The organism is Nonomuraea sp. NPDC049421 (assembly GCF_040677005.1).
Classification (GTDB): Bacteria; Actinomycetota; Actinomycetes; order Streptosporangiales; family Streptosporangiaceae; genus Nonomuraea; species Nonomuraea salmonea.
The window spans coordinates 15980-72984 of the sequence record NZ_JBFAQA010000021.1 but is presented as its reverse complement, the minus strand read 5'-3'; the positions used below and the strand labels follow the sequence as shown (position 1 = coordinate 72984).

At 72.1% G+C, this 57005-nt stretch carries 48 protein-coding genes and 3 tRNA genes (1 of these 51 cut by a window edge); 24 read left to right on the top strand and 27 right to left on the bottom strand.

All coding sequences use genetic code 11. The annotated features are described in order from the left end of the window. The 4 genes from AB0K18_RS31285 to AB0K18_RS31270 form a co-directional block, all read right to left on the bottom strand. Positions 1–542 carry the 5' portion of a carbohydrate ABC transporter permease gene (locus AB0K18_RS31285; RefSeq protein WP_364556082.1) on the bottom strand. The gene continues 277 nt to the left of window position 1, outside the view, so only the first 542 of its 819 coding nucleotides appear in the window; its start codon is at positions 540–542; its stop codon lies off the left edge, out of view. Next, entirely contained in the window at positions 539–1453 is a 915-nt protein-coding gene (locus tag AB0K18_RS31280) for a sugar ABC transporter permease (protein WP_364921375.1), read from the bottom strand. The genes AB0K18_RS31285 and AB0K18_RS31280 overlap by 4 nt, the downstream gene beginning before the upstream one ends. Further along, positions 1450–2490, bottom strand: a complete 1041-nt coding sequence (locus tag AB0K18_RS31275) for a LacI family DNA-binding transcriptional regulator (protein ID WP_364921372.1) — start codon at positions 2488–2490, stop codon at positions 1450–1452. The genes AB0K18_RS31280 and AB0K18_RS31275 overlap by 4 nt, the downstream gene beginning before the upstream one ends. 182 nt (positions 2491–2672) lie before the next feature. Beyond that, entirely contained in the window at positions 2673–3956 is a 1284-nt protein-coding gene (locus AB0K18_RS31270) for an MFS transporter (RefSeq protein ID WP_364921369.1), read from the bottom strand. 23 nt (positions 3957–3979) lie between these two features. On the opposite strand from AB0K18_RS31270, the gene AB0K18_RS31265 reads away from it, so the two are divergent. Together AB0K18_RS31265 and mihF are read left to right on the top strand one after the other, a co-directional pair. Next, positions 3980–5233, top strand: coding sequence for an ROK family protein (locus AB0K18_RS31265; protein WP_364921365.1), 1254 nt, complete (start codon positions 3980–3982; stop codon positions 5231–5233). Between the two features lie 592 nt (positions 5234–5825). After that, the gene (mihF, locus tag AB0K18_RS31260) at positions 5826–6131 is read left to right on the top strand and encodes an integration host factor, actinobacterial type (RefSeq protein WP_132340195.1); all 306 of its coding nucleotides are present in this window, start codon (positions 5826–5828) and stop codon (positions 6129–6131) included. Between the two features lie 264 nt (positions 6132–6395). Here mihF and AB0K18_RS31255 read toward each other — a convergent pair whose 3' ends face one another. After that, a complete protein-coding gene (locus tag AB0K18_RS31255; protein ID WP_364921363.1) occupies positions 6396–7043 on the bottom strand; it encodes a response regulator transcription factor in 648 nt (215 codons plus the stop codon). Then, on the bottom strand, positions 7034–8281 hold the full coding sequence (locus AB0K18_RS31250) for a sensor domain-containing protein (RefSeq protein WP_364921360.1): 1248 nt from the start codon (positions 8279–8281) through the stop codon (positions 7034–7036). Before AB0K18_RS31250 ends, AB0K18_RS31255 begins: the two co-directional genes overlap by 10 nt. A gap of 186 nt (positions 8282–8467) precedes the next feature. On the opposite strand from AB0K18_RS31250, the gene AB0K18_RS31245 reads away from it, so the two are divergent. The 4 genes from AB0K18_RS31245 to AB0K18_RS31230 all read left to right on the top strand — a co-directional run bounded on the left by AB0K18_RS31245 (position 8468) and on the right by AB0K18_RS31230 (position 13561). Continuing rightward, complete coding sequence (locus AB0K18_RS31245; protein ID WP_364921357.1) at positions 8468–9745, top strand: acyltransferase; 1278 nt, start codon at positions 8468–8470, stop codon at positions 9743–9745. Between the two features lie 46 nt (positions 9746–9791). After that, positions 9792–10295, top strand: coding sequence for an N-acetyltransferase family protein (locus AB0K18_RS31240; protein WP_364921354.1), 504 nt, complete (start codon positions 9792–9794; stop codon positions 10293–10295). A 54-nt stretch (positions 10296–10349) separates the two neighbouring features. Further along, positions 10350–12848 carry a DUF3516 domain-containing protein gene (locus AB0K18_RS31235; RefSeq protein ID WP_364921351.1) on the top strand — a complete coding sequence of 833 codons (2499 nt, stop codon included), beginning with the start codon at positions 10350–10352 and terminating at the stop codon, positions 12846–12848. Positions 12849–13066: 218 nt separating this feature from the next. Further along, on the top strand, positions 13067–13561 hold the full coding sequence (locus AB0K18_RS31230; RefSeq protein ID WP_364921349.1) for a DUF2087 domain-containing protein: 495 nt from the start codon (positions 13067–13069) through the stop codon (positions 13559–13561). An 8-nt stretch (positions 13562–13569) separates the two neighbouring features. Here the strand turns inward: AB0K18_RS31230 and AB0K18_RS31225 are convergent, their stop codons facing one another. Further along, positions 13570–15096 carry an alkaline phosphatase D family protein gene (locus AB0K18_RS31225; protein WP_364921346.1) on the bottom strand — a complete coding sequence of 509 codons (1527 nt, stop codon included), beginning with the start codon at positions 15094–15096 and terminating at the stop codon, positions 13570–13572. A 256-nt stretch (positions 15097–15352) separates the two neighbouring features. Continuing rightward, entirely contained in the window at positions 15353–16465 is a 1113-nt protein-coding gene (gene dusB, locus AB0K18_RS31220; RefSeq protein ID WP_364921344.1) for a tRNA dihydrouridine synthase DusB, read from the bottom strand. An 82-nt stretch (positions 16466–16547) separates the two neighbouring features. Between dusB and AB0K18_RS31215 the strand changes: the two genes are divergently transcribed. The 4 genes from AB0K18_RS31215 to AB0K18_RS31200 all read left to right on the top strand — a co-directional run bounded on the left by AB0K18_RS31215 (position 16548) and on the right by AB0K18_RS31200 (position 17465). Then, positions 16548–17183, top strand: a complete 636-nt coding sequence (locus AB0K18_RS31215; protein ID WP_364921341.1) for an ACT domain-containing protein — start codon at positions 16548–16550, stop codon at positions 17181–17183. Positions 17184–17225: 42 nt separating this feature from the next. After that, a tRNA-Gly gene (locus tag AB0K18_RS31210) sits at positions 17226–17297 on the top strand. Positions 17298–17315: 18 nt separating this feature from the next. Continuing rightward, positions 17316–17389, top strand: a tRNA-Cys gene (locus AB0K18_RS31205). A gap of 1 nt (position 17390) precedes the next feature. Next, a tRNA-Val gene (locus tag AB0K18_RS31200) sits at positions 17391–17465 on the top strand. A 168-nt stretch (positions 17466–17633) separates the two neighbouring features. Here AB0K18_RS31200 and AB0K18_RS31195 read toward each other — a convergent pair. The 3 genes from AB0K18_RS31195 to AB0K18_RS31185 are packed head-to-tail and all read right to left on the bottom strand — an operon-like array spanning position 17634 to position 20724. Next, positions 17634–18467, bottom strand: coding sequence for a carbohydrate ABC transporter permease (locus tag AB0K18_RS31195; RefSeq protein ID WP_364556110.1), 834 nt, complete (start codon positions 18465–18467; stop codon positions 17634–17636). After that, a complete protein-coding gene (locus AB0K18_RS31190) occupies positions 18464–19384 on the bottom strand; it encodes a sugar ABC transporter permease (protein WP_364921338.1) in 921 nt (306 codons plus the stop codon). The genes AB0K18_RS31195 and AB0K18_RS31190 overlap by 4 nt, the downstream gene beginning before the upstream one ends. After that, the gene (locus AB0K18_RS31185; protein WP_364921335.1) at positions 19381–20724 is read right to left on the bottom strand and encodes an extracellular solute-binding protein; all 1344 of its coding nucleotides are present in this window, start codon (positions 20722–20724) and stop codon (positions 19381–19383) included. Before AB0K18_RS31185 ends, AB0K18_RS31190 begins: the two co-directional genes overlap by 4 nt. Before the next feature lie 276 nt (positions 20725–21000). On the opposite strand from AB0K18_RS31185, the gene AB0K18_RS31180 reads away from it, so the two are divergent. Continuing rightward, positions 21001–22494: an alpha-N-arabinofuranosidase gene (locus AB0K18_RS31180; protein ID WP_364921332.1), complete on the top strand. Its 1494-nt coding sequence runs from the start codon at positions 21001–21003 to the stop codon at positions 22492–22494. Positions 22495–22584: 90 nt separating this feature from the next. Here AB0K18_RS31180 and AB0K18_RS31175 read toward each other — a convergent pair whose 3' ends face one another. After that, positions 22585–23595 carry a LacI family DNA-binding transcriptional regulator gene (locus AB0K18_RS31175; protein ID WP_364921329.1) on the bottom strand — a complete coding sequence of 337 codons (1011 nt, stop codon included), beginning with the start codon at positions 23593–23595 and terminating at the stop codon, positions 22585–22587. A gap of 259 nt (positions 23596–23854) precedes the next feature. On the opposite strand from AB0K18_RS31175, the gene AB0K18_RS31170 reads away from it, so the two are divergent. Together AB0K18_RS31170 and AB0K18_RS31165 are read left to right on the top strand one after the other, a co-directional pair. Continuing rightward, positions 23855–25033 carry a glycosyltransferase family 4 protein gene (locus tag AB0K18_RS31170; RefSeq protein WP_364921326.1) on the top strand — a complete coding sequence of 393 codons (1179 nt, stop codon included), beginning with the start codon at positions 23855–23857 and terminating at the stop codon, positions 25031–25033. Positions 25034–25310: 277 nt separating this feature from the next. Beyond that, positions 25311–26165 (top strand): serine hydrolase, encoded by an 855-nt coding sequence (locus tag AB0K18_RS31165; RefSeq protein WP_364921323.1) that lies wholly within the window; start codon positions 25311–25313, stop codon positions 26163–26165. A gap of 3 nt (positions 26166–26168) precedes the next feature. Here AB0K18_RS31165 and AB0K18_RS31160 read toward each other — a convergent pair whose 3' ends face one another. Beyond that, complete coding sequence (locus AB0K18_RS31160) at positions 26169–26798, bottom strand: alpha-ketoglutarate-dependent dioxygenase AlkB (RefSeq protein WP_364556122.1); 630 nt, start codon at positions 26796–26798, stop codon at positions 26169–26171. Positions 26799–26976: 178 nt separating this feature from the next. Here AB0K18_RS31160 and AB0K18_RS31155 point away from each other — a divergent pair, with 178 nt between their 5' ends. Beyond that, positions 26977–27744: a VOC family protein gene (locus tag AB0K18_RS31155; protein ID WP_364921320.1), complete on the top strand. Its 768-nt coding sequence runs from the start codon at positions 26977–26979 to the stop codon at positions 27742–27744. 6 nt (positions 27745–27750) lie between these two features. Here AB0K18_RS31155 and AB0K18_RS31150 read toward each other — a convergent pair whose 3' ends face one another. Both AB0K18_RS31150 and AB0K18_RS31145 read right to left on the bottom strand, forming a co-directional pair. Continuing rightward, complete coding sequence (locus AB0K18_RS31150; RefSeq protein WP_364921317.1) at positions 27751–28110, bottom strand: DUF2203 domain-containing protein; 360 nt, start codon at positions 28108–28110, stop codon at positions 27751–27753. Positions 28111–28121: 11 nt separating this feature from the next. Then, positions 28122–28793 carry a GntR family transcriptional regulator gene (locus AB0K18_RS31145; protein WP_345386576.1) on the bottom strand — a complete coding sequence of 224 codons (672 nt, stop codon included), beginning with the start codon at positions 28791–28793 and terminating at the stop codon, positions 28122–28124. A 102-nt stretch (positions 28794–28895) separates the two neighbouring features. Between AB0K18_RS31145 and AB0K18_RS31140 the strand changes: the two genes are divergently transcribed. The 5 genes from AB0K18_RS31140 (at position 28896) to AB0K18_RS31120 (ending at position 32644) form a co-directional block, all read left to right on the top strand. Beyond that, the gene (locus AB0K18_RS31140; protein ID WP_364921314.1) at positions 28896–30221 is read left to right on the top strand and encodes an MFS transporter; all 1326 of its coding nucleotides are present in this window, start codon (positions 28896–28898) and stop codon (positions 30219–30221) included. Positions 30222–30441: 220 nt separating this feature from the next. Next, positions 30442–31149 (top strand): hypothetical protein, encoded by a 708-nt coding sequence (locus AB0K18_RS31135; RefSeq protein WP_364921311.1) that lies wholly within the window; start codon positions 30442–30444, stop codon positions 31147–31149. Between the two features lie 43 nt (positions 31150–31192). Then, on the top strand, positions 31193–31741 hold the full coding sequence (locus AB0K18_RS31130; RefSeq protein WP_364921308.1) for a GNAT family protein: 549 nt from the start codon (positions 31193–31195) through the stop codon (positions 31739–31741). A 111-nt stretch (positions 31742–31852) separates the two neighbouring features. Then, a complete protein-coding gene (locus AB0K18_RS31125; RefSeq protein ID WP_364921305.1) occupies positions 31853–32308 on the top strand; it encodes a hypothetical protein in 456 nt (151 codons plus the stop codon). A gap of 33 nt (positions 32309–32341) precedes the next feature. Continuing rightward, positions 32342–32644, top strand: a complete 303-nt coding sequence (locus AB0K18_RS31120; protein WP_364921302.1) for a hypothetical protein — start codon at positions 32342–32344, stop codon at positions 32642–32644. Here the strand turns inward: AB0K18_RS31120 and AB0K18_RS31115 are convergent. Continuing rightward, positions 32536–38727 carry a CHAT domain-containing protein gene (locus AB0K18_RS31115; RefSeq protein ID WP_364921299.1) on the bottom strand — a complete coding sequence of 2064 codons (6192 nt, stop codon included), beginning with the start codon at positions 38725–38727 and terminating at the stop codon, positions 32536–32538. The genes AB0K18_RS31120 and AB0K18_RS31115 overlap by 109 nt on opposite strands. A gap of 90 nt (positions 38728–38817) precedes the next feature. Between AB0K18_RS31115 and AB0K18_RS31110 the strand changes: the two genes are divergently transcribed. Further along, a complete protein-coding gene (locus tag AB0K18_RS31110; protein WP_364921296.1) occupies positions 38818–39222 on the top strand; it encodes a nitroreductase family deazaflavin-dependent oxidoreductase in 405 nt (134 codons plus the stop codon). Here the strand turns inward: AB0K18_RS31110 and glgA are convergent, their stop codons facing one another. Next, entirely contained in the window at positions 39223–40395 is a 1173-nt protein-coding gene (gene glgA, locus AB0K18_RS31105; protein WP_364921293.1) for a glycogen synthase, read from the bottom strand. 158 nt (positions 40396–40553) lie between these two features. Between glgA and glgC the strand changes: the two genes are divergently transcribed. Next, entirely contained in the window at positions 40554–41789 is a 1236-nt protein-coding gene (glgC, locus tag AB0K18_RS31100; protein WP_345386598.1) for a glucose-1-phosphate adenylyltransferase, read from the top strand. A gap of 249 nt (positions 41790–42038) precedes the next feature. On the opposite strand, the gene AB0K18_RS31095 is transcribed toward glgC, so the two are convergent. Continuing rightward, positions 42039–42404 (bottom strand): hypothetical protein, encoded by a 366-nt coding sequence (locus tag AB0K18_RS31095; RefSeq protein ID WP_364921290.1) that lies wholly within the window; start codon positions 42402–42404, stop codon positions 42039–42041. A 172-nt stretch (positions 42405–42576) separates the two neighbouring features. Here AB0K18_RS31095 and AB0K18_RS31090 point away from each other — a divergent pair, with 172 nt between their 5' ends. Continuing rightward, entirely contained in the window at positions 42577–44055 is a 1479-nt protein-coding gene (locus AB0K18_RS31090) for an Nramp family divalent metal transporter (RefSeq protein WP_364921287.1), read from the top strand. 129 nt (positions 44056–44184) lie between these two features. Here the strand turns inward: AB0K18_RS31090 and AB0K18_RS31085 are convergent, their stop codons facing one another. The 5 genes from AB0K18_RS31085 to AB0K18_RS31065 all read right to left on the bottom strand — a co-directional run bounded on the left by AB0K18_RS31085 (position 44185) and on the right by AB0K18_RS31065 (position 49983). Then, a complete protein-coding gene (locus AB0K18_RS31085) occupies positions 44185–45162 on the bottom strand; it encodes a winged helix-turn-helix domain-containing protein (protein ID WP_364921284.1) in 978 nt (325 codons plus the stop codon). Between the two features lie 191 nt (positions 45163–45353). Further along, on the bottom strand, positions 45354–46352 hold the full coding sequence (locus tag AB0K18_RS31080) for a sporulation protein (protein WP_364921282.1): 999 nt from the start codon (positions 46350–46352) through the stop codon (positions 45354–45356). 301 nt (positions 46353–46653) lie between these two features. Next, the gene (locus AB0K18_RS31075; protein ID WP_364921279.1) at positions 46654–47130 is read right to left on the bottom strand and encodes a VOC family protein; all 477 of its coding nucleotides are present in this window, start codon (positions 47128–47130) and stop codon (positions 46654–46656) included. A gap of 87 nt (positions 47131–47217) precedes the next feature. After that, positions 47218–48609 (bottom strand): xylan 1,4-beta-xylosidase, encoded by a 1392-nt coding sequence (locus tag AB0K18_RS31070; RefSeq protein ID WP_364921277.1) that lies wholly within the window; start codon positions 48607–48609, stop codon positions 47218–47220. 144 nt (positions 48610–48753) lie between these two features. After that, positions 48754–49983, bottom strand: coding sequence for an SGNH/GDSL hydrolase family protein (locus tag AB0K18_RS31065; protein ID WP_364921275.1), 1230 nt, complete (start codon positions 49981–49983; stop codon positions 48754–48756). A 99-nt stretch (positions 49984–50082) separates the two neighbouring features. Between AB0K18_RS31065 and AB0K18_RS31060 the strand changes: the two genes are divergently transcribed. Beyond that, complete coding sequence (locus AB0K18_RS31060) at positions 50083–50703, top strand: TetR/AcrR family transcriptional regulator (protein WP_364921272.1); 621 nt, start codon at positions 50083–50085, stop codon at positions 50701–50703. Positions 50704–50857: 154 nt separating this feature from the next. Continuing rightward, positions 50858–52948 carry a SpoIIE family protein phosphatase gene (locus tag AB0K18_RS31055; RefSeq protein WP_364921270.1) on the top strand — a complete coding sequence of 697 codons (2091 nt, stop codon included), beginning with the start codon at positions 50858–50860 and terminating at the stop codon, positions 52946–52948. Here the strand turns inward: AB0K18_RS31055 and AB0K18_RS31050 are convergent. The 4 genes from AB0K18_RS31050 to AB0K18_RS31035 form a co-directional block, all read right to left on the bottom strand. Next, a complete protein-coding gene (locus AB0K18_RS31050; RefSeq protein WP_364921267.1) occupies positions 52945–53316 on the bottom strand; it encodes a hypothetical protein in 372 nt (123 codons plus the stop codon). The two genes, AB0K18_RS31055 and AB0K18_RS31050, sit on opposite strands and share 4 nt — an antisense overlap. Positions 53317–53424: 108 nt before the next feature. Continuing rightward, positions 53425–53808, bottom strand: a complete 384-nt coding sequence (locus AB0K18_RS31045; protein ID WP_364921264.1) for a VOC family protein — start codon at positions 53806–53808, stop codon at positions 53425–53427. Positions 53809–53878: 70 nt separating this feature from the next. After that, entirely contained in the window at positions 53879–56122 is a 2244-nt protein-coding gene (gene secD, locus AB0K18_RS31040) for a protein translocase subunit SecD (protein ID WP_364921261.1), read from the bottom strand. A gap of 116 nt (positions 56123–56238) precedes the next feature. Next, a complete protein-coding gene (locus tag AB0K18_RS31035) occupies positions 56239–56658 on the bottom strand; it encodes a hypothetical protein (protein WP_364921259.1) in 420 nt (139 codons plus the stop codon). Positions 56659–57005 lie beyond the last annotated feature (347 nt).

Sequence of the window (57005 nt, the reverse complement as noted above, 5' to 3'; positions counted from 1 at the left end):
ACGGACGCGATCGAGCGCAGCCGGGAGGCGCCGTCCACCGCCGCGGCCTCCTCCAGCTCGGGCGGCACCGCGCGCACGTACCCCTGCAGCATCCACAGCGCGAACGGCAGCGTGAACGTGACGTGCACCAGCACCAGACCGGGCAGCGTGTTCACCAGCTCCAGGTCACGCAGGATCATGAAGAGCGGGATGATGATCAGGATGAACGGGAACACCTGGCTGACCAGCACCCACCCGATCGCGATCTTGTTGACCAGGCCCCGGTAGCGGGCCATCGCGTAGGAGGCGGGCAGCGAGATCAGCACCGTGATCACGCTGGCGAACAACGCCACAACCAGGCTGCGCAGCGACGCGCCGACCAGGTCCTGCTCGCCGAACGCGGCGCCGAAGTTGGCCAGCGTCGGCTCGCGCGGGATCCACGTCGGCTCGGTCAGCGCCATCTCCTGCGGCGTCTTCAGCGCCGTGGACAGCAGCCACAGCAGCGGGAACGCCAGGAAGACGACGTACGCGAGCAGGGCGACGTACTGTGAGACGCGCTTCACCTGGCCTCCCTCATCTGGCGCCACAGGTAGAGACCGAGCACCGCGAGCACGACGATGGCCATGGCGAGGCCGAGCATCGAGGCGTAACCGGCCATGCGGTACCTGAACGCCTCCTCGTAGGCGAACAACATCGGCAGCCGGGTGCGGCCACCGGGTCCGCCCTGCGTAAGCACGTAGACCAGGCCGAACTGGTTGATGTTCCACACGAAGTCGAGCGAGGTGATCGCCACGATCACCGGGCGCAGCTGCGGCAGCGTGATGTTCCAGAAGCGCCGCCAGGTGCCCGCGCCGTCCATCGCGCCGGCCTCGTACAGCTCCTTCGGGACGTTCTGCAGGCCCGCGAGCAGCACGACCGTCGTCTGCGGCATGCCCGCCCAGACGCCGACCACGATGATCGCGGGCAGCGCCAGTGAGAAGTCGGCCAGCCAGTTGACGTCGGTGCCGAGCAGGTCGTTGAGCACGCCGGCGTCGGGGTGGTAGACGAGCTTCCACATCAGGCCGACCACCACCGGCGGCATCGCCCACGGCACCACCGACAGCACCCTGGCCACGCCGCGGCCCCTGAGCTTCTCGTTGAGCAGCAGCGCCAGGCCGAGCGCGGCCACGAACTGCAGCACCGTCACCGACACCGACCAGATCGCGCCGATCTGGAACGACGCCCAGAACTCGTCGTCGGTCATCAGCCGGGTGAAGTTCTCCAGGCCCACGAACTCGGTCTGGTGGTTGCGGGTGTTGCGGGCGTCGGTGAACGCCAGGCCGATGCCGTACAGCAGCGGGCCCACGCTGAACAGCACCACCGGCACCATCGCCGGCAGCATCAGCAGCCACATCTCGCGCCGCTGCCGCGACGCCGCGCGGCGCCGGGCTCCCGGCCGCCGCGGGGGCGCGGATCGCGTCACGGTCGCCGTCACGCGCCGCCCTCCTTCCTCTGGGTTCGCTCGTAGTCGGGGCCGGCCGTGGAGGCGCGGATCGCCAGCCTGGGCGCCACGGTGACCCGCTTGGGGTCGCCGTCGTCGCCCTGCAGCCGCTCCAGCAGCAGCTCCGCCGCCGCCTTGCCGCGCTCGGCCGAGCCGAGCGAGACGCTGGTCAGCGACGGCCACGAGGCCGCCGCCAGGTCGGTGTCGTCCATGCCGACCACCGCCACGTCCTCGGGCACCCGCCGGCCCTTCGCGCGCAGCACGTCGAGCGCGCCGAGCGCGATCAGGTCGTTGGCGCACATCAGCGCGTCGATCTCGGGGGCGCGGGCGAGCAGCCCGGCGACCGCCCGCCGGCCCTCCTCGCGGTAGAAGTCGCCGATCTGCACGAGGTTCTCGTCGTAGGGCAGCCCGAGGTCCGTCAGCGCCTCCCGGTACGCGGCCCCGCGCGCGGCGCCGGGCACCGTGTCGAGCGGGCCGTTGACCATGGCGATGCGGCGGCGGCCGAGCGCGTAGAGGTGGTCGACGGCCAGCCGGACGCCCGTGCGGGAGTCGGCGCGTACGTTGTCCACCCGCGTCCCGTCGGGCACCGAGCCGATGATCACGACGGGGGCCCTGGCCGTGGCCAGCATCTGCAGGTGGGTGTCGGTGACGCGCAGGGGGCTCATGATGAGGCCGTCGACGTACCGCTCGCCGAGGCTGTGCAGCACGTCGATCTCGTCGGCCACCACGGCGTCGGTGGAGTGCAGCACGAGCCGGTAGCCGGCCGCCTTCAGCACCGGCTGGATCTCCCGCAGCATCGCCAGGTAGGCCGGGTTGCCGACGTCGGCCATGGCGAACGCGATCTGGTGGGTGCGGCGCGACTTGAGCGACCTCGCCACGGCGTTGCGCACGTAGCCCAGCTCGTCGGCGGCCGCCATCACCTTGCGCACGGTCTCCTGCCTGGTCGGCAGGCCGTTCAGGACCCGCGACACGGAGGCGATCGAGACACCGGCGCGCTCGGCGATGGTGGTGATCGTGGGTCCGTCGCCCAAGGCTGTCCTTCCCTCGTGATGTAAACGTTTACGAATGATCGGCTGTAAACGTTTACGGCGTGGGCCACATGAAACCTGGATGTAACTTGCAGGTCAAGTCACGATCGCATAACACCAGGTCAAAGCATGTGAACGCAAACCGGCCGCCCAACCGGACAGCGGCGGGGCGGCCTTCGGACTTCTCAGTCGCGCACGGAAGCGGGGGCCGGGCTCGTCTCCGGGGACGAGGCGGCGGCGGGGAGGGCGAGCAGGGCGCGGATGGCCGGGGAGCCGGCCGCCGTGACCACGACAGCCAGCACGGCCGGGATGATGAGCGCCACCGGCAGGGACGCCGCCTCCGCCACGAAGCCCAGCACCGCCGGGCCCAGCAGCAGGCCGGTGTAGCCGAAGGCGGTCACCATGGCCAGCGCCCTGCCGACCCGGCCGCCGGCCGCGCCCACCGCGCTGAACAGCACCGGCACCACCGTCGCCAGCCCCACCCCGGCCAGCGCCCACCCGGTCCACGCGCACACCACCCGCATCGGGTCGCCCAGCAGCGGCGAGACCAGCACCAGGACGTACCCGGCGGTGGCGAGCACGCCCGCGAGCCTGATCGTCAGCACCGAGCCCAGCCGGGCCCTGATCGGGTCGCCGAGCAGCCGGACGGTGGTCATGGCGATCGAGAAGATCGTGTACGCCAGCGGCGCCAGCGCGGGATCGGTCTCCAGCACCATCCTGGCGTGCAGCGCCGCCCAGTCGATGGCCGCGCCCTCGCTCAGATGCCCGGCGAACGCCGCCACCCCGAGCAGCGCGATGAGCCCCCACTTGAGCGACCCACCACCTGAGCCGCCGGCAGCAGCTTCAGCGGGCCTCCCCTCGTCCACGCCATCGGCCTCTTTCTGTGGGGCGGGGCTCGTGTAGGCGTCGGGGAGGAGGAGGCGGGCGGCGGGCAGGTACAGGAAGGGCACCACGATCGCCGCCACCACCAGCAGCCCCTGCGCGTCCAGCCCGGCCTGGAGCACCAGCGAGGTGATCCCGCCGCCGGCCGCGCCGCCCAGGCTCCAGGTGCCGTGGAAGGCGGAGATGACGGGCCGGCCGTAGCAGCGCTCGACCTCCACGGAGTGGGCGTTCATGGCGATCTCCATCACGCCGAGCCCCATCCCGAACACCACCGCCAGCACCATCAGCACCCAGGCCGACGGCGCCAGCGCGGGCCCGAGCAGGGCCACCCCGGACAGCGGCCCGGCGATCCAGCACAACCGCCGGCTCCCCCACCGGTCCACCAGCCGCCCGGCGAGCAGCATCGACGCCAGCGCACCGGCGGAGATCAGCAGCAGGACCCGGCCGAGCAGGGCGGGCCCGAGGTCGAGCCGGTCGTTGAGCGAGGGCAGCCCGGCCGCCCACAACCCCATGACAAGACCGGCGAGGAAGAAGAATCCGAAAACTCCGACACGAGCCCGTCTGGCGACAATGGCGCTTTTGTTCACGACTAGAGCATAAACTGTTAAACGTGAATGGTGCTACGACGAGTGGCGAGCTGCGCGCGCACAACCGGGTCAGGCTGCTGCGCGCCGTGCACGACTGCGGGGCCACCCGCACCCGGTCCCAGCTCACCCGCGACCTGCGGCTGGCCAGGGGCACGGCCTCGGTCCTCGTGGCGGGGCTGGCCGAGGACGAGCTGCTGCACGAGGAGCCGGCGCGTGAGCACGTACGCGGGCGGCCGACGCAGGTGCCCGGGCCGCATCCGTACGGGCCGGTCGCGCTGGCCGTGGACGTGCGCGAGGACGCGTGGGAGCTGGCGGAGTGCGAGCTGGGCGGCCGGGTCACGGTCCTTGAGGTACGCCCGCACGACGGCACCCCGGAAGGCGCGCTCCGCCCGCTGGGCGAGGCCCTGGCCGCCCACCGCGACCGCCTCGGCCACCGGGTCGTCGGCACGGGCGTGGCTCTGGCCGGCCCGGTACGCCACGGCGGCCTCGTGGACATCGCCCACCTGGACTGGCACGGGGTCGACGTCCCCGCCCTGCTGGCGGCCGGCGGCCGGGACGAGGCGGGCCCACCGGCCGGGACGCCGGTGGTGGGGAACGACACCGCGTTCGCGGCGGTGGCGGAGGCGCGGCGGGGGCGGCTGCGGGACGTGCGGGTGGGGCTGCACCTGCATGTGGACTTCGACCTGGGCGGCGTCCTGATGGTGGACGGGCGGCCGGTCGCCGGGGCGGGCGGGGTCGGCGCCGAGTTCGGCCACATGCCGCTGACGGAGAGCCGGCGGCCGTGCGCGTGCGGCGCCCGCGGCTGCTGGGGCGCCGACGTGGGCGCGAACGCCCTGCTGCGGCACGCCGGCCTGGCCCACGGCGGCGGCCGGGGACGCGAGCAGGCCGAGCACGTGCTCGCCGGCGACGCGGCGGCGGTCGAGGCGACCGCGCGCGTGCTGGGCCTGGGCATCGCCGCCCTGGTGAACGCGCACGACCCCGAGGTGGTCACCCTGTCGGGCCACGGCCCCGAGCTGTTCGAGCGGGCGGGGGCGGCGCTCCTGGCGGCCGGTGAGCCGTACCTGATGGCGATCCGCCGGGAGCGGCCGCCGCGCATCGAGGGGTCGGCGCTCGGCTGGCGGGGCGCGCTGCTGGGGGCGATGGAGTCGGTGTTCGACGCGTTCCTGACCGTCGAGGGCCTTGAACTGTGGCGCAAAAACCACCCTGACCAGGCCCGCGACACGCCCGACCGGCAAAGTGTGACGCATTCCACCCCGGACGGGGATAGGCCGCTATAACGCCTCACCCGAGGGCCCCGTAGGCGATCTTGCCAGGCCAGAGAGCCGGAAGCCGGGACGGAGCCGTCCGTAGCCGCCGCACCCGTCCCGTCCGCAGGGCATGCGCCGGTACGTCCTGGACCCCCGCCCCGCACGGGCGAGGCGGCCGTCGAGCTGGGGTTCGACGACGCTCGGCGATCTTGGCCAGACGGTGGACGGCGCGGCGTCCGCCCAGCTCATGACAGGTGACGAGATCGCCGGGCCGACGCCGGCGGGTGACGCGCCCAAGGCGTCGGCGGGCGTCCACGACGGCCGGTGGGAGTGCCCCACACGGAGGCGGGCAGGCGGGCCCGGCGGGTGCCGGATTCGTCCCGTAGAAAGCGGCATGCCGCTCTTTTCGGGCTACGGTGTGACAGAACGCGTGGTCGGCGGCATAGGGGTCAGCGGGGGCACCGTCCTGCCGGGCGTGACGTGTGCGGAGGCCGCCGCATCGATACGGGAGGCACGTTGACAGGGCGCTTTCCGCAACACGAACCGCTGGTATCCGCCATGATTAGCCACTGCACCACGGGTAACAGAACCCGACGTAAAACTCCCCGAGGAGAGAACTGAGATGGCACTTCCCACTCTCACCCCCGAGCAGCGTCAAGCCGCTCTGGCCAAGGCCGCCGAGGCCCGTGCCGCCCGCACGGCCCTGCTGGCGAAGGTCAAGGCGGGCGAGCTGACGTTCGCTCAGCTGCTGGAGCGCGAGGACGACATCGCGAAGAAGATCAAGGTGTCGCAGGCGCTGCGCGCCGTCAAGGGCGTGGGTCCGGCCAAGGCCACCGCGCTGATGGAGGAGGCGGGCGTCGACGAGAAGCGCCGCCTCGGCGGCCTGGGCGCCCAGCAGCGCAAGAAGCTGGTCGACGCGCTCGGCTGAGGCCGGGCGGCCAGGTCCGCGCGCAGCGCCGCGCGGACCGGCCGGCGACCCCTCACAGCCCGGCCATTCACAGCCAGGCAGGGCCCGGCGAGCGGAGCCGCCCCGCTCGACCGGCGGGCGTCCCACGGAACCCCCACCCCCGGCCCGCCCAGAGGGGTCACACCCCCACAGCACGATCCCCCAGGCCCGCAGGCCGGTCACCACCGCCACTCGGCAGAACGCGGGCGGCTCCATGACGGCGGGCCCGCCAGGAGCGCACGCCGGTCAGGAGCGTAGGTAGGTCAGGACGGCGAGGACGCGGCGGTGCTGGTCGGTGTCCTCGGCGTAGAGGCCGAGCTTGTTGAAGATGCTCCTGATGTGCTTCTCCACGGCGCCGTCGCTGATCACGAGCTGCCGTCCGATGGCCGGGTTGGAGCGGCCCTCGGCCATGAGCCCGAGCACCTCGCGCTCGCGCGGCGTGAGCTGGGCCAGCGGATCGTCCTTGCGCCTGCGCACCATCAACTGGGACACCACCTGGGGATCGAAGACCGTGCCGCCCGCGGCCACCCGCCGCAGGCCCTCCAGGAACTCGTCGACGTCCACCACGCGGTCCTTCAGCAGGTAACCCACCGCGCCCCTGGCGTCGGCCAGCAGGTCGTCGGCGTAGGAGACCTCGACGTACTGCGACAGGATCAGCACCGGCGTGCCGGGCACCCGGCGGCGGGCCTCGACGGCGGCCCGCAGCCCCTCATCGGTGAACGACGGCGGCATGCGCACGTCGACCACCGACACGTCGGGCTTGTGCTGCGCCACCGCCTCCACGAGGGCGTCGCCGTCGCCGACGGTCGCCACCACCTCGCAACCGAACTCTTCGAGCAGCCTGACCAGGCCCTCCCTGATCAGCACCGCGTCATCGGCCACGACTACCCGCACGGAACCTCCGCCACGATCACCGTGGGCCCGCCGTCGGGCGACTGGACGGTCAGATCGCCGTCCACGGCGCGCAGCCGGTCGGCCAGCCCGGCGAGCCCATGTCCCTTGGCGACGTGTGCGCCGCCGACCCCATCATCCCCGATCGTCAGCATGAGGACGTCACCGAGGCGGACGAGCTGCACGGTGCAGACGGTCGCGCGGCTGTGCTTGGCCACGTTCGTGAGGGTCTCGGCGCAGACGAAGTAGATGGCGTTCTCGACGGCGGCCTGGTAGCGCTCCACGGTCTGCACGTCGAGGTCGACCGGGACCGTGCACCGGCCGGCCAGCGCGGCCAGCGCGGGCGCGAGGCCGCGGTCGGACAGGATGGGCGGGGCGATGCCGCGCGAGAGCGCGCGCAGCTCGTCGAGGGTCTCGCGGGTCGCGCTGATGGCCGACTTCAGCGTGGCCTGGGCCGCCTCGGGGTCCTTGGCGAGCTGCCGCTGCGCCCTGGACAGCTCCATGGCGAGCGAGACCAGCCGCTGCTGCGGCCCGTCGTGGATGTCGCGCTCCAGCTTGCGCAGCGCGTTGGCCTCGGCGGAGACGGCGGCGGCCCGGCCCTGCGCCAGGTCGTCGATGCGCTCGTGCAGCTCGGCCACGCCGGTCAGCAGCGCCCGCCCGAGCCCGGCGCGCAGGAGCGCGGCGCCGCGGATGACGAGCGGCATCAGCAGCAGGAAGAGCAGGCCGACGAGGAAGTAGAAGATCGCGTTGACGACGTAGCCGTCGCCCAGGCCGAGCAGCTCGGGCAGCTCGACGTTGCCGGGGATGCGCGAGGTGACGATGCCGTAGATCGGCCAGGTGAGGCCGGCGATCGGCACCGCCCAGAACACGACGGTCAGCACGAACGCGAGGATCGCGAACGGCAGGTTGATGATGCCGTGCAGCAGGTCGAGCCAGGACTGCCCGCTCGTCATGGGGTTGACGAGGCGGCGGAAGCGGCCCGCGCCCGGCGGTGCGGGCTTGTAGCGGGGCCGTACGGGCGGCCTGCGCAGCACATCCGACAGCCAGCCCCGCTCCGCGTCCGCGAACCCGCGCGCGATCAGCAGCGTGCCGGCCAGCAGCGGCACCCCGACCCAGATGACCATCGAGCCCAAGCCGGCGGCGAAGCCCGGCAGCATGAGCGCGAAGCCGATCAGGGTCGTCGGGAAGCCGACCAGTGTGTAACGGGTGTCGAGGAGGACACGCCTCGTCAGGGAGCGCATGGTGACCACGGTAGGTCGTGGGGCGGGCCCGGACGAGCGGGTGCGCCGGTGTCCCTTGGTAGGGCTGGCCCTACCCCATGGGGTGGTGGCACGCCGACCTGAGGACTGCTGCCCGCGTCAATGTGCGCGCAGCCGTGCGGCGGGAGCCTTGAGTGCGTTCGCTTCCCCTTGAGATGAGGCTCCCCCATGACCGTCTTGCTGGACCGCCCGGCCGTCGCGGCACCCGCGCCGCCCGCGCCGCCTCCGATCGCGCGCCGTGATCACTTCATCGACCTGTTGCGGGTGGCCGGCATGGCGCTGGTCGTCCTCCAGCACTGGACGATCCCGGTGCTCGACTACGAGGACGGCCGGCTGACGACCGGCAACGCGCTGTCCACGCCGGGCGTGTGGGTGGTGACGTGGCTGAGCCAGGTGATGCCGCTGGTGTTCTTCGCGGGCGGCGCGGCGAACGCGATCGGCTTCACCCGCGCGCGGCGGGCCGGGACCGCGGCGCCGGCGTGGCAGGCGGTGCGGCTGCGGCGGCTGGCCTGGCCGCTGCTGCCGCTGGCGGCGGTGTGGATCCCGCTGCCGCAACTGCTGCTCAGCTTGGGCGTGCCGGCGCAGCCGCTGGAGGTGGGAGCGAGGCTGACCGGGCAGTTGTTGTGGTTCCTCGCGGTGTATCTGCTGGCGGTGGTCGCCACCCCGTACGCGCTGCGGCTGCACGAACGCCACGGGTGGCGCGTGCCGGTCGTGCTGGCGCTCGGTGCGGTGGTGACGGACGTGGCGCGGTTCTCGACCGGGCTCGACGCCGTCGGGTACGTGAACGTGGTGTTCGTCTGGCTGGCCGTGCACCAGCTCGGCTTCTTCTACGCCGAGGGCCGGCTGCGCGGGGCGGGCCTGCTGGCGGCGGGCGGGTTCGGGGCGGCGGCGCTGCTGGTGGCGTACGGGCCGTACCCGGGCAGCATGATCGGCCTGCCCGGCGCGGAGGTGTCGAACATGGCGCCGCCCACGCTCGCCATGCTGGCGGTCGGCTTCGGCCAGATCGGGCTGGCCGTGCTGCTGCGTCCCGCCCTGATGCGGCTGCCGCTGGCCCGCCTGCTGGACTGGGCCGGGCCGCGCGTCATGACGGTGTACCTGTGGCACATGCCGGCCCTGTTCGCGGTGACCGGGGTGGTCGTGGTGCTGCTGGGCGTGGACACGCCGCGGCCCGGCAGCGTGTTGTGGTTCGCCGGGTGGCCGGTCTGGTTCGGGCTGCTGTGCCTGGTCATGTGGCCGCTGCTGAAGGGGTTCGCCCGGTTCGAGGCGCCGCCCGCGCTGCCGTACGGCACGGCCGGGCAGGGCGGCATGCTGGTGGCGTCGGGCCTGGTGGGCGCCGGGGTGCTGACGCTGACGGTGGGCGGGTTCGCGCCCGGCGCGGGGCCGTTCCTGGCGGTGCTGGCGCTGCTCGCCGGCCTGCTGATGACGGCGCCCAGGCTGCGCGCGTGACGAGCGGGAAACACGGATGTCATCCGCCGATCACGACAATGACGGCATGACGACGATTCGCCCTCTTGAGGACAAGGACCTGCCGGCCGTCGCCGGCATCTACGCCCACTACGTGACGGGGACCGCGGTGACGTTCGACGAGACGCCCCCTGATCTCACCGACTGGCGGGCCAAGGCCGCGGCCGTCACGGCGGCGGGGCTGCCGTTCCTGGTGGCCGAGGTGGACGGCGAGGTCGCCGGGTACGCCTACCTCGCCCAATACCGCCCGAAGCCCGCCTACCGCCACACCTTGGAGGACAGCATCTACCTGGCCCCCGAGCACACCGGCAAGGGCCTGGGCGGGCGGCTGCTGGGCGAGCTGATCGGGCGGGCCCGCGAGACGCACGCCAGGCAGCTCGTCGCGGTGATCGCGGACGCGGGCGACCCGGCGTCGGCGCGGCTGCACGAGAAGTTCGGCTTCCGTGCGGCGGGCCGGCTGAGCGGGGTGGGATTCAAGCTGGGCCGCTGGATCGACACCGCGCTCTTCCAGCTGGATCTGCGCGCCATCTGACCCACTTGGGCCCGGGCGGTCCGACCACCCGGCAAACTTCGGCAGGATAGGGGTGTGAGCCTACTCGTTGACCGCCTGCCCGAAGACCTCGACGCCGATCCCGACGCCATCTTCGACGCGTTCGTCGCGTGGAACGCCGAGCGGGGGCTCACCCTCTATCCCGCCCAGGAAGAGGCCCTCATCGAGGTGGTCTCCGGCAACAACCTGATCCTGGCCACGCCGACGGGGTCGGGCAAGTCGCTGGTGGCGGCGGGCGCCCACTTCACGGCGCTGACGCGCGACATGCGCACGTTCTACACCGCGCCGATCAAGGCCCTGGTGTCGGAGAAGTTCTTCGACCTGTGCGCCGTCTTCGGCACCGAGAACGTCGGCATGATGACCGGCGACGCCAGCGTCAACCCGGGCGCGCCGATCATCTGCTGCACGGCCGAGATCCTCGCCAACGTGGCGCTGCGCGACGGCGCCGCGGCCGACATCGGCCAGGTCGTGATGGACGAGTTCCACTTCTACGCCGAGCCCGACCGCGGCTGGGCCTGGCAGGTGCCGCTGCTCGAGCTGCCCGACGTGCAGTTCGTGCTGATGTCGGCGACGCTCGGCGACGTCACGATGTTCAAGGACGACCTGACCCGCCGCACCGGGCGGGAGACCGCGGTGGTCAAGCACGCCGAGCGGCCGGTCCCGCTGGTCTACTCCTACCGCATGACGCCGCTGCACGAGACGCTCGAAGAGATGCTCAGCACCGGCCAGGCGCCCGTCTACGTCGTGCACTTCACGCAGGCCGCGGCGATGGAGCGGGCCCAGGCGCTGATGTCGATCAACATGGCGACCCGCGAGGAGAAGGACGCGATCGCCGCGATGATCGGCGGCTTCCGCTTCACCACCCGCTTCGGCCGGGCGCTGTCGCGGCTGGTGCGCCACGGCATCGGCGTCCACCACGCCGGCATGCTGCCGAAATACCGGCGCCTCGTCGAGCGGCTGGCCCAGGCCGGGCTGCTCAAGGTCATCTGCGGCACCGACACGCTGGGCGTCGGCGTCAACGTGCCGATCCGCACGGTGCTGTTCACCGCCCTGTCCAAGTATGACGGCAACAAGGTGCGCCGGCTGCGGGCCCGCGAGTTCCACCAGATCGCCGGCCGGGCCGGGCGCGCGGGCTTCGACACCATCGGCTACGTCGCCTGCCAGGCCCCCGAGCACGACATCGAGAACGCCAAGGCGCTGGCCAAGATCGGCGACGATCCCAAGCGGCGGCGCGGCTACGCCCGCAAGAAGCCGCCGGAGGGCTTCGTGGGCTGGAGCGAGGAGACGTTCGTCAAGCTCCAGGAGGCCGAGCCCGAGCCGCTCACCTCGCGCTTCAAGGTGAGCAACGCGATGCTGCTCGCGGTCATCAACCGGCCGGGCGACTGCTTCCAGGCGATGAAGCACCTGCTGACCGACAACCACGAAGACCGCAAGTGGCAGCGGCGGCACATCAGCCAGGCCATCGCGATCTACCGGTCGCTGCTGGCGGGCGGCATCGTGCAGCAGTTCCCCGAGCCCGACGAGCAGGGCCGCAGGGCTCGGCTGACGATCGAGCTGCAGGAGGACTTCGCGCTCAACCAGGCGCTGTCCACGTTCGCGCTGGCGGCGTTCGAGCTGCTCGACCGCGAGTCGCCGTCGTACGCGCTCGACATGGTCTCCATCGTCGAGTCCATCCTCGACGACCCGCGGCAGATCCTGTCGGCCCAGCTGAAGAAGGCCAGGGGCGAGGCCGTCGCGCAGATGAAGGCCGACGGCATCGAGTACGAAGAGCGCATGGAGCAGCTGGCCGAGGTCATGTACCCGATGCCGCTCGACGACCTGCTGCTCGGCGCCTACGAGACCTACCGGCGCGGGCACCCGTGGGTGGCCGACTACACGGTCAGCCCGAAGTCGGTGGTGCGCGACATGTACGAGCGGGCGATGACGTTCGCCGAGTACATCCAGTTCTACGAGCTGGCCCGCTCCGAGGGCACGGTGCTGCGCTACCTCGCCGACGCCTACCGCACGTTGTCGCGTACGGTGCCCGAGCACCTCAAGACCGACGACCTGGTCGACCTCATCGAGTGGCTGGGCGAGCTGGTGCGCCAGGTCGACTCCTCGCTGATCGACGAGTGGGAGAAGCTGACCAACCCGGCGGCGGCGCTGGAGGAGCAGCAGCAGCTCGAGGCCAAGGTGCGGCCGGTCACCGGCAACCCGCGGGCCTTCAGGGTGCTGGTGCGCAACGCGATGTTCCGGCTGGTCGAGCTGTGCGCGCTGGAGAAGGAGGAGGAGCTGGAGGAGCTGGCTCCCGACGTCGACTGGGGTGCGGCGCTCGACGCGTACTACGACGAGCACGAGGAGATCCACACCGACGCCGACGCCCGCGGTCCCGCGCTGCTGCGCATCGAGGAGGAGAGCGGGCTGTGGAAGGTGCGCCAGACGATCAAGGACCCGGCCGGCGACGGCGACTGGGGCATCGACGCCCAGGTCGATCTGGCCGCATCCGATGAGGAGGGCCGCGCGGTCCTGCACGTCCAGGGGCTCAACCGGCTGTAGAAGGGCCGGGAGACAAGAACAAGCCGTGTGCCGGAACGGACTGGCAAGGGCGTCCCGGCACCGGCCTGTCACTTTCAGTGTCGGCCGGAAAAGGTCGGGGATGTGTCATGACCGTGTCTCAAGATCGAGACATTCCCCGCATCCGGCGGGCGGCAGTAGTGCGGAGCAGAGGGATAACGCCTGGCAGCGGTGTCCTGATCTGCGCCAAAATAGGGGAAGTGAACGACGAAGAGATCAGGCGTGTCCTCGGGCTGCTCTACCAGGACGACACGTTGCGTACGTTCGCCTCACTCGTGCTGGGGCATCCTGGCGGCCACTCCCCCGAGGCGCTGCGCAAGCTGGCGGCCGGCGGGCTGGCCGCGTGCGACGAGAGCGGCAAGTGGCACGCCACCCCTGAGCGCTTCCGCGAGCTGCTGCGCTCCCGCGCCGAGCCGGCCGCGCAGCTGAGCCAGGAGGAGCGGGTGCTGCGCACGTTCCTGGTGGACGGGCGGCTGACGACCCTGACGATGCGCCGCGACAAGCGGCTCGTCCTGCTGCGCTACATCGCGCGGGTCTTCGAGCCCGGCGTGCGCTACCCCGAGAAGGACGTCGACGTCGCGCTGCGGGCCTTCCACGACGACCACGCGGCGCTGCGCCGCTACCTGGTGGACGAGGGGCTGCTGTCGCGCGAGGGCAACGTGTACTGGCGCAGCGGCGGCCCCGTGGAGATCTGAGGCACCGGTCACGCGGGGTTGAGCGTGGGGCTGCCCGGCTCGATGACGAAGGAGCCGGAGGTGCGGGCCGGGGCGCCCGGCTCGGTGACGCACGGCAGCGAGCGGAAGTCGACCCGCATCTCGCGCTCGGTGATCCGGGTCCGTACGTAGCCACGCCGGCCGTTGCAGAACGTCACGTGCGGGTTCTCCCGGAGCAGATCCGCCGTGTCGGGGTAGACGTCCATGCCGTCGCCCGCGCTCGTCACCGAGGTGGTGACCAGCTCGACGGCCACCGGCTTCGACTCGGGGTCCTGGTGGTCGCGCTTGACCTCGCCGGCCCAGTGCGAGTGCACGTCGCCGGTGAGCACGACCGCGTTGCGCTGGTAGGCGTCGATGGCGGCGGTCAGCCGGTCGCGGGAGGCGACGTAGCCGTCCCAGCCCTCGTTGGAGTAGCCCCTGCCCTCGCCGTTCGTCCAGTCCATCTCCATCAGGAAGACCTGCTGGCCGAGCAGGTCCCAGGTGGCGCGGGAGTTCCTGAGCCGCTCGTCGATCCAGGTCTCCTGCTCCTGGCCGAGGATGGTGCGGCTGGGCTCGAATCGCTGCACGCAGCCGGGGCCGACGGTGCCGCTCCCGCCGGTGCAGGCGTACGGGTCGCGGTACTGGCGGGTGTCGAGCAGGTGCAGGTTGGCGACCCGGCCCCAGCGGATGCTGCGGTGGAGCCGCAGCGCCGCCCCGTGCGGCTTCTGGGCGCGGCGCAGCGGCATGTTCTCGTAGTACGCCTGGAAGGCGGCGGCCCGGCGGGCGAGGGAAGGCCGGTCCCCGGCCCAGGCGTTCTCGACGTCGTGGTCGTCCCACACCACCGCCCAGGGGGCGACGGCGTGGGCGAGCCGCAGATCGGGGTCGGCCTTGTGCTGGGCGTGCCGCAGCCGGTAGCCGGCCAGGTCGAGGCACTCGCCGCCGGCCTGGTCGCGTACGGGGTGGTCGTAGGCGCCGTACTCGTAGATGTAGTCGCCGAGGAAGGCGATCAGGTCGGGCTGGTCCTCGGCCATCCTGCGGTAGGCGGTGAACCAGCCCGTCTGGTAGTCGGCGCAGGACGTGAACGACAGGTTCAGCGCCCTCGACCGGGTGCCGGGCGCGGGCGCGGTGAGGGTGCGGCCGGCGGGGCTCAGCTCGGCGCCCGCCTTGAACCGGTAGAAGTACTCGGCGCCGGGTTCGAGCCCTTCGAGCTCGACGTGCACGCTGTGGGCGGACTCGGGGCGGGCGGTCGCGGTGCCGCGCCTGACGACGGTGCGGAAGTTCTCGTCCGCGGCGAGCTGCCACTGGACCGGCACCGGCCGGTCCGGCATGCCGCCGCGGCCGTCGAGCGCGACCGGGTTCACGGCCAGGCGGGTCCACAGCACGACCCCGTCAGGGGTGGGCTCGCCGGAGGCGACGCCGAGCTGGAAGAGGTCGGAGAGAGGGGCGCGCCGGGCTGCGGCACGCGCGGGGGTGATCCCCAGCGCGGCGGACATGCCCAGGCCGACGCCCCCGGCGAGAAGAGCACGCCGGGTGATCAATGGGGGTCCTTACTCGACGGTGGCGTTGCCTGCGGCGACAGCCTGGCCGGGCCCCTGGTGCGGAAAGAGTTCTCCGAGGTACGGCTCGCTGAAGAGCTGATGAAGCTTTGCCCCGAAGCGCGGACGTGACCGGCGGGGCAAGGACGAGCGGCCCTTCACCGGTGCATCCCCACCAGGTGGACGCGACGGCCCTGCTCCACCTGCTCGACGCGCGCAGGCCACCGGCCCTCACTGAGCGCCGGCCCCACGGGGGGCGTCAGCCGCCGGAGATGTCGGACTCGGCGTCGGCACCGGGGATCGGGCAGTCCCACGGGTCGTCCAGCCAGCCGTCGGGCAGCAGCACCTTCGACCGTTCCCCCGACTTGCCGCGCGGCGTGTCGGTGTTGAGCGGCCACGGCTGGTCGCGCTCCAGCTTGGCCAGCCCGGCGCGCAGCCCGTCGAGCGACTCGGCCGTGGCCAGCTCGCGCCGCAGCTCGCTGCCGACCGTGAACCCCTTGAGATACCAGCCGACGTGCTTGCGGAAGTCGGCCACGGCGTAGCGCTCGATGTCGAAGCACTCCGTCAGGCCCTCGGCGTGCCGCTCCATGACGTCGGCGACCTCGCCCAGCGTCGGGGTGGCCCGCTCGGGGCTGCCGTTGAAGGCGTTGTCGAGGTCGCGGAACAACCAGGGCCGCCCCAGGCAGCCGCGCCCCACCACGACGCCGTCGCAGCCGGTGCGGGCCACCATTTTGAGCGCGTCGTCGGCGCACCAGATGTCGCCGTTGCCCAGCACGGGGATCTCCGGCACCGCCTCCTTCAGCCGGGCGATGGCCTCCCAGTCGGCGACGCCGCCGTAGTGCTGCCGGGCCGTGCGGGCGTGCAGCGCGATGGCCGCCACCCCCTCCTCGGCGGCGATCCGGCCGGCGTCGAGGTAGGTGAGGTGGTCGTCGTCGATGCCCTTGCGCATCTTCATCGTCACGGGCAGCGACCCGGCGTTCGCGACCGCCTCGCGCAGGATGCGCCGCAGCAGATTCCGCTTGTACGGCAGCGCCGACCCGCCGCCCCGCCGCGTCACCTTGGGCACCGGGCAGCCGAAGTTGAGATCGACGTGGTCGGCGAGGTCCTCCTCGGCGATCATCCGGACCGCCCGCCCGACGACGGCCGGATCGACGCCGTAGAGCTGGATGCTCCTGGGCCGCTCCGACGCGGCGAACCTGATCATCCGCAACGTCTTCGGATTGCGCTCGACCAGCGCCCGCGTGGTGATCATCTCGCACACGAACAGCCCCGCGCCCTGCTCGCGGCAGAGCACGCGGAACGGCGCGTTCGTGATGCCCGCCATCGGCGCCAGCACCACCGGGGGCCACACCCCGATCGGCCCAATCTTCACCCCGTCAGTTGTAGCGCAGGTCAGGCCGTAACCGGTATTCCGCCGATAGTCTGTGATCGGCATCTTCGGTTGAGGGGGATGGATGCTTCTTCGCGTACGCCTCACGCTGCCCGACAGGCCGGGCTCGCTGGCGCAGGTGACCAGGGCCCTGGGTGCGTCGGGGGCCGACATCACCCAGGTGACCGTGCTCGAACGAGGCGACGGCCGGGCGGTCGACGACATCACGGTCTACTGCCCCGACGCCACCTCCAGGCAGGAGCTGGTCAAGAGCCTCGAAAGCCTCGAAGGCGTGGCGGTCGACGGCGTCTGGCCCACCCGCGAGGCGCCGGGCACGTACCCGGAGCTGGAGATACTCAAATACATCACCACGGCCGGCGACCGGGCGCTGACCACGCTCATCGACTCGCTGCCCGTGCTGTTCAGCGCCGACTGGGCGGCCACCGCCGCCGAGGGCCGCATCGTGTACGCGAGCTGGCGCGCGCCCGAGGACTTCACCGTCCCCGCCGAGACGCCCGCCCGGCCGACGGCGCTGACCGTCGAGGGCGGCCTGCACCTGATCCACGCGCCGCTGCCGCCGCTGGCGCTCTCCCTCATCCTCGGCCGCAGCGAGGGTCCCGCCTTCCACCGCATCGAGGTACACCGCCTCACGAGGATCCTCGAGATCTTCCTGAGCCTCCCCGCGACCGAGCGAAGTGTGGCCCGCCAGCTCCGCAAGTAAGCATCCGGTCCGGAAACGCGCTATTGTTAACCACGCAACAGCGCGGAAGTGGCTCAGTGGTAGAGCATCACCTTGCCAAGGTGAGGGTCGCGGGTTCGAATCCCGTCTTCCGCTCGGAGAGGGGTTTGACTCGGTGGCGTGGCCGAGAGGCGAGGCAGCGGCCTGCAAAGCCGTCCACACGGGTTCAAATCCCGTCGCCACCTCCAAGGACGATTAGCTCAGCGGGAGAGCGCTTCCCTGACACGGAAGAGGTCACTGGTTCAATCCCAGTATCGTCCACCACCTCTCAGAAAACCCCCGGCCGCTCGGCGGCCGGGGGTTTTCTCGTGGGAGGGGCGCGTCCGCCGCGTGATCTCTCCCGCGGCCGCGGGAGGGGGATTCCCGCCGCGTGGGATCCTGCGGCGGTGGGGAGGGGTCGCCCGAGCCCACCGCATGGGGGTCTCCCCGGCGTCACTGGCCAGCGAGGCCGGTGTGGGCCACGCCGCGGATGATCTGGCGCTGGAAGAGCACGAAGACGATCAGCAGCGGCAGCCCGGCCAGCACCACCGAGGCCATGATCTGCGCGTACCGCAGGCCGAAGGTGCCCTGCACGACGTTCGCCAGGCCCACCGGGAGCGTCATCGTGTTCGGGTCGGTGGAGACGAGGAACGGCCACAGGAAGTTGTTCCAGGTGCTGATGAACGTGAAGATCGACACCGCCGCCAGCACCGGCCGCGACAGCGGCAGCACGATGGTGAAGAACACCCGCCACCGCCCCGCCCCGTCCACGAACGCGGCCTGCTCCAGTTCCTCCGGCACGTCCTGGAAGAACTTCACCAGGATGTAGACGATCAGCGGCGCCGCCACCTGCGGCAGGATGATCGCCCACCAGGTGTCCACCAGGCCGAAGGCGACCATCTCGGCGAACAGCGGCGCGATCAGCACCTGCGGCGGCACCATGATGCCCGCCAGGATGAGCCCCAGCAGCGCCCGCCGCCCCTTGAACCGCGTGCGCGCGAACCCGTACGCCGCCATCGCCGAGAACAGCACGGTCAGGAACGTCACCGCCACCGCCGTGACCGTCGAGTTGACCGCCCACTTGACGATCCCGCCGGTGCCGAGGACCAGCTCGTACGACTCCAGCGTGAGCGTGCTGCCGAACCACTCCAGCGGCAGCTTCGTGGTCTCCGACTCCGGCTTGAGCGACGTGGCCACCGCCCACGCGATCGGGGCGAGCCACAGCACCGCCAGCACCAGCGCGGCCACCAGCAGGACGAACTGGCTGAAGCTGAACCGCTTGGTCACGACGCGACCTCCTCGCGCTTGCGGAACAGCCGGAGCTGCGCCAGGGAGACGATGACGATGAGGGCGAACAGGATGTACGACACGGCCGAGGCGTAACCGGTGCGGTAGCCGGTGAAGCCGATGTCGTAGGCGTACTCGATGATCGAGCGGGTGGCGTCCTCAGGGCCGCCGCCGGTCATCAGGTAGATCTGGTCGAACACCTTCAGCGAGGCCACGAGCTGCAGCACCACGATGAGCGCGGTGGTGCGGCGGAGCATCGGCAGGGTGATCGAGCGCAGCTTGTCCCAGGCGTTGGCGCCGTCGATGGCGGCGGCCTCGTACAGGTGCTGGGGGATGGACTGCAGGGCGGCGAGATAGAGCAGGAAGTTGAAGCCGACCGTCCACCACACGGTGGTCAGCACCACCGACCACATGGCCAGCGACGGGTCGCCCAGCCACACGATGTCGGTGCCGAGCGTGCCGTTGATCAGGCCGTACTCGGGCGGGTAGATCATCTGCAGCCACAGGATCGACACCACGGCCGACGGCAGCAGGAACGGCCCGAAGAACGACAGCCGCCACAGCCACTGCATGAACCGCAGGTGGTGCACCAGCAGCGCGAGCACCAGGCCGAGCAGGACCAGCGGGATCGTGCTGAGCACGGTGAAGACGAGCGTGTTCCACAGCGAGCGCCACATGCGCGGGTCGGAGAACGCCTCGGCGTAGTTGCCGAAGCCGATGAAGTGGTCGTTGCCGCCCGCGACGTTGACGCTGGAGAAGCTCATCTGGAAGCCGAGCAGCGTCGGCCAGACCAGGAAGACCACGTAGATCAGCAGGAACGGGGCCACGAACAGCAGGCCGTGCTCCGTCCAGCCGCGTCGGACCTTCGACTTCACGGCCGCGACGGCGGGCGCGGTGGGCGCGACGGTGGCGGTCATGAGCGCTCCTCGGCGTCCTCGGCGGGGAAGGGGTTCGGGGCCGACAGCAGCCGGTTCAGCGACGCCTTGGCGGCGGCCAGGCCCTGCTCGGGGCTGCGCTCGCCGCTGATGACGGGCGAGAACGCCTCGCCGAACTCGATCCACAGGCGCGAGGCCGAGCCGGCGAACCACGCCTGCGGGTCCAGCGCGACCTCCGTGATGACCGAGCGGTACTCCGACTGCGGGTCCAGCGCCAGGTAGTCGGGCTCCTCCAGTGCCGGCAGGTACGCGGGCACGTGCCCGGCGACCGCCCAGTCGGCGCTGTTCTTCACCAGGTAGGCGATGAAGCGGTAGGTGGCCCGCTCGATCTCGGGGTCCCTGCTGCGCTGGTGGGGCAGGACGAACGCGTGGCAGTCGGCCTGCGCCGCGCCGCTACCGAAGACGCTGGGGAAGCGGGTCATGCTGAACGGCGTCCCGCGCTCCTTCAGCCCGGTGGTCTCCCAGTCGCCGTTCCACAGGAACGCCGCCTCGCCGTTGGTGAACTTGGCGACGGAGGCGCCGTAGTCCGTACGCGGGTCGCACAGCCCTTCCTGCCCGAGCCGCTGCATCAGCCGCAGCGCGTCCAGCGCCTTGGCGTCGTCGATGGCGATCGCCGTGTTGTCGGGCGTCAGCAGCGCACCGCCGCTCTGCGCGTAGAGCGAATACCACACCCGCCACGGGCCGACCGTGCCGAGGCCGAGCGCGTCCATGGTGAGCGGCGGCTTGCCGCCCATGGCCTCCTTGGCCTTGGTCAGCATGGCGATCAGCTCGTCCACGCCCGTGGTGGGCCGCAGCTTGCCGTCCGCGCCGAGCAGCCCGGCCTTCTCGCAGATGTCGGTGTTGTAGTACTGCACCATCGGGTGGGCGTCGAACGGGATGGCGTACAGGACGCCGTCGAGGTGGGCGCGTTCCCAGATGGGCGGGCTGAAGTCGGCGGCCTTCAGGCCGGCCTCCTCCAGCAGTTTCGTGTCGATGGGGTCGAGGATGCGCCCGGCGCCGATGCCGGCCAGCCGGGCGAGGTGGAACGTGGCGAGGTCGGGCGAACGTCCGCCGGCGCCGGCCATGGCGATCTTCGTGTAGTAGGGCTCGCCCCACTGAAGCACGTTCTCCTCGACGAAGACGTCGGGATTCTCCTTGCTGAACGCGTTGACCATCCCGTTCATCGTGATGCCGTCGCTGGCGCCGAGGAAGTGCCAGTACCTGATGCGGGTCTGGGACGAGCCGAACCCCACGGGGATCGCGCATCCCGACGCGGCGGCGGCGATCAGGGCGAGGCCGCCGCCTAGGAGGTGCCGGCGGTTGATGTGAGGGGGACCGTGCACTGGATGGCCTCTTCCTTACACCGAGCTGTGGTCCTGGAAAGGGCGGGTGAGGGCAGCAGAGAGGGCCTCCCGTCGGAGGCGGACAGGCGGCACGTCCGGGTCGCGGCGGCCGCCGTGCGCACCCCGGGTGTTTCGCCGGGGTTACCCGAGTGTTAGCGGTAACAAGCGGCCTGTCAAGGGCCCTCAGGTAACCGCTTACCAGCTCTTGACCTGGCCTGTGATAGCGCTAACAATCGGGAACCACGTAACGCTGCGGAAACCCAGGGAGTCTCCTCCGTGCATCACGCCAGCCTCACCCTCGACCCGGCCTTCAAGGTCGCCCCCGTGCGCCGCCGCACGTTCGGCACGTTCGTGGAGCACCTCGGGCGGTGCGTCTACACCGGCATCTACGAGCCCGGGCACCCGCTGGCCGACGACGACGGCTTTCGCCGCGACGTCCTGGAGCTGACCAGGGAGCTGGGCGTGTCCACCGTCCGCTACCCCGGCGGCAACTTCGTCTCCGGCTACCGCTGGGAGGACGGCATCGGCCCCAAGGACCGGCGGCCCCGCCGGCTCGACCTGGCCTGGCGCAGCACGGAGACCAACGAGGTGGGCGTGGACGAGTTCGTCCTGTGGTGCCGTAAGGCGGGGGTGGAGCCCATGATGGCGCTCAACCTCGGCACGCGGGGCATCGCCGAGGCGCTCGACCTGCTCGAATACTGCAACCACCCGTCCGGCACCGCACTGTCGGACCTGCGGGTGAGCCACGGCGCCAAGGAGCCGCACGGCATCAGGATGTGGTGCCTGGGCAACGAGCTCGACGGGCCCTGGCAGACCGGCCACAAGACGGCCCGCGAGTACGGCCGGCTGGCCGCCGAGACCGCCCGCGCGATGCGCATGGTGGACCCGCGGCTCGAGCTGGTGGCGTGCGGCAGCTCCAGCTCCAGCATGCCGACGTTCGGCGCGTGGGAGGCGGAGGTGCTGGAGGAGGCGTACGAGCTGGTCGACTACATCTCCTGCCACGCCTACTACGAGGAGCACGACGGCGACCTCGGCAGCTTTCTGGCCAGCGACACCGACATGCAGTACTTCATCTCCTCGGTGGTGGCCACCGCCGACCACGTCGGGGCGCGGCTGAAGTCGCGCAAGCGGATCGACCTCTCCTTCGACGAGTGGAACGTGTGGTACCAGTCGCGCTTCAGGGACGCCGGCACCCCCGACGACTGGCCGGTCGCGCCGCCGCTGCTGGAGGACCACTACCACCTGGCCGACGCGGTGACGTTCGGCGGGCTGCTGATCACGTTGCTGCGCAACAGCGACCGGGTGACCGCCGCCTCGCTGGCCCAGCTCGTCAACGTGATCGCGCCCATCATGACCGAGCCGGGCGGGCGGTCCTGGCGGCAGACCACGTTCCACCCGTTCGCGCAGGCCTCCCGGTACGCGGCCGGCGACGTGCTGCGGGTGGAGCCGGTGTCGCCGCTGTACGAGACGGCGGCGTACGGAGAGGTGCCGCTGGTGCACGCGGTGGCCACGCACGACGCGGACGGCACGACGCTGTTCGCCGTCAACCGCTCGGTGGACGGGCCGCTGTCGCTGGAGATCGACGCGCGGGCGCTGGGCGCGGTGCGGGTCGTCGAGGCGACCACGCTGACCGACCCCGACGTCTACGCCCGCAACACCGCCGACGAGCCGGACCGGATCACGCCCAGGCCGAACCGGGACGTCGAGCAGGATCCGCTGCGCGTGCTGCTGCCCCCGGTCTCCTGGAACGTGATCCGCCTGGCCCCCTGAGCGCCCGCCTGCTCAAGCGGGAAGAGCGCCGTGGCGGACCCGTGGCGGACCCGAGCCGGCCCAGGCGGGCTCGGGCGGGCTCGGGCAGGTTCAGGCGGGTGCGGTGCTGTCGCGGACCACCAGCTCGGGCTCGATCAGGCGGCGGCTCTCGGGCTCGGCCCCGGCCATGCGGTCGAGCAGCATGTGGAAGGCGTGCCTGCCGACCTCACGGAAGTCCTGCCGCACGGTGGTCAGCGGCGGCCAGAAGTAGGCGGACTCGGGGATGTCGTCGAAGCCGGCCACGCTGACGTCCTCAGGCACCCGCCTGCCCGCCTCGCGCAGCGCCCGCAGCACGCCGAGCGCCATCTGGTCGTTGGCCACGAACACGGCCGTGACCTCGGGCTCCTCGGCCAGCCGGCGGCCGAGCTGATAGCCGGACCTGGCGCTCCAGTCGCCCCGCAGCACGTCGGGCGCCGGCCGCCCGGCCGCCTCCAGCACGCCGCGCCAGCCGTCGATGCGGCCGTTGGCGTCGAGCCAGTCGGCCGGGCCCGCGACGTGCCACACCGTGCGGTGGCCGAGGTCGAGCAGGTGGCGGGTGACGCGGGCGGCGCCGGCGACCTGGTCGACCTTCGCCACCGGGACGGGGATGTCGTCGGCGGCGTCGACCGCGACGACCGGCATCTCGGGCGGCAGGTGGCGCAGCCCGTCGGCGGCCGACTCGTGGGGCGCCACGATGATCACGCCGTCGACCGCCTGGGAGCGCAGCCGCTGCACGCCCTCCTCCATGGAGGTGCGGTTGAGCGAGCTGAGGCTGGCGATGGAGACGTTGTAGCCGGCGTGGCGGGCGGCCTGCTCGATGCAGTAGAGCGTGGTGGCAGGGCCGTAGAGCGTGGTGTCGATGCTGACCACGCCGAGCACGCCTGAGCGTCCTGTGACGAGCTGGCGGGCCGCCTGGTTGGGGCGGTAGTCGAGCTCGCGTACGGCGGCCAGGACGCGGGCCCTGGTCTCGGCGCGTACGCGGTCGGGTGTGTTGAGCACCCGTGAGACGGTCATGGTGGAGACACCGGCGAGCACGGCCACGTCCATGAGCACCGCAGGCCGGCCGGGTTTGGATTTCACCACGGCTCACCCCCCTTAGCGGTAACGCTAACAGGCGGAACGCCGAACGCGCGATCGTCGCCCCCGCGTCACGAGGGGGTCCTACCCCGCTCCGCCGGGCGTTCTCAGCTAACTACCAGGAACGGAGAGTAACCTGCGTCGGCATGGATGCGCCGAGGAGGACGAACAATGTGCTGGTCACGGCCCTGAGGCGCGGTGCGCGACGCCGCGGCGAGAGCTCCGGCCCTGTCTGCGGCCCTGTCTCCGGCCGGGGGTGCTGCAGGTGAGGATCCGCTACCTCATGCTGCACGCGTACGGCATGGGCGGCACGGTCAAGACCGTGATCAGCCAGGCGAACGCGATGGCCGCCGCCGGGCACGACGTGGAGCTGGTCAGCCTCGTACGCCGCCGCGAGCGGCCGCACTTCGCCGTCGATCCGCGGATCACCGTCACCACGCTGGTGGACCAGCGCGGCGGCCGGGTGCCGGACTCGCTGGCCCGGCGGGCCTGGCGGCAGGTGCGCGGGAAGGTGGTGCCGCGCGGCGAGTTCGCGGCCGGCTACTTCACCGAGCGGGTGGAGTGGGCGGCGATGGAGTACTGCGCGGGGCTGCGCGACGGCATCCTCGTCACCAGCCGGCCCGCGCTCAGCCTGATCGCCGCCCGCCGTGCCCGCAAGCCGGTGATCAAGGTCGCCCAGGAGCACATGAACCTGTCGGCCTACCCTGAGACGATCCGCAGGGAGATCGCCCGCCACTACGCCGCCTTCGACGCGATCACCGTGCTGACCAAGGCGAACCTGCGGGACTTCCGGCGCCTGCTGCCGACCACCCCGGTCGTGCGGATCCCCAACGCCGTGCCGGCCGCGAAGCGTGAGCGGTCGCGCCAGAGCGCGCCGGTCGTGGTGGCGTCCGGGCGGCTGGTACCGCAGAAGGGGTTCGACCTGCTGATCAAGGCGTTCGCGCAGGTGGTGGCCGAGCATCAGGAGTGGCGGCTGCGGATCTTCGGCACCGGGCCGCGCCAGGGCGAGCTGGCGGGCCTGGTCGAGCAGCACGGGCTGGCCGAGCACGTGTCGCTGGCGGGGCGTACCGGGCGGATGGACAAGGAGCTGGCCGGCGCCTCTGTCTACGCGGTCAGCTCCCGGTACGAGGGGCTGCCGATGACGATGATCGAGGCGATGGCGCACGGGCTGCCCGTCGCGGCCTTCGACTGCCCCACCGGGCCGGGCGACGTGCTGACCGACGGGGTGGACGGCCTGCTGGTGCCGCCGGAGGACGTGGACGCGCTGGCCGAGGCGCTGCGCCGGCTGATCGCCGATCGGGAGCTGCGGGTGAGCATGGGGAAGGCGGCCCGGCGGACCGCGCGGGCGTACGCGGCCGAGCACGTGATGCCGGTGTGGGAGGACCTGTTCGCGGAGCTGGCGGCGGGCGAGCGAATCGGTGACACCTTCTGGCCGGCCCACTGACCCCGACCGGCTGACCCCCTGACCGGCCACTGACCCCGACCGACTGACCGCCTGGCTGGCCGACCGGTTCTGGCTCCCCCCTGGGCCTCGGCCCTCCCACGAGCCTTGGGGGGCCCGCCGGCCGGCTTTGCCGGCAAAAGATCTACCTCCCGATTTCCCCGGAAAAATCGGGGTTTCTGGATACACCTGTCTAAAACATCCCCTATTTCGGCAAAAGCAGGCCCAAGAGGGCGGCACTCTGGGCCGCATGCGTGACCGGAAAGCTTTTCTGACTGCCATGGCAGGCGCACTTGCCCTGGTCACAGGGCTCACGGCGCCGGCCCAGGCCACCACGACCATCGCCGCACCCGCCGCTCCCACCGTCCGCCAGGACGCTCCCGCCGTGTACGGCCGGGCCGCGTACCTGTTGGACGCGAGCTCCGGCGACGTGCTGCTCGACAAGGCGGGCGGCAAGCGCATGCCGATCGCCAGCCTCACCAAGACCATGACCGCGTACGTGGTGCTGAAGACCGCCAAGCCCACGGACGTCGTACGGATCAAGGCGGCGGACGCCGCGTACGCGGAGGACGGCGGCGGCACCACCGCGGACCTGCGCCCCGGCGACCGCATCACGGTCGGCGAGCTGCTCTACGGCCTGATGCTGCCCTCGGGCGCGGACGCCGCCCACGCGCTGGCCCGCACGTACGGACCGGGCGTCAAGGGCTTCGTCGCCAAGATGAACGCGACCGCCCGCGAGCTGGGCATGAACGACACCGAGTACGTCAACGCCGACGGTCTGCCCACCCCGGCGGGCGACGGATTCTCCACCGCCAGGGACCAGGCCGTGCTGGCCGCCGCCGCGCTGAAGGTGCCCCTCATCAAGGAGGTCGCCGGGACCCGCCGGCACTATCTCGACGGCACCGGCGAGCACCGTTCGTACGTCTGGCGCAACACCAACCGCCTCATCGGCACGTCGGACGCGATCGGGCTCAAGACGGGGTTCACCCGGGCGGCGGGTTACTGCCTGGCGTTCGCGAGCGAGCGCGACGGCCGGCCGCTGGTGGGCGTGCTGCTCGGCGAGTCGAGCTCAAGCCGCCGCTTCGGCACCGCCGAGGAGCTGCTGACCTGGGGCGCCGCCCAGCAGCGCGCCTGAGTCTCAGCGCACGCCGCGGGGCCGGAACTGGATGCTGATGCGGGGCCCCGCGGGGCGGCCCGTCTTGGGGATGGCGTGCTCCCAGGTGCGCTGGCAGCTGCCGCCCATCACGATGAGGTCGCCGTGGCCGAGGTCGTGGCGGATGGAGGGGCCGCCACCGCGCGGGCGGAGCATGAGCGAGCGCGGGTCGCCGACCGACAGGATCGCGACCATGGTGTCCTCGGTGCTGCCCCGGCCGATGGTGTCACCGTGCCAGGCCACGCTGTCGCGGCCGTCGCGGTAGAAGCAGAGCCCGGCGGTGCGGAACGGCTCGCCCAGCTCATCGCCGTAGTGGGCGTCGAGTGCGCGCCTGGCGTCGTCGAGCACGGGGTCGGGCAGGGTGTCGCCCTCGCCGTAGAACGCGAGCAGGCGCGGCACGTCGACCACTCGGTCGTACATGCGGCGCCGCTCGGCCTGCCAGGGCACCTGCTCGGCCAGCCGCTCGAACAGCGTGTCGGCGCCGCTCAGCCAGCCGGGCCGCAGGTCGATCCAGGCGCCGTGGCCGAGGTGGGTGCGGCGGACCGAGCCCGCCAGGGGGCCCAGCCCGAGCTCCTCGTCGAAGCCGAGCAAAGATGCTTGGAACGCGGCTGTCATGGTGCCGAGTGTATGCCATTCTTCAAACACGCATTCGACTTGGGCGGAAGTGCCGTACGCGAGGGCGCCGAAGTGTCACGCTGGAAGCCGCCGGATATGAGTGGCATCGCCCCTTCGAGAGACCACAGCCGAGGCGCAGAGGCCACCCACCGCTCTCCCCCATGCGAAGGAGCAGGCCATGCTCACCACCGCCTACCTGCCTGGCGCCCCCTCCTGGCTCGACGTCACCACCCCCGACCTGGAGGCGTCCACCGCCTTCTACACCGGCCTGTTCGGCTGGGACTCCGTGTCACTGGGCCCCGCCCACTCGGACTACCGCTTCTGCCAGGTCGGCGGGCGCACCGTGGCCGGCATCAGCCCGCACCTGCCGCCGGGCGGCCAGTCGGCCTGGCTGACCTACTTCCACACGCCCGAGGCCGACGCCGTCGCCAAGCGGGTCGAGCAGGCCGGAGGCAGGCTGCTGGCCGCGCCGCGGGACATCGAGGGGCAGGGGCGGATGGCGGTGTTCGCCGACCCGGCGGGCGCGTCGTTCGCCGTCTGGCAGCCCGGCGGCACCCCGGGGCTCGGGCTGGTCACCGAGCAGGGGTCGCTGTGCTGGGTCGAGCTGTTCACGCCCGGCCCGGACGGCGTCAGGGACTTCTACCGGGCCGTGTTCGGCTGGCGGATCGAGGACCTGCCGATGGGCGGGGAGACCTATCCGGTGATCACGCCGGCCGAGGGTGACGAGTCGGCGTCCGTCGCGGGCATCGTCCGGCTGCCGGAGGGCGAGCGCGCGCACTGGCTGCCGTACTTCGAGGTGCCTGACTGCGACGCGACGGCGGCGCTGGCGCAGCGGCTCGGCGGCACGCTGCGGGGGCCCGCGACGACGACGGAAGGGGTCGGGCGGATGGCGTTCGCCGCCGACCCGTTCGGCGCCGCGTTCGCGGTGATCACCAGCTCGGCCTGACCGGGGTCACAGCGGGCGGCGGCCGGCGAAGCCCAGCTCCGTACGGTGATACCAGCCCAGCTCGCGCTCGCCCTCGATCCAGCACAGCCGCACCGAGACACCGTCGAGCACGGCGGGGAAGTCGACGAGCACCGGCGCGATGCCCTTGACCTCGATGCCCTGCTCGCTCCAGCCGCTGACGAGCTCCTCGATGCGCGCCTGCAGCCCCTTCAGCTCGGGCAGCCCGCCCCGCTCCGACCTGCCGCCCGAGCGGCGGGCGAAGTCGATCTCGGCCAGGTCGGCGCGGGCGGCGATGACCTCGGCGGCGTCGTGGATGACGCCGGGGAGCAGCGCGCGGGCCTCGTCGAGGGTGAAGAGCCGGTCCATGCCCGCCAACGTTAGCGGTTGGGCTCGTAGGCGTGGACGAGCAGGCGTTCCGCCTCGTCGAGGTAGCCGTCGAGGTAGGCGGCGGCCTCGTCGGGCCGGCCCGACTCGATGAGGCCGAGCAGCACGTGGTTGCGCTCGACGAACGGCTCGTGGAAGGCGCGCGGGTTCTCCATCACGTGGAAGACGAGCCGCAGCTCGGCGAAGAGCTGGCGCATGGCCTCGTCGATCCTGGGGCTCTCGTTGAGCGAGACCAGCGCCTGGTGGAAGCGGATGTTGGCGGTGCCGACGCCCTGCCAGTCGTCCTGGGCGACCGCGCGCTCGGCGTCCTGGAGCGACTCCTTGATCAGGGCCAGCGCGCGGTCGGACGGCGGGCGGCGCACGGCGGCGCCTTCGAGCACGCGGCGGACGCGGTAGAGGTCGGAGACGTCCTCGGCGGACGGGAGCCGGACGAAGACTCCCCTGTTGAGCCGGTGGTCGAGCAGGCGTTCGTGGCCGAGCAGCCGGAACGCCTCGCGCAGCGTGTTGCGTGAGACGCCGAGCGCCTCGGAGATCGACTCCTCGGACAGACGCTGGCCGGGCTGGAAGAAGCCCTCGCTGATGCGGTCACGCAGGATGTCGGCCACCCGCTCGGCCGTGCTGCTGCGTCCCAGACGGGGCCGGTCCTGGGAGAGATCAGCGACCACGTTATCCACATTTAACAGATAATCATGGAGCAAACCTCTTGTCGAATTGTTCAACGATCCTTACGTTGAAACTACTCCCCAATCGACATAAGGAGCGATCCGATGTCAGGCTCCACGCAACAGACCCGGCGGGTGATCCTCGCCAGCCTGATCGGCACGTCGCTGGAGTGGTACGACTTCTTCCTCTACACCACCGCCGCGACCCTGGTCTTCCCCAAGCTGTTCTTCCCCTCACTCGACCCCTTCACGGCGGTCCTGGCGTCGCTGACCACCAACGCGGTGGCGTTCGTGGCGCGGCCGCTCGGCGGCGTGGTGTTCGGCCACTTCGGCGACCGGGTCGGCCGCAAGACGGTGCTGGTGGTGACGCTCCTCATGATGGGCGTCTCGACGTTCCTCATCGGCGTGCTGCCCGGCTACGCCGCCGTCGGCGTGCTGGCGCCGGTCCTGCTCGCGCTGCTGAGGTTCGTGCAGGGGCTGGGGCTGGGCGGCGAGTGGGGCGGCGCGGTGATCATGTCGCTGGAGCACGGCGACGGGCGCCGGCGCGGCTTCAACGCGAGCTGGCCGCAGGTCGGCGTGCCCGCCGGTTATGTGCTCGCCACCGGCCTGCTGACGATCATGTCGTTCACCATGTCGGACGCGGCGTTCCTGTCGTGGGGCTGGCGGGTGCCGTTCCTGCTGTCGGGCGCGCTGGTCTTCGTCGGGCTGTGGGTGCGGATGCGGATCACCGAGTCGCCGTTGTTCGCCGAGGTCTCCGAGCAGGGCGCGACGGCCAAGATGCCGCTCGTCGAGGTGCTGCGGACGCACCCGCGGGCGCTGCTGTCGGCCTTCACCGCGCGCATCGGGGTGGACGTGGCGTTCTACACCTTCACCGCGTACATCATCGTCTACATCACCGGGACGCTGAACCTGCCGCGCTCGTACGCGCTGAACGCCGTGCTCATCGCCTCGGCGCTGCAGCTCGCGCTGATCCCGCTGGCGGGCGCGCTGTCCGACCGGTACGGCCGCCGCCCCGTCTACCTGGCCGGCGTGATCGCCGCCGCGGTGTGGGTGTTCGTCTTCTTCCCGCTGCTCGACACCGGCTCGTTCCCGCTGATCGCGCTGGCCGCCGTGGTGGCGCTGGTGACCCACGCCGCGATGTACGGCCCGCAGGCCGCGTTCATCGCCGAGCTGTTCAGCACCCGCCTGCGCTACAGCGGCGCCTCCATGGGCTATCAGGTGGCGGGGGTGGTGGGCGGCGCGCTCGCCCCGATCATCGCCCTGCAGCTGTACGAGTCCTTCCAGTCCACGATCGCGGTCTCCGTGTACGTCGTCGCCGCCCTCGCCGTCACCGCCGTCGGCCTGGCCATCGCGCCGGAGACCCGCGACGTCGACCTGGCCGAGAGGCCGGAAGAGGCCAGGAAGGCCCCGCAGGTGGGCCCGTTCGCCTGACAGACCTCGCAGGGGATGCCGCGAGAGCCGCGGGCGGTGGCTGCCGACACCGCCCGCGGAAGCTTTTCCGGGCGCCGAAGCCCCTAGTCAACAGGGTTGTGACCGTATCGCCATCGATTCACAGAACAACCGTCTCCGAATAGGCATAAACTGCCCGCCTGTGAGCCTGCCTGTACGAGAACGTTCCCCCCGGCCGGGCGGCGGTCGTCACCGCCGTCCCGTGCCCACGTCCTTGCCGCCCGACGCCCCCGTGCTCGTGCTCGCCACTCCCGGCACGACGGACGGCGTGGCCGAGGAGATCGCGGCCGTGGTCCGCGTCGACAACCCCCAGATCGAGGTGCGCCTGACGAGCGTGAGCGACCTGGCAGACTCTCTGCCCTCCGGCCGCGAAGCCGTCGTCGTACCGCTCCTCACCTGGGACGATCCCGCCGTCCTCGCGGAGATCGGCAAGGCCGTCGCCGCCACCGGCACCGGGGCCGCCGTCACCGAGGCGCTCGGCCCGCATCCGCTGCTGGCCGAGGCGCTGCACATCCGGCTGGCCGAGCGCGGCCTGGCCAGGGCCGACCGGGTCCGCCTGCTGAACGTCTCCAGCCCCGTCGACGCCGTCATCCTCGGCACCGTGGGCGGAGAGCGCGCCGTGCACGCCGTGCAGGCCACCGCGGTGCTGCTGGCGTCCAGGCTCACGCTGCCGGTCGTCGCGGCGTCGCTGGACAGCGAGCCCGGCGTGCCGGTCGCGGCCCAGCGGCTGCGGGCGGCGGGCGCCGAGCGGCTGGCCATCGCGCCGTGCATGATCGGCCACGAGGCTCCGTACGCGCTGATCGAACAGGCCGCGGCGGCGATCAGCGCCGGCCACGCCGAGCCGCTCGGCGCGCACGGCGCCGTCGCCGAACTTGTCGCGCGAGCTTACGGCAGTCAACTCGCGACTTGACAAGGGCTTGTAGAGATCACGGAACTCGCGTTACGGTCGGCGCATGCGCCGCGTGGTCTGCGAGGGCGAACGCGTCTGCCTCCGTGACGTCACGGAGGCGGACATCGCCGCTCTGCACGGGGTCTACGGCCATCCCGTCGCCACCCAGCACGCGCCCTTCGCGCCGCGCAGCCTCCAGGAGGTGACCGGCCTCGTCGAGGAGGCCGTGCGGGCGGCCGCCGCCGAGCCGCGCCTGCTCTACGTGCTGGCCGTGCTCGACGCGGGCCGCCGCGACGTGGTCGGCGTCGCCCGGCTGCGCATCGAGGCCGAGCTGCCGCACAGCGCCGAGATCGGGTTCGGGCTCCATCCCGAGCAGTGGGGGCGCGGCATCGGCACCGACCTCGTACGCCTGCTGCTGTCCTTCGGCTTCAAGCAGCTCGGGCTGCACCGCATCTGGGGCGCCCGCTCCCCCGCCAACCTGCCCGCCCAGCTCGCCATGCTCACCGCGGGGATGGTCGAGGAGGGCCGCATCCGCCACCACCTGCCCACGCCGAACGGCTGGCGCGACTCCATCGTGCACTCGGCGCTGGAGGACGAGTGGGTCGAGCGCTGATCCCCACTTCCCGCGCTTCGTGAGCGCTGGGTCAAGTCCGGGCGGAGTCGCGGGCCACAGGATTGTCGGTGCGGCATCCTACGATGAGGCCTCTCACGGAGGGATAGTCACATGCTCGACTCGCTGATCGTGCCCCTGTTCGTCACCACGGACCTGCCGCCCGGGGCGGACCTGGCCGAGTTCGGCGAGCTGCTCGCCGAGACCGCGCGCTCTCTCGGCGACGAGGGGGCGGGCTATCCGGCGTTCCTGGCGGGCAACGTGTTCTGGCTCGACCGTCCCGTGCTGCCCGGCCAGCGCCCGCCTTCCGAGGGCGAGCTGCGCTTCGCCGGCATGCTGGGCTATCTCGCCGCCTCCGGCTCCGGGCAGGGGCCGCGCGAGGTGGTGTCCGACGTGCGGCGGGCGATCGGGGCCGCCGTCACCGCGCGCTACGGCGACGTGGGCGTGCCGCCCGCCGTGTTCGCCATCCGCGATCACGACGTCCGCGAGCGCACCCCCGGCAAGGCCATCTACGTCGACACCCGCGACGGGGCCAGCGAGCTGGTGAGCGCGACCCGGTCCTACCTCTAGCCGCGCTTCCCCGGCTCGTGCGATCGTGAGCCCATGGCGGTGCTCGGCGCGTTCTGCTTCGGACTGGTCATCGGCTGGATCACCCACGGGCTGCTGCGGCGCCGCGCGTCCGCCGCCGACGTGGCGGCGGTGGTGGCCGTCGTGGGCGGCGGGTTCGTGGTGGCGCTGCTCGCCTCGCCCTCGGTGTTCGGCGGTTACGCGGTGGGGCTGCTGGTCGCGTTCTTCGGCTATCTGGTGCTGGTGACCCTCATGCCGGGGTCGAAGTGGACGGGTGAGCCTCCCGGCGGGCCGATCAGCACGTACGACGCCCAGAGGTCCGGCTCGGCCGAGCCGTAGAGCTCGCGCAGCCCCAGCACGGCGGCGCGCAGGGCCGTGGCGGGGGCGTCTCCCGCGCGCAGGCGCATGATGAGGTCGGGCACGAGGGCCCGGCTGATCTCCTTGGCGACCGGCCGGAGAGGGAGCAGCACGGCGCGGGCGCCCGCATGCAGGAACGCCTGACCCAGCGCGGCCACGGCCGTGCCCGTTCCCGGCGTCGCGGTGTGCGGGGTGTGCGGGGTGTGCGGGGTGAGCATGACGAGGTCGGCCGCCACGTTCATGGTCATCAGGCGGCGGGCGGTCAGGAGGCCGTCGGCCAGCACGACGCCAGAGCCGAAGGGGTCCTTCTCGTCCAGCACCATGCCGGTCGCCAGATGCAGCACGGGACGCACGCCTCGCAAGTCGGCCGCGGTGGCCGTGACGGGGGTGGTGCCGAGCAGCGCCGCCGCCTCTTCCTCCTGGCCGATCACCAACGGTGTGCCGCGCCGCGCCTGCGGCCGGCCCTCCGTCGTGGTGGCGGGGGCGTAGGTGACCGGGCCGTGCTCGACCAGGGACCGGCCGCCCGAGGGTGTGAGCGCGTGCAGGGGGATGCCGTGCAGTCCTGGACCTGGGAGCAGGTGGAGCAGGTCGCCGCTCTGGAGGTCGAGGTTGCGCAGGGCCTCGGTCAGCAGGCCGTCGGCCACGCGCCGCCACACGTCGGCGCGGTGGCGGCGGGCGTCGATGTCGAGGAGTCCTGGTCTGGGGGCGTACGTGGTGTGCAGGAAGTCTGTGAGCAGTTCCCGGCCGACGGTGGTCGTGCAGGCCCGGGGCTCCGGCCAGCCCGTACGGTGGGCCAGCACGGTCGTGGTGCCGACGCTCTCGTCCAGGTGGAACGCCAGCATGGCGACCGTCCCGCGCGTCCCCGGGGCGGAGGTGGACCGGCGGCGCAGGGACACGTGATGGGGGGCCGAGGGGGCCATGCGGCGCCACACGGCCTCCAGGTCGGTCCTGGCCGCGCGGGCGCGGTGGATGAGGCGGGCGGCCCGGTCCGGGTCCCTGGTGTGTCCTGCGGCCGTCATCAGGGTCTGGACGGTGGTCAGGGCCTGCTGCTCGGCCTCCACGAGGTTCGCGGGAACACCCTCGGGCGCCGGCCAGGGCCGGTCGTCCAGGTGGGCCGCGAGGGCGGCCACCCTGGCCTGCTCGGCGTGCTCCCAGGCCGTCCCGCCCCGTCCGAGGGTGACGGCCAGGTGGACGGCTCTCTCGCGGGAGGGGGCGTGACCGAGCGCGCAGGCCCGCTCGGCGTCGGCCAGCGCTCCTGCGAGGTCGCCCAGCTCCTCCGCGGCGACCGACCTCAGGTGGTACGCCGTCCGCAGCTCGATGTCGTGGCCCAGGTCGGTCAGGGCGCCGATGGCCGTACTGAGGCGGTGCCCGGCCCGGTCGTACGCGCCTGAGCCCAGGTCGAGGACCGCGAGCCGGCACTGCGCCACCGCCTCCCCCGCCCTGAACCCGCTCTCCTGCGCCAGCGCCACGGCCTCCTCCAGCCACCTGACGGCCTGGATCCTGCCGGTCTGTTCGACGGTCGGCCGGGCGAGCGCCACCAGGGCGAGGACGGTGCCGCGGGCATCGCCGTGGGCGCGTTGCAGGTGCAGGGCACGCTCGGCGAGAGGCCGAGCCCCTTCGAGATCACCCCGAAGCTCGTGAACGAGGGCGAGGTCCGCGTAGGCGGCGGCGAGGTCGGCGGGCCGGCCTGCGGCGCGGCCCAGCTCCTCACCGAGCGCGATGGCGTCACGGTAGCGGGCGGCGGCCTCGTCCAGCTCACCGAGCTTGAGGTGAAGAGCGGCACGACCGACGAGGAGTGGAATGCGAAGGAAACGCCACACCGAAGGCGCCGTCAGCCCTAACCCCTCCTCGTAGGCTGCACCGGCCTCCCTCCACCTCGCCGCATCGGTATAGGCCGCCCCGAGCAGGGCGAGCGCTCCGGCAAGCTGCGCAGGCACCGCACCCCGGGCCTCCTCTACGGCCGCCTCAAGGTGCGTGATCGCCTCCTCCGCCCGCCCCAGCTCCAGAGCCGCCGCCCCAAGGTTCCGCAGATGCTCACCCACCCGCTCATCACGCGACTCCCACCCTCGCGCGGCGTACGCGTAGGCGGCAGGCAGGTCGCCCAGGGCCCGGCAGTAGCCCGACAACTTGACCAGCAAATACGACCGATCCCCAGCCTCCAACCCCGCGAGAGGCTCCCCACCCTCCGAATCGCGGCCCCGCGTAGAGGCGTCCGGCGCGGCGGTGCCCAATGCAGGGGTGCCAGGTGCGGGGGCGGTGTCGGTGGGTGGGGATGGGGTGGGGGCGGTCAGGGCTTGGGCGGCGAGGGTGCGGGCCTGGGCGAGGTCACCGGCCGCTTCCGCTTCGGCGAGCTGAAGCCAGAACTCCAAGCGAGCCACGGCATCGCTCCAGCGCCCGCCCGCACGCAGGGAGGTGAGTGCGGCCCGGCCACGGGTGAGGTCGCCGAGGGTCAGGTGGAGGGTCGCCAGGCGGGACAGGGCAGCGGCGTCGATGTCGCTGTTCATCGCGGCGATGAGCTCGAACGGCGCTTCCTCGACCGGTTCCGCAGCTGAGTCGCCCGCAGGACCACCCGCCGACCCCCGCGCGGGGCCTTCAGCCGGAGCGCCCCCAGGACCCTCCGTCCGAGTGCCCGCAGAGGTCACCGTCCCAAGGTCCGCGGAACCGGCCGCAGGGCCCTCCGTCCGTGTGGCGGCGGGACCGCTCACAGGCTTTTGAGCGCCCGCGGGACCGCCGTCTGGCCCTTGTGCCTGAGTGCTCGCCGAGCCTCCGGAGGTGCCTGGTGAGGCGGCTGTGGAAGTTTCGGCAGGCGGGGGGAGGTGGGGTTGGAGGAGGGTGAGGGCGGTTTCCAGGCTCTGGCGGGCGGCGCGGTAATCGCCGCGATGTTCCAGGGCGAGGCCCAACTTGATGGCGGTCAGGGCCGCTGGTTGGGGGTGGCCGGTGGTGTGGAAGGCGGACAAGGCGGCTTCGAGGGCGGTGACCTGGGCGTTGAGGTTGCCCGTGCGGCCGTGCAAGGCTGCCAGGCGGTCCTGTACGACGCCCTCAGCCAGTTGGTCGTCGGCCGCCAGCGTGAGGGCTGTGTGGAGGCGTTCCTCGGCCTCCCCGAGGCGGCCCAGCTCCACGTCCACGGCCGCGCGGCCGAGGGTGGCGACCAGGAGGGCGTAAGGGTCGGAGCCAGCGGTTTCGAGTGCGTGGTCGAGGTCGGTCAGGGCGTCGTCCGGGAGGCCGAGGGCGGTCAGGCAGGAGGCGCGCATGGTCAGGGCCAGCGACTCCTTGACCGGGCTGTCCAGCTGGGCGAACGCCTCCGCCGCCGCCCCGAAGGCCTCCATCGCCTGCGCGGACTCCCCCTCCCCGTACGCGAGAACGCCCAGGTTGTACCGCACAGAGGCGGCGCCGTCGGGGTTGCCGAGGGCGTCGTACTCGCGTCCGGCCAGCTCGAAGGCGACCCGGGCCCCACCCGCGTCACCACGGCCCCGGCGGCGCTGCGCGATGCGGTACCACTCGTCGGCCGGCTCGCGCCGCCGCCCGTGCCGCCGCACGATCTCCACGAGCCGGGTCTCGCAGGCGGCGGCCTGCCCGGGGTGGCCGCGTACGGCGAGCAGGACGGCGTGCGCGTCGAGCGCCCGGCACGCCTCCTCCCAGTCCCCGGCCGCCTCCAGCTCGATGGCACAGGCGGTGATGCGTTCGCCGGCGGCGGTGAGGTCGTCCTGGTCGAGCGCGGCACGGGCGGCGAGGACGAGGGCGAGCGCGGCGCGGACGGGTTCGCCCACGTCCAGGTGCAGGTTCCGGGCCCGGCCGGCGCACTCGACGGCGGCGGCCGGGTCGCCGGCGGCGAGATGGGCTTCCGCGGCGTGCCGGAGGTGCGAGGCCTCGTCGGCGGGCAGCCCCGCCTCCTCGCACAGGGTGGCGGCCCGCCGGTGAAGGTCGGCGGCGCGGGCGGGCTCACCGGCGGCGAGGTGGAGCAGGCCCATCCGGGTCAGCTCCTGGGCCTCCGCACGGGGATCTCCGAGGTCATGGTGGACGTCCGCGGCCCGCGCGTACGCCGCCAAAGCCTGCCCCGGCTCGGCCAGCCCGCCCAGCCGGGACAGCACGGCGGCGGCGCGGGACCGTTCCCCCGCCGCCTCGAACGCCTCCGCCGCCCGCTCCAGCACGCGGCCCGCGACGCCCGCCCGCCCGGCCTCGGCCAGCCGCTCCGCCGCCTCGGCGAGGAACTCACCGCGCTCCGCCTCGCCCTCGGCCCGCCGCTCCGCCACCTGGAGCAGCGTGAGCGCCCGTTCCTCGCGCGGCGACCGCAGCGCCAGCTCGGTCGCGGTCGCCGCGAGCTGCTCATCCACCTCCCCCGCCCCGTCGAGCACGCGCGCCAGGGCGGCGTCCAGGGCGGTGTCCAGGGTGGAGTCCAGGGTGGAGTCCAGGCCGACGGGCTCACCGGTCAAGGACAGTGCTTCGGTGAGGTCGCGGGGGTCCTGGTACGCCATGTGCCGCGCCAGCAGCGCCTTCACCAGGGCGCGCCGGGCGCCGGCCTGGCCGTGTGCGTCCTTCGTGGCCAGTTCCACGGCCTGGCGGGCTGCTTGGACGGCCTCCCGCAGATCGGCGGCACGCCGGTCGCCGTCGGCGCTGGAGGCTCGCCGGCGCAGCACCTCCGACATCAGCCCGTACGCCTCGGCCCGCCGGGTCAGACCTTCACCCGCCGCGAGTGCCTCCCGCAACACGGAGACGGCCTCGTCGGCGGGGTGAGGGATGCCGTGCGGCGCGGGGCCGGTCGTCAGGTGGAGGGTGAGGGCTTCGGCGAGGAGGAGGAGCGTGTCGGGGCGTTGCGGGGCGTGGTCGCCGTATGCGGACAGGGCGGCGCGGGCCGCGGCGATCGGCACGGCCGGGTCGCCGTCCGTCAGGGCCGCCAGTTCGAGCAGGGCGGTGGCCGAAGCGGTGAGGAGGGCGGGCTTGGCGGGGTGGCCGTCAGGGACCAGGGCGAGCGCGTCGCGGCGGGCCTCGACGGCGGACTCCAGGTCCGCGGGGTCGCCGCTCACCTCGTGGCGGCGCATCCTGCGGTCGCCGAGCAGGCGCAGCCGGACGAGCGGGTCGGGCAGGTCGCGTACGTCCTCGTCGGGGGTGACGCGCAACGCGTCGAGCATCTCCAGGCCGGCTTCGAGCGAACGTTCGTCGCCCGTGACGACGTACCACTCGATGAGCCCCGACGCGTACGGCGCCAGCACCCCCGGATGCGCCCACCGCTCGTGCCAGGAGTCCAGGGCGCACTGCCCGACCCTGATGAACGCTAGCAGGTCGTCGTCGGCCCAGGAGGCGACCGAGCGGGAACGGGTGAGCTCGACGAGCGCGAGCAGCGCCCGCGACCGGTCCCGCTCCCCCGACTCGGCGGCCGCGAGGTACGCGGCGGCCAGCTCGTCGTCGCCGGGCGCCGCGAGCGCGAGGGCGGCGGCCAGGTCGCGGGTGTAGGCGGGCTCGCCGAGGGCGGCGCGCAGCAGCATGTGGACGGCGTCGTCGATGATCTCGCGCCCGCCGGTGGCCTCGTGGAGGCGCACGAGCCCGGCTCCGAGCGGCCCCAGCGCGCCGGGCGCCCACGAGGGGTCGGACGAGCGTACGGACTCCTGCAGCAGGAACTCGCCGAGCCGCTCCGACACCTCCGCGACCGGCTCGGCCATGGCCCGCCGGACCAGGGCGTGGATGAGCAGCCCCACGTGCCGGTACGCGCCCGGGTCGACGTGCCTGAACACCTCCTCGACCAGCCCCGCCCAGGTGCCGGCCGACTCGCCCGGAGGGAGTTGGGAGCCGCGCAGCTTCTCCGGCAGCCGGCCGGGGTCGACGACGGCCACGGCGGCGAAGAACGCGCCCGCCACCGCCGCGTCGCGCGTGGTGCGCGGGTCGAGCCGGTAGCGGGCCAGGTGGAGCATGCCGATGAGCCGCCAGGTGGCCGCGTCGGAGCGGCCGCCTGAGCAGGCCAGCATCGCCTGCTCGGCCTCGGACAGCGCCGCGGGATCCCAGATCAGCTCGGGATCCGCGGCCTGTTCGAACCGCTCGATGCGGGCGGCCAGCGCCCCGGCCGGATCGGTCATGGGCAAAGACTCTCATTGGCGTGCCGCCCCGTACAGCGGCTCCCGGGGTGGGGCGGTGAGGTCGGGCGCGTCCTGGGTAGGTGCGTTCGCATGCTCTACGGCAAGGAACACGTTCGGCGTTATCAGGAGACCGACGGGGCCGAAGGCCACGACTGGAACAACACCGTCGTCCTTCTCCTGACCACCAAGGGCCGCAAGTCCGGGCAGCCCTTCACGACCCCGCTCATCTACCAGCGCTTCGGCGAGGACTATCTCGTGGTGGCGTCGAAGGGCGGCGACCCCGAGCATCCGCAGTGGTACAAGAACCTGCTGGCGGAGCCCGAGGTCGAGGTGCAGGTCAAGGGCGACAAGTTCCGGGCCCGCGCGCGTACGGCCGAGGCGTCGGAGAAGCCCGAGATGTGGCAGGTCATGGCCAGGACCTGGCCCGAGTACGACGAGTACCAGAAGAAGACCGACAGGGAGATCCCGGTCGTCGTGCTCGAACGCGTGAGCTGATCACCCGGTCAGCGTCTCGTACAGCCGCATGGTGCGGTGGGCGATCCGTTCCCAGGAGAAGTGCTCGATGGCGCGGGCCCGGCCCGCCTCGCCCATCGCCCGTGCCCGCGCCGGGTCGCCGAGCAGGGCGTTGACCCGCTCCGCGAGGTCGGCGGCGAACCGCTCCGGGGCGTGCGGCGTGCCGTCGGCGGCCTGCGCGATGGGCACCAGCAGGCCGGTCTCGCCGTCGGCGACCACCTCGGGGATGCCGCCCGTCGCGGTCGCCACGACGGCCGTCTCGCATGCCATCGCCTCGAGGTTGACGATGCCCATGGGCTCGTAGACCGACGGGCAGACGAACACCGTGGCATGGGTCAGGAGCTGGATGACCTCGGGCTTGGGCAGCATCTCCTGGATCCAGAACACGCCCGCGCGGTCGAGCCCCTCGACGAGCTCGGTCACCTCGGCGGCGATCTCCGGCGTGTCGGGCGCGCCCGCGCAGAGCACGAGCTGCGCCGCGGGGTCGAAGGAGCGGGCCGCGTGGAGCAGGTGGACCAGGCCCTTCTGGCGGGTGATGCGGCCGACGAAGACGACGTAGGGCCGTGTGGGATCGACGCCGTACTTCTCCAGCACGTCGGTGCCGCGGTCGGGCGCGTATTGGGTGGTGTCGATGCCGTTGTGGATCACGCTGACCCGCTCGGGCGGGATCTCGGGGTAGGCGGCCAGGACGTCGCGCCGCATGCCCTCGGAGACCGCGATGACCGCGTCGGCGGCGGCCAGGGCGGTGCGCTCGGCCCACGAGGAGATCGCGTAGCCGCCGCCGAGCTGCTCGGCCTTCCACGGCCGCAGCGGCTCGAGACTGTGCGTGGTGACGACGTGCGGCACGCCGTGGAGCAGCTTCGCGACATGCCCGGCGAAATTGGCGTACCAAGTATGGGAGTGAACGACCGACGCGCCCGCGCACGCGGCCGACATCTCGAGGTCGACGCCGAGCACCTGCAGGGCCGCGTTCGCGCCCGCCAGGCCGTCGGGCACGCGGTAGGCGGATACGCCCGGCTCGACGCGGGCCGCCCCGAAGCAGCGCACGTGGACGTCGGCCAGCTTCCGCAGCTCTCTGGCCAGGTATTCCATGTGCACCCCTGCCCCGCCGTACACCTCTGGCGGGTATTCCCTGCTGAGCAGATCAACGCGCATGAGACGACACTACGGGCTGGTTGAGCACAGCGAACACAGCGACAAACCAAAGCTCGGCAACTCCGGTTCGTACATTGCATCGCAAATACCGACACACGGGAGGATCCCGCTGCGGCCTTTCGTCGATAGATCGGCCATTTGGGGGTAGCGTCCTGGGCATGAGGTCCCGGAGGGTGCTTGCGGTTGTGCTGGCAGGTGGAGAGGGCAAGAGGCTCATGCCTCTCACGGCGGATCGGGCGAAACCGGCGGTGCCGTTCGGGGGGATGTACCGGCTCATCGACTTCGTGCTGTCCAACCTCGCGAACGGCGGGTTCCTGAAGATCGTCGTGCTGACGCAGTACAAGAACCACAGCCTCGACCGGCACGTCTCGCGTACGTGGCGGCTGTCGGCGATGCTGGGCAACTACGTCACGCCGGTTCCGGCGCAGCAGCGGCTGGGGCCGAGATGGTTCTCCGGCTCGGCCGACGCGTTGTTCCAGAACCTGAACCTGATCTACGACGAGGAGCCCGAGCACGTCATCGTGTTCGGCGCCGACCACATCTACCGGATGGATCCCCGGCAGATGGTCGAGCAGCACGAGGACTCCGGCGCGGACGTGACGGTGGCGGCGATCAGGCAGCCGCTGTCGCTGGCCGACCAGTTCGGCGTGATCGAGACCGATCCCGAGGGGCGCCGCATCGTGGCGTTCAGGGAGAAGCCGAAGGACGCCGTGGGGCTGGCCGACTCCCCCGACGAGGTGTTCGCGTCGATGGGCAACTACGTGTTCAAGACGCAGGCGATGATCGACGCGCTGCGCGAGGACGCGCTCGACCCCTCCAGCAAGCACGACCTCGGCGGAAACATCATCCCGATGCTGGTGAAGTCGGGCGGCGCCGACGTCTACGACTTCGCCCACAACATCGTGCCGGGCTCCAGCGAGCGCGACCGCGGCTACTGGCGTGACGTGGGGACGCTGGACGCCTACTACGAGGCCCACATGGACCTCATCTCGGCGCATCCGGTGTTCAACCTGTACAACGACAAGTGGCCGATCTTCACCGGGCACGACCCGCTGCCGCCCGCCAAGTTCGTGCACAACGACGGCGACCGGGTGGGGCGGGCGATCGACTCGCTGGTCTCCCCCGGCGTGATCGTCTCCGGCGGCACGGCGATCAGATCCATCCTGTCGCCGAAGGTGGTGCTCCACTCGCACTCGCTGGTGGAGGACTCCGTGCTGATGGAGAACGTCAAGGTCGGGCGGGGCGCGGTCGTGCGCAAGGCGATCATCGACAAGAACGTCGTCATCCCCGACGGCGCCCGCATCGGCTTCGACCCCGAGTACGACCGCAGCAGGTTCGCGCTGACGAGGGGCGGGGTCGTGGTGATCGGCAAGAACGAGATCGTCGACCGCTGACGCCGGCAGGTCGCGCCCCGGCACCGGGCCGGGGCGCGAGACGGGGCGCGGAACGGGGCGCGAGACGGGGCGCGGAACAGGCATGCCGACGGCCCCGCCGTGCGGACAGGGCGGGGCCGAGACGTCGTGGGAGGGGGCGGGCCTCCGGGGAGGCCGGCGGGTGCTACAGGGGGTGGAGGGTGCCCGGGGCACCGTGAAGCGCCCCGGGGCTTGACGGCCGGCCCTATGAGTCAGGATCGGCCGGTGATGTCACTCCTGGCCGTACCAGGTGCCCGGCCAGTTGTAGCCGTTCCAGTCGCCCTGACGCGCGGCGCCGTAACCGTTGTCCCAGCCGTAGCCGGGGCCGTAGCCGTTGTTCCAGCCGCCGAACTCCGCCTCGTCGCCTTCGTCGTCGTCCTCGAACTCGTCGTCGTCGTCCTCGAACTTCTCCTTGGCCTGGCACGCCTTGGCGTCGCGCTTGCCCGCGTGCACGCCCCACGGCGTGATGCGCAGCGTGTGGGTGCGGTCGCCGACGCTGAGGTCGCAGCGGTTGGCCGCCTCGGCCGGCGTGGCCATGGCACAGAATGTGGCAGCGGTGGCGAGCACGCCGCCGACCGCTATGAGCTTACCTTTCATTTCTCCCCCTGTAGTCACCTTGTGACAACGACAATCACTCTACGTAGTCAGTCCCGTTAGGGGGAATACCGCCACGCCTGACCCGCTCGTGGCCTTACGTGAGCGTGAACGACTAATTGGGTCTTGTTGTGACGGCGGTCCGGGATCACGCTGGGCGGCAGGAGGCAGTGAGATGTCGCACCCGCTCGGAGTCAGCCGTCCTGACCTGGAAGTCGCCGATCTGCCCACGCCGGAGGAGGTCTTCAAGGTCTCCAGGATCGGCCCCAAAGAACTCGTCAAGTACGCCGTCGGCCCCAGCCTGATCGCCCTCGGCATCTCCATCGGCAGCGGCGAATGGCTGCTCGGCCCGCTCAGCGTCGGCCAGTACGGCTTCGTCGGGGTCGGCTGGGTCATCGTGGTCTCGGCGCTGCTGCAGACGTTCTACAACGTCGAGTGCTCCCGCTACGTCGTGGCCACCGGCGAGGCCCCCGTGGTCGGCTGGGGGCGGGTGCCGCCGGGCTGGCCGCTGTGGGTGCCGCTGTCGGTGCTCATCGTGATCTTCTCGTTCATCGCCGGTGGCTGGGCCGCGTCGGCCGGCCAGGGCGTGTACGCGCTCGTGCACGGTGTCCCGCCGGCCGCCGACGCGGTCGAGCCGCGCCTGTGGGCGATCGGCCTGCTGGTGCTGGTGTTCCTCATCACCGCCGCGGCCCGCCGGATCAGCCGGGTCCTGGAGCTGGTCAACTGGGTGATGATCGGCACCATCCTCATCGCGCTGCTGGCCGTGGACCTGCTGGTGGTGCCGATCAGCCAGTGGTGGGAGGGCATCCGGGGCTTCCTCACCCCGGCCGCGCCGCCCGCCGGCATCACCGCGACCCAGCTCGGCGCGCTGGCCGGGTTCACGGCGCTGGCCTCGGGTCTGAACTGGTACATCATGGGCCACTACCGCGACAAGGGCTACGGCATGGGCCACCGGGTCGGCTACATCTCCGGCCTGCGCGGCGACAGGAAGGCGATCCTGGCCAGCGGCGTCACCTTCCCCGACGACGAGAAGAACCGCGGCCTGTGGCGGCGCTGGTACCGGCTGCTCCTGGTGGACATGTGGGGCGTGTTCTTCGTGGGCGCGATCCTCGGCATGCTGCTGCCCACGCTGCTCATGGCGCAGGCGGTCACGCTCTCGGGCGAGCGGCCGACCAGGGCGAACGTGCCGACGTTCGTGGCCTCCGCGCTGGGCGACGAGTACGGCAGGGTGGTCTTCTACGTCGCGCTGGTGGTCGGGGTGCTGGTGCTGTTCTCGACGCAGCTCGGCATCTTCGAGGCGATGGTCCGGGTCACCACCGACGCGGCCAACGCCACCAGCCCGCGCCTGCGCCGGCTGATCGAGGGCGACCCGCGCCGCTTCTACTACCCGTTCATGCTCTTCCTGCTGGTCATCATCTCGATCGTCATCTTCCAGTCGCTGCCGGTGGGCCTGGTGGAGTGGTCGGCGAACATGTCGAACCTGGGGGCGCTGCTCTATCCGTTCCTGCTGATGTACCTCAACAGCAAGCTGCCGCGCCCCGCCAGGCCGCGGCCGTGGCACTACGTGATCCTGGTGCTCAACGTGCTGTTCTTCGGGTTCTTCTTCGTCAACTTCATCGCGGACTTCGTCGGGGACCCGCTGGTGACGTTCTGACCGGGCGTACAGGGAGGAAGCTTTCACGTTAGCCGAAGTGATCTCCGGGGAAGATCGGGCGTTGCTAGCGTGCGCAGAGACAGGGGGCGTGCCGGACTGCTGCGGGTCGGCGCGCCCCTTTCTCCCCCGTCAGCGGCGGTGGTAGAGCTCCAGGAGCTCCTCGGCGCGGTGGGTGCGGCCCACCCAGACCTCGCGGCCGCGCCGCTCCCTGGTGATGAGGCGGGCGTCCCTGAGCCGGTCGCAGTGGTACGTGATGCTGCTCGGCGTGACCTTCATGTCGGCCGCCAGCATGCTCATGGTCATCGGCCGGCCGATCGCGCAGAGCAGGTCGGCCCGCACCGGGCCCATCAGCGCCGACAGCTCGTCGAGCGCCGGGGCGGCGGGCCTGCTCCACAACGTCTGCGCCCCCGGCAGCGGGTACGCGATCCACACGGCCTCGGGATCGTCGAGCCCGGCGATGACCGCGTCCTTGCCCGCCAGCATCGGCACCAGCACGATCCGCCGGTCGCCCAGCTCGTACCTGCCGCCGTCGAGCCCTGCGACGCGCAGCCCGCCGCCGCCGCAGGTGATGCGGTCGCTGAGCGCGCCGAGCAGCAGCTCGGGGCCGCCGCGCACGGCCGCCACGCCGACCCTGGTGACCTCCTTGTCCAGCAGGGCGCGGGCGCGCTTCCAGAGGGGCTCGGCGGCGGTCCAGACGTCGGCGACGGCGCCGGCGTAGCCGTGCAGCCACTGGCGGGGGCGCTCGGCGGCCGAGCGCCACTGGACGGGCAGCGGCCCGCTGCCGAACGCCTGCTCCAGGTCGCTGACGAGACGTCCGGGAGGCAGGTCGCGCAGGGCGGCGAGCTGGTCCTGGATCGGGACGTCCCCGTCGCCCGGCGGGCGGGGCACGAGGCAGTCGGGCCCCACGTGGCCGCCCGGGGCGGCGAGCGGGCGTACGGCCTGGTGCCCGAGGCGGGAGACGCGGGCGCCGATGGCCTTGCGCCACAGGCCGGGCAGGCCCCTGCGGCGGCCGGCGAGGGCGTCGGTGATCCAGGCGAGCGCCGTGAGATGCGGGGAGATCGAGAGGGACAGCTGAGGCGTGGAGGTGAGGTGCAGCTCGCTCCACACAGTCGTGCTGGTTACGTCGGCTCCTAGAGGTCGGCTCTTACGGACAGTGAGCCAACCTATTCATGCCGCTTTCTCCTGACTTACAGTGCGATTGCAGGGTTGAAAGCGCTTTGTCGGTACGGCTGATCTGGCCGTACGCACAAGAACCGCCCCCGGCGGCGCGAGTCCGGGGGCGGGGATGAATCAGGCGGCTACCAGTCGTCGCCCTCGTCACCCTCGAAGAACTCCTCCACGACCTCCTCGACCACCTCGCCCGCGACGAGCCCGCCGACCACGCCGGCGGCGCCCGCGGCGGCGACCATGCCGAGGCCGGGGCCCCCGTGGCCCCCGTGGTGACCCCCGTGGTGCCCGTGGTGACCCTCGTGGTGCCCGTGGTGGTCGCCGTAGTGGCCCTCGTGGTGACCGTAGGGGGCGGCGTGGCCGTACTGGGAGAGCGAGTCGAGCCAGCGGCTCAGCTCACCGGCCCAGTCCGTGCGCAGCGCGTCGTCGTGGCTGATCTGGAAGCGGCCGATGGCGTCGCTGGAGGAGTAGCGGCCCGTGCGCTTGTCGGCCTCCAGCACCACGTCGAGACCGGCCGGGTTCGCGACGAAGGTGACCTCGACCTCGCCCACCAGGCCCGCGTAGTCGCCCCCGGGGAAGAACTCGATCTCCTGGTAGAACGGCAGCTGCTGCGCCACGCCGTAGAGCTGCCCCGCCTCCAGGTCGGCGGACTTGAACGCGAACCCGAGCTGCAGGAACGCCTCCAGGATGCGCAGCTGCGAGGGCAGCGGCTCGACGGCCACCATGTCGAGGTCGCCCTTGTCGACGGCCTTGGCGATGGCCAGTTCGGTGCGCACGCCCACCGCCATGCTGCGCAGCGGCTGCCCGCCGATCTCGCTGATCGGCGCCTCCCAGGGCACGGGCAGCTGGAAGGCGATGACGCGGTCCTCGCCCTTGCGCAGCGTGAAGGGGCCGGAGACCTGTGCGCGGGAGAACTCGCCGAGCCCGGCCGCCTCGCCGTCGCCGTGCTCGATCTCGACCTGGGCGACCAGGCCGAGGGTGACGTGCTCGATCTCGGCGTCGAAGTCGCCGCCCTTGAGGCGCACCTCGCCGTCCAGCGTGCCGCCCGGCTGGGTCCGCGGCGTGGACAGGACGGTGTCCACGGAGGGCGCGCCGACGCCGAACGCTCCCAGCATCCTCTTGAAGACCACGGCTCTGTTCTCCCTGCTTCGAAGATCGACTTGTGTGCCGCTGGCGTCAACGATCGGCCCGTGACCGGAGTTCCGGCGGGCCCGCACGCATATCGATCCGGTCTGACGTGCCTGGTCAGGAGGGTTCAGGTGCTAGGCCCCGTACGGAGTTGAGATCAGGGGATGCGCCTGCGCCCCGGCCGGGATTCTGGCAGGCCATCGCCATGGCCCGTGGAGACCACACCGATGAGGAAGGGTTCTTGATCGAGCCTCACCTGCCTCCGGTGAGCGGGGCCCGATCCCGGATCTGCGGCGGCAGCGCCTAGTCACCCGAGCGGTCGGCGTCCGTGCCGAAGCCGTCGTGCGACGTGCGTTCCTCAAGGGTGCTCAGCTCCTGGAAGACCGTGATGTGCAGGCCACCGGGCGCGTCGAGCCGGGCGTTCAGCGACTCCCACGGGGTGACCGTGGGCGGCGCGACCTCGTCCGCGCCCGCGGCGACCAGCCGCCCGGTGGTCCCGCGAGCGTCGTCCACCTCGAAGGCCACCCGGAACTTGGGCGCCACCTGCCGTCCGACCTCGACCTCGTCGATCATCTTCTTCTGTGCCGGGTTGGCGATCTCGAGCGTGGCCCGGCCGGCGTCCAGGATCGCCACCCGCGCCCCGTCGCCGCTGCTGAAGGCCGCCTGCTCGGGCAGGCCGAGAACATCGCGGTAGAAGGCCACGGCGGCCTCGTAGTCCTCCGCCTCCACCACCAGCCTGAGCTGGCGGACGGCCGGGCTGCTCTCCTGGGGGGCGCTCATGGGGCTCCTTCGGGGTACGGGGGGTTCTGTGTCCCCGTGCCCAACCCTAGGCCGCCGCTGTTCATTCCGGCCGGCTCCGTTCAGGTGCTAGCGGCCCGTCCACTTGATCTCGTACGCCTTGAGCCGGTACTCCTTGCCGTCCACCGTCGTCGTCACGGCCGCGTCCGAGGTGTTGACCAGCAGCAGTTGCTCGGGCTGGGCCAGCACCCGCACGGCGGGGTCGGATGAGGTGACGGGGTCGAGCCCGGCGCCGGCCGGGAACCAGCGGGTGAAGTTCGCGACCAGCCGGCCCGTCGGGGTCTCGGCGCCGCTGCGCGGGTCCCACATGCAGCCCACGCACTCGCCCTCCTTGGCCTGCGGGTTCCAGTAGAGGGCGGTGGACACGCCACCGCGGGCCATCTCGATCATGGAGACGGCCTGCACGGCGAGCCTCCTGGGCTCCTTCCAGCGGGTGCCGTCCTCGGGCACGAAGTACCACTCCGACCACCAGATCGGCATGTCGCCGGTCTTCTTCCGCAGCCATTCGGTGACGTCGGCGAACTTCGCCAGCGCGCCGAACTCGTCGGGCAGCAGCTCGTGCGCGTCGGTGGGCGAGGCGCCGTCCACCACGATGAAGTCGGCGCCCTTCTTGTGCTCGAACCAGTAGTCGAAGGCGTCGATCACGTGCTGGTTGACGACCCCCCAGTCGCCGCGCAGCTCGGAGTCGCCCTTGCGGTTGCTGTCGAAGCCGATGTACGGGCCACCGATCATGGCGTCCGGCCGTACCTTCTTCACCGCGTCGTACACCTTGTTGTAGAGCTGGGTGTAGCCCTTGTAGTCGGCCGGCTTGGCGTGGTCCTTCCAGAAGCCCTTGAGCTCGTTCCACACCAGGAAGTACTTGACGTCGCTGTAGCGCTCGGCGACCGCGGCCGACAGCTTGGCGAAGTCGTCGAAGTGCTGCGGGTAGGGGGCGTCCTCCAGGTGCTCGTCCCAGGCCGACTCCTCGGTGGGCCCCTGCGGGCCGCCCTTCATCCAGTCGGGGGCGCAGCACAGCGTGATGACCGGCGTGGCGCCCGACATCTTCATGAGGTTGAGCCGGCTGTCGAGGTCCTCCCAGACGAACTCACCGGGGTACGGCTCGGGGTTCGTCGCGCCGAAGCCCATGATGTGCTGGTTCTGCAGCATCGGCGTGCGTTCCAGCGAACCGGCCACCACCTGCTCGAAGCGCCGGGTGACGTTGTTGGCGCTGACGCCGGTGTGCGTGAAGCCCCAGCGCGGCCAGTCCTGCGCCACGGGCGGCGGCTTGACGGCGTCGCCCTCGGGAGCGGCGCTCCGGGTCTGCGGCGCGGCGGAGGTCTCCTGCGGCGCCGTCCCCTGCGGCGGGGCCCCCTGACCGCCGGTGCGGGTGGCGCCGCAGCTCGCGACCACGGCCGCCAAAGCCGTGACGCCCGCGGCCCTCCCCAGCCTGCGCCAGAACGATCCCCCGTTGTCCGTAACCACCCGTACTCACCTGACTTCAACCGCGTGTATGCCGCTCGTAGCGTTCCACGAGTGGGCGAGGGGTCACATGCCGGGGCTGGATTTCTCAGACTTTTCTCAGGCAATCGTTACCGATGCGCAAGGGCCCGCCGAGCAGCGCGAACGTCAGTCGAACAGGGTTGCGGGGACCGCGGCGGCCAGCGCGCGATAGCCGGCCGGGCTCAGGTGCAGATGGTCGCCCTCGTCGTACGCGGCACCCAGCCGGTGCGGCGCGGCCGGGTCGCGGACCGCCGCGTCGAAGTCGATCACCGCGTCGAACCGGCCCGCCGTCCTGATCCAGTCGTTGACCCGGCTCCGCGCGGCCTGCCGGTGCCCGTCGGGGTCGTCGTAGGGGTCGTGCCCGCCGAACGGCGTCAGCGTGGCCCCGTACACCGGCAGGTCCCTGGCCCGCGCCCGCACGACGATCTGCTCGTACGCGGCGATCAGCGCCCGCGCGACCTCCTCCTGCGCCGCCCTGGTGGCCTGGGCGGTGCCGAGGTCGTTGACGCCCTCGAAGACGACCAGCCATCGAGCGCCGCTCTGCGCCAGCACGTCGCGGTCGAGCCGGGCCAGCGCGCTCGGGCCGAGCCCGTCGTTCAGCACCCGGTTGCCGCCCGCGCCCTGGTTGGCGACCGCGATGCCGGGCAGGCGGTCGAACAGCAGGTCGGGCCAGCGGTCGTTGCCGTTGGTCGTGGAGCCCCTGCCGTCGGTCAGCGAGTCGCCCACCACGACCAGCGTCCCGACGCCGGCCGGGGCCCACACCTCGACGGCGCTGAGCAGGTACCAGTGGTCGACGGGCGTGGCGCCGGGCAGGTCGTCGGCCGTGACGTGGTCGCCGCCGATCAGGTGGGAGGTGGTACGCGAGCCGGGATGCGAGGTCAGCTCCCCCGACGCCAGCCCCTCCGCCAGGTGGACGGTCACGGTCAGCACGGATCCCGGCGCCAGGTCCAGCTCCACCGGGTCCGACACCACGTGCGCGCCGATGGGCACGACGGCCGACGCCCGTCCTGAGAACGTCACGGGCCGCGAGGTGCCGGGCAGGATCGCACTCCCGCCGGCCGCGCCGCCGCGCGGCAGCGCCACGGAGACGCGGGTGAGCGGCAGGGGCGCGCCGCCGAACGCGTTCGACAGCCGCAGCCGCATCCGCCGGCCGCCGGCCGACACCCGGACGGTCTGCCGCAGCGTCGTGTCGGGCAGGCTCAGGCCCTCCTTGGCGTACGGGGGCGGCGGCATGTTGTGGGGCTCGGTGAGCTGGGGCATGGCCGTCCAGCTCGTCACCCAGTGCCGGGCGGGGCGGATCGGCTCCTGGCCCATGTCGGCGTGCTCCCGTCGAGAGATCGAAATTTTCGGCACCATATCGAACCTTTCGCCCTTTGGCCGGGCCGGGTGGGCTTTTACCGGCGCTTGCCGATCACCTCGTGGTCATGGCCGCTCCTCGCGCCTAGGGTCGCGTTCATGGACTCTCCTGATGGCGAGCGCCGGGAGCTGATCCTGCGGACGGCGACCCGCCTGTTCGCCGCGCTCGGCTACGACGTCACCTCCACCGCGCAGATCGCCGAGGCGGCGGGCCTCGACCCGGCGGAGGTCGCCGCGCACTTCCCTGCCAAGCGGGAGCTGTACCTCGAGGTCATGCGGCGGGCCCGCGATCGCCTGGTGGCGGTCATCAAGGAGCGGGCAGACGAGCTGCTGGCGGCGCCGCCCGAGCGGCGGAGCGAGGCGCTGCGCCACTTCATCGACGCCTACCTGGACGCGTGCGTGGCCCACCCGGAGATCCCCGCGCTGTGGATGCACCGCTGGCTGTCCGACGCCAGCGACGTGGTCGACCTGGAGATCAAGAGCGCGCAGCCGGTGACCCAGCACGTCGTCGACGCCATGGCCGGGCTGGCCGAGCCGGCCGGAGCCGATGCGCTGCACACGACGTACACGGTGATCTGGTGCATCCACGGCTTCGTGCTGAGCGGCGTCCTCGACGGCACGGGCGTGCGCCGCGGCGCCGACGACCCGGACCAGCTGGCCCGCTTCCGCGCCCACCTCCACCGGCTCCTGGCTCGCGGCCTCCGCCTTCCGGACGCCTAGCGCCCCCACCGGCCCGGCGGGCCCGGCAGCCTCGGCGGAAAGGGAGATTAGCGGAACGTGACGGATTGTTTCCCCCGCTGAGCGTATTCTGCCCTTATGCGAGGTTTCTTCTGGTGGCCATGGTCACGTGCCGTGAGCGAGGTGTGCTGAGCACGTGCTCGAAGAGCGCGGTCACAGGCGTGGCGCGGCGAACGAGTCGTCTCGCCTCGACGGGCTGCTGACCGAGGCCGTCACCGGAGCCGGCGCCCACATCGGCGCCGCGTACCTGCTGGACGAGGGCGGCCAGGTCCTCCAGATGGCCGCCGTGACCGGCCTGCCCGCCCCCATCGCCCGCGCCTGGTCCAGGGTGCGCACCGGCGATCCCATCCCCATCGCCGTCGCCGTACGCGAGCAGCGGCTGATCTGGATCACCGGCCGCGAGCAGCTGGCCCGCGAGTTCCCCGAGGCCGCGCTGGCCCTGCCGTACCACTTCGCCGCCGCCCTGTCCCCCGTCTGCGCCGACGGCCGGGTCTGCGGCGGAATCATGATGCTGTGGCCCGCGGGCCGCAGCCGCGAGCTGACCGAGCGACAGCACGAGGTCATCGAGCGGGCCTGCGACGAGATCGGCCGCCTGATCAACGGTTCGCTCCGGGCGGGCCGGCCGGTCACCGCGGGCCCGCTGCCCCGCATCCTGCCTCCGCGGCCGCCGGACCAGGCCGACCCGCGCCTCGTCGCCCTCGACTGCCTCAACCGCCTGCCCGAGGGCCACTGCGCGCTCAACACCGACGGCCACGTCACCCTGCTCAGCGCGCCGGCCGCCGACCTGTTCGGCCGCTCACCGGCCGACCTGATCGGGGAACGCCTGTGGGACGCGCTCCCGTGGCTGCGCGACCCCACGTTCCAGGACGCCTACCGCGCCGCCATCGTCGGCCGCGAGATCACCGACGTCACCACCCGCGCACCCGGCGGGCGTGCCCTGTCGTTCCGCATGTTCCCAGGCCCCTCAGGCGTCACCCTGCGCATCACGGCCGCCATGGACGTGCACGCCTCCGGCGGCCGGCCGCCGCGCGTCATCGCCGTGCACGAGATGCTGCGGCTCGCCGCCGCGCTGGCCCGGGCGGTGACCGCGCAGGAGGTCATCGACCTGGTCGCCGACCACGTCATGCCCGTCTACGACGTGCAGGCGCTGGCCATCCTCACCTCCGTGGGCGGCAGGAAGCGGGTGGCCGCGTCGCGCGGCTTCAGCAGGCGGGCGGTGGAGGAGTTCGACGGGCGCCCGGAGAACGGGCCCACGCCGTCGGGAGGCGACCGCCCTGCCTTCTTCTCGACGTGGGAGGAGCTGCACGAGGCCGCTCCCGACGCGCTGCGCTCCGACGGCATGTACGCGTGGGCGTTCCTGCCGCTGATCACCTCGGGCCGGCCCATCGGCTCCTGCGTCCTCGCCTACGACCGCCCGCGCTCCTTCGGCACCGACGAGCGCGCCACGCTGACCGCGCTGGCCGGGCTGATCGCGCAGGCGTTCGAGCGGGCCCGGCTCTACGACGTCAAGCACCAGCTCGCGCAGTGTCTCCAGGCGCGGCTGCTGCCGCACACCCTGCCCCAGGTGACCGGCCTGGAGGTGGCCGCGCGGTACGTCCCCGCCACGCCCGGCATGGACATCGGCGGCGACTTCTACGACCTGATCAGGCTCGGCGACGACATGGCCGCCGCCGTCATCGGCGACGTCCAGGGCCACGACGTGACCGCCGCCGCGCTCATGGGGCAGGTGCGCACCGCCGTACGCGCCCACGCCACGGCCGGCGCCGACCCCGGCGAGGTGCTCGCGCACACCAACAGGTTGCTCACCGAGCTGAGCCCCGACCGTTTCACCAGCTGCCTGTATGTCTGCCTGGACCTCGGCGCGCACACCGTGCACCTGGCCAGCGCCGGGCACCCGCCCCCGGTGCTGGGCCGGCCCGACGGCCCCGGCGAGGTCATCGACACCACGCCTGGCCCGCTGCTCGGCGTGGACCCCGAGGCCACGTACGCGACCACTCCCCTGCCGATGCCGTCCGGCTCGGTGCTGCTCCTCTACACCGACGGGCTCATCGAGGAGCCCGGCATCGACCTGGGCGACTCCATGGCCGCCCTGGCCGCCCGCTTCCGCCCCGAGCCCGGCCTGCCCCTGCACGGCCTGGCCGACGCGCTCACCGATCCGGCCGCGATCGAGCAGCGTCCCGACGACATCGCCGTGCTGCTCCTGCGCAACTCCTGCCGGCCCGGTTAGCGGCGGGGCGCCAGCCGCAGCACGGCCTTGCCCGAGGACAGCGAGACCACCTTGACGCCGATGTTGTTGACCGACCCCGAAGTGCCCTTGCCGAGCCAGGCCTGCGAGGTCACCCCCGGGCCCGTGCCCTTGACGTGGACCCTGCTGGAGGAGAAGGAGATGGCCAGGCGGGTGATGCCGTACCGGGAGCTGACCCGGAACGAGACGGACTTGGTGAGGGTGAGGTTGCACTTGCCGTCGTAGCAGGCCCGCAGATTCGGCTTCTTCGCCGCGGCATGGGCGACGGTGGCGGGGGCCGCCGTCATGACGGCGGGGGCGAACGCGAGGGACGCGGCCACCGCCAGGGCGGTGGTGATCGTGGCGGGCATGACTCTCCTAGCTCTCCGCTGCTGATCGCTTACCGGATCGTACGGAAGGGGATGCCTTCCGTCAGCCGCCCCAGTATGCGATGCCCGGCCCGGGACCGGTCCCGGGGCTCAGCGGGTGTCGCGGCGCAGAGGGTGGTCGTCAGGGATCTCGACCAGCACCACGCGGTGGCCGTCGGGGTCGGCGATCCACAGCTCGACCAGGCCCCACGGCTCTTCACGCGCCTCGCGCAGCACGGTGACGCCCGCCTGCCTGAGCCGCCGCTCCTCGTGGGCGACGTCGCGTACCTGCAGCCACAGGGTGTGCGCCGAGCCGTCCGGCGCGCCCTGGCCGGAGAGCTCCAGGAAGCCTCCGCCGAGGAAGAACACCGTGCCCGGGTGGTCGGGCGGCCCGAACTCGCGGTAGACGGCCAGGCCGAGGGTCTCGGCGTAGAAGCGGTGGCTGCGCTCAAGGTCACCTGGACGCAGCAGCACGCGGCTGCTCAGCACCTCCATTCCGGACCTGTTCCCCGCGAGGCGCCCGAGATGCGGGGGCGGGGAGACCGGGCTCCCCGCCCCCGGGGGGTCACACGACGGCTCCCGTGCCCCGGCGCTCACGCTTGACCTTGGGCGCGGGCGGCGCGGGCGGCGGCTTGCGGTCGAAGCGGGCCAGCAGGATGGCCACGGGACCGGCCACGAAGCCGGACGACAGCGTGCCCACCACGATGCCCGTCACCAGCGCGATCGCGAAGTCCCGCAGCGAGTCGCCGCCGAACGTCATGAGCGCGACCAGGATGAACAGCGCGCCGAGCCCGGTGTTGACGGTACGCGGCAGGGTCTGCAGGATCGCGCCGTTCACCGACGAGGCGAACGGCTCCTTGCGCCGGATCGCCCACAGCTCCCTGACCCGGTCGAACACCACCACCTTGTCGTTGACCGAATAGCCCACGATGGTCAGCATCGCCGCCAGGAACACGCCGTCGATCGGCTTGCCCAGCCAGGCGAACATCCCGCTCACCAGCACGACGTCCACGACCAGGGCGGTCACGGCCGCCGCGCCGAACGTCCAGCGGAAGCGGAAGGCGAGGTAGGCCAGCTGCATGGCGACGGCCACGCCGAGCGCGATGAGCGCGTTGCGGCGCAGCTCCTCGCCCAGGCTGGGGCCGATGAACTCCTCGCGCCGCTTGGTCACCTCGCCGGCCTCGGCCTTCAGCTCCTGCTCGATCCTGGCCGTCTCCTCCAGGCCGAGCCGCGCGGCGCGTACGGTGACGCCGTCGTCGCCGGTCTGCACCACGGCGCTGGGGAACCCGGCCCGCGCGACGGCCTGCCCAGCCGCCTCGGCGGACACCGGCTTGGACGTGCCGAACTCGACGAGCCGGCCGCCGGTGAACTCGACGCCGAAGTTCAGGCCGCGTACGGCCAGCCCGGCGACGGCCGCCGCCGCCAGCACGCCGGCCATCGCCAGCCACAGTTTGCGTCCCCGCATGAGCTGCGGATTCCTGCGGTTGAGCCATGTCCTGACGGCTCCGGGCGAGCCGAGCCCCGACACGCGCGGCCCCGCCCTGTTCATGACGGCCTCGGTGAGCACGCGGGTGATGACCATGGCCGACACGAGCGAGGCGATCACGCCGACGCCCAGCGTCACGCCGAACCCCTTGACCGGGCCCGACGCGAGCCAGAACAGCAGCCCGGCCGCGATCAGCGTCGTGATGTTGGAGTCGGCGATCGCGCTCCACGCATTCTTGAAGCCGCGGACGAGGGCCGCGCGCAGCCCTCTCTTCCGCGCCTGCTGGTACTCCTCTCTGGCGCGTTCGAAGACGAGCACGTTGGCGTCGATGGCCATGCCGATGGCCAGCACGAACCCGGCCAGGCCCGGCAGGGTGAAGGTGGCGCCCATCGCGACGAGCGCGGCGTAGGAGATGAGGCCGTAGCAGAGCAGGGCGATCGTGGACAGCAGGCCGGACAGGCGATAGACGGCCACGATGAAGACGGCGGTCAGCAGCAGGCCGGTCACCGCGGCCTCGGCGCTGGCCTTGATGGCGGCCTCGCCGAGCGTCGGGCCGACCGTGCGCTGCTCCACCAGGTCGAGCGGCACGGGCAGGGCGCCGCCCTTGATCAGCACGGCCAGGTCGCGGGCCTCCTCGTGGGTGAACGACCCGGTGATGTCGGTGCTGCCACCGGGGATGCCGACGCGGCAGGCCACGGACGGGTCGACCGACGGCGAGGAGATGACCTCCTTGTCGAGCACGATGGCGACGCGGCGCTTCGGGTCGCCGTACTGGTGACAGGCGGCCTCGCCGGTGAGCTTCGCCCACGCCGCGCCGTCGCGGAAGTCGATGCTGACCCACCAGCCGGGGCCGCGCTGGGGGTCGCTGCGCTCGGCGGCGTCGGTGACGCCGTCGCCGGTGATGACGGCGGGGCCGATCTTGAGCGGCGCGCCGCTCTCATCGCGTACGGCCGACTTGTCGCCCTCCTCCGCCGTGCCGAGCACGGCGTGGAAGGTGAGCTGCGCGGTACGCCCGATGACCTCGGCGGCCTGCCGGGGGTCGAGCACGCCCGGCAGCTCGACGATGATCCGCTTCTCGCCTGAGCGGACCAGGGTGGGATCGACCACGCCGAGCGCGTCGGCCCGCTGACGCAGCACGGTGATCGCCCGGTCGGTGGCGGCGGCGTCGGCCTTGACCGTGGGCGAGTCCTTGGTCTCGAAGACGAGCTGGGTGCCGCCACGCAGGTCCAGTCCTAGACGCGGCGTGGCGGAAAAGCTGACGATCACTGAGATCACGATGACGGCACAGGCCGCCAGCGCACGCCAGAGCGGCGCACGTTTCATGGGTGCCTCCACAGGGGCTTGGCCCGCCCTCCGCCTGCACCTGCCCAGCGGGCAGGGAGGGTCACGCGCATCGCCGGAGCGACGTGCGGGGGCGGGTCGTCAGGAAAGGGACGTCGTCAGTGCCCTGTGGAAGGCGGCGCGCGGGGCGGCGTCGCCGGTGGCCGGCATCCCGCCGGAGCGCCGCAGGCGGCGCGCGGGACGACGACCGCCCACGAGCCACCGGATCCGCCCTGCTCAGGCTGCGGCGGGGCGACCCCGCCCGGCACCGCGCCGCCGGCCCAGAACGGCGACCAGACCCGCACGACCGGCGGCAGCTGCGGCACCTGCCGCAACACCGCGTGGTCCTCCTGCTCGGCCCGCCCAGCAGCCGCATGGACAGCCGCCTGAACGGCCGCGTGGGCGGCGGCCTGCTGGACGACGTGCGCGTGGGCCGCTTGTGCGTGGACGGCCTGCGCGTGGACGGCCTGCGCGTGGACGGCGGGCGGCAGGAACCAGGACAGGAGAAGGAGCAGCGCGGCAGACAGCCGAGTACGCATGACGCTCCCCTCCCTTCGCGCCTCACCCTAGCCGCCGCAGGCCCACCCGACACCGCGCCGCGCAGGGATCAGGCGGGCAGGGGGTGAAGTGGGAGGCCACCGGACCGCGCGGGAGCTGGTCAGGCGGCGGGGTGCCAGGCGGCCTGGGGGCGGGATCCCCACACCCCTCACACCAAAAGGACTCCGGCCGGAGTTCGGCGGGATCCCCCACACCCCTCACACCAAAAGGACCCCACCGAGTACGGCGGGATCCCCACACCCCTCACACCAAAAGGACCCCACCGAGTACGGCGGGATCCCCACACCCCTCACACCAAAAGGACCCCACCGAGTACGGCGGGATCCCC

Bases quoted from the DNA above. Each gene is read 5' to 3' on its own strand.
- AB0K18_RS31095 (WP_364921290.1), bottom strand. From the start codon at position 42,404: ATGAAAGGTAAGCTCATAGCGGTCGGCGGCGTGCTCGCCACCGCTGCC.
- AB0K18_RS31050 (WP_364921267.1), bottom strand. From the start codon at position 53,316: ATGCCCGCCACGATCACCACCGCCCTGGCGGTGGCCGCGTCCCTCGCG.
- AB0K18_RS31160 (WP_364556122.1), bottom strand. From the start codon at position 26,798: ATGACAGCCGCGTTCCAAGCATCTTTGCTCGGCTTCGACGAGGAGCTC.
- AB0K18_RS31250 (WP_364921360.1), bottom strand. From the start codon at position 8,281: ATGCGCTCCCTGACGAGGCGTGTCCTCCTCGACACCCGTTACACACTG.
- AB0K18_RS31060 (WP_364921272.1), top strand. From the start codon at position 50,083: ATGGACTCTCCTGATGGCGAGCGCCGGGAGCTGATCCTGCGGACGGCG.
- AB0K18_RS31155 (WP_364921320.1), top strand. From the start codon at position 26,977: ATGCTCACCACCGCCTACCTGCCTGGCGCCCCCTCCTGGCTCGACGTC.
- AB0K18_RS31120 (WP_364921302.1), top strand. From the start codon at position 32,342: ATGGCGGTGCTCGGCGCGTTCTGCTTCGGACTGGTCATCGGCTGGATC.
- AB0K18_RS31140 (WP_364921314.1), top strand. From the start codon at position 28,896: ATGTCAGGCTCCACGCAACAGACCCGGCGGGTGATCCTCGCCAGCCTG.
- mihF (WP_132340195.1), top strand. From the start codon at position 5,826: ATGGCACTTCCCACTCTCACCCCCGAGCAGCGTCAAGCCGCTCTGGCC.
- AB0K18_RS31165 (WP_364921323.1), top strand. From the start codon at position 25,311: ATGGCAGGCGCACTTGCCCTGGTCACAGGGCTCACGGCGCCGGCCCAG.
- glgA (WP_364921293.1), bottom strand. From the start codon at position 40,395: ATGCGCGTTGATCTGCTCAGCAGGGAATACCCGCCAGAGGTGTACGGC.
- AB0K18_RS31035 (WP_364921259.1), bottom strand. From the start codon at position 56,658: ATGCGTACTCGGCTGTCTGCCGCGCTGCTCCTTCTCCTGTCCTGGTTC.
- AB0K18_RS31240 (WP_364921354.1), top strand. From the start codon at position 9,792: ATGACGACGATTCGCCCTCTTGAGGACAAGGACCTGCCGGCCGTCGCC.
- AB0K18_RS31065 (WP_364921275.1), bottom strand. From the start codon at position 49,983: ATGGTGCCGAAAATTTCGATCTCTCGACGGGAGCACGCCGACATGGGC.
- AB0K18_RS31245 (WP_364921357.1), top strand. From the start codon at position 8,468: ATGACCGTCTTGCTGGACCGCCCGGCCGTCGCGGCACCCGCGCCGCCC.
- AB0K18_RS31125 (WP_364921305.1), top strand. From the start codon at position 31,853: ATGCTCGACTCGCTGATCGTGCCCCTGTTCGTCACCACGGACCTGCCG.
- AB0K18_RS31110 (WP_364921296.1), top strand. From the start codon at position 38,818: ATGCTCTACGGCAAGGAACACGTTCGGCGTTATCAGGAGACCGACGGG.
- AB0K18_RS31190 (WP_364921338.1), bottom strand. From the start codon at position 19,384: ATGACCGCCACCGTCGCGCCCACCGCGCCCGCCGTCGCGGCCGTGAAG.
- AB0K18_RS31115 (WP_364921299.1), bottom strand. From the start codon at position 38,727: ATGACCGATCCGGCCGGGGCGCTGGCCGCCCGCATCGAGCGGTTCGAA.
- secD (WP_364921261.1), bottom strand. From the start codon at position 56,122: ATGAAACGTGCGCCGCTCTGGCGTGCGCTGGCGGCCTGTGCCGTCATC.
- AB0K18_RS31215 (WP_364921341.1), top strand. From the start codon at position 16,548: ATGCTTCTTCGCGTACGCCTCACGCTGCCCGACAGGCCGGGCTCGCTG.
- glgC (WP_345386598.1), top strand. From the start codon at position 40,554: ATGAGGTCCCGGAGGGTGCTTGCGGTTGTGCTGGCAGGTGGAGAGGGC.
- AB0K18_RS31075 (WP_364921279.1), bottom strand. From the start codon at position 47,130: ATGAGCGCCCCCCAGGAGAGCAGCCCGGCCGTCCGCCAGCTCAGGCTG.
- AB0K18_RS31130 (WP_364921308.1), top strand. From the start codon at position 31,193: ATGCGCCGCGTGGTCTGCGAGGGCGAACGCGTCTGCCTCCGTGACGTC.
- AB0K18_RS31090 (WP_364921287.1), top strand. From the start codon at position 42,577: ATGTCGCACCCGCTCGGAGTCAGCCGTCCTGACCTGGAAGTCGCCGAT.
- AB0K18_RS31045 (WP_364921264.1), bottom strand. From the start codon at position 53,808: ATGGAGGTGCTGAGCAGCCGCGTGCTGCTGCGTCCAGGTGACCTTGAG.
- AB0K18_RS31150 (WP_364921317.1), bottom strand. From the start codon at position 28,110: ATGGACCGGCTCTTCACCCTCGACGAGGCCCGCGCGCTGCTCCCCGGC.